This window comes from Actinomadura fulvescens, from assembly GCF_039533225.1.
Lineage (GTDB): Bacteria > Actinomycetota > Actinomycetes > Streptosporangiales > Streptosporangiaceae > Spirillospora > Spirillospora fulvescens.
Genome location: NZ_BAAATD010000001.1, coordinates 283216 through 339800 on the forward strand (window position 1 = coordinate 283216; position 56585 = coordinate 339800).

At 70.2% G+C, this 56585-nt stretch carries 56 protein-coding genes and 2 pseudogenes (2 of these 58 only partly in view); 41 read left to right on the forward strand and 17 right to left on the reverse strand.

Translation table 11 applies throughout. The features are described 5' to 3' along the window. The 3 genes from ABD333_RS01350 to ABD333_RS01360 form a co-directional block, all read right to left on the reverse strand. Positions 1-472 carry the 5' end (the start) of a hypothetical protein gene (locus ABD333_RS01350; RefSeq protein ID WP_344536858.1) on the reverse strand. 671 nt of this gene lie to the left of the window's left edge, so the window shows 472 of its 1143 coding nt (coding positions 1-472); the start codon lies at positions 470-472; its stop codon lies beyond the left edge, outside the window. A 92-nt stretch (positions 473-564) separates the two neighbouring features. Beyond that, positions 565-1095, reverse strand: coding sequence for a hypothetical protein (locus ABD333_RS01355; RefSeq protein WP_344536860.1), 531 nt, complete (start codon positions 1093-1095; stop codon positions 565-567). Further along, entirely contained in the window at positions 1092-2729 is a 1638-nt protein-coding gene (locus tag ABD333_RS01360) for a hypothetical protein (RefSeq protein ID WP_344536862.1), read from the reverse strand. The genes ABD333_RS01355 and ABD333_RS01360 overlap by 4 nt, the downstream gene beginning before the upstream one ends. Before the next feature lie 103 nt (positions 2730-2832). On the opposite strand from ABD333_RS01360, the gene ABD333_RS01365 reads away from it, so the two are divergent. From ABD333_RS01365 to ABD333_RS01375, 3 genes are all read left to right on the forward strand, one after another. Next, positions 2833-4083: a sensor histidine kinase gene (locus ABD333_RS01365; protein ID WP_344536865.1), complete on the forward strand. Its 1251-nt coding sequence runs from the start codon at positions 2833-2835 to the stop codon at positions 4081-4083. Further along, a complete protein-coding gene (locus ABD333_RS01370; RefSeq protein ID WP_344536867.1) occupies positions 4080-4886 on the forward strand; it encodes a response regulator in 807 nt (268 codons plus the stop codon). Before ABD333_RS01365 ends, ABD333_RS01370 begins: the two co-directional genes overlap by 4 nt. Positions 4887-5047: 161 nt before the next feature. Further along, on the forward strand, positions 5048-5977 hold the full coding sequence (locus tag ABD333_RS01375) for a family 16 glycosylhydrolase (RefSeq protein WP_344536869.1): 930 nt from the start codon (positions 5048-5050) through the stop codon (positions 5975-5977). Between the two features lie 98 nt (positions 5978-6075). On the opposite strand, the gene ABD333_RS01380 is transcribed toward ABD333_RS01375, so the two are convergent. Next, positions 6076-6552, reverse strand: coding sequence for a hypothetical protein (locus ABD333_RS01380; RefSeq protein ID WP_344536871.1), 477 nt, complete (start codon positions 6550-6552; stop codon positions 6076-6078). A gap of 551 nt (positions 6553-7103) precedes the next feature. Here ABD333_RS01380 and ABD333_RS01385 point away from each other — a divergent pair. From ABD333_RS01385 to ABD333_RS01420, 8 genes are all read left to right on the forward strand, one after another. Then, positions 7104-7928 (forward strand): glycoside hydrolase family 16 protein, encoded by an 825-nt coding sequence (locus ABD333_RS01385; RefSeq protein WP_344536873.1) that lies wholly within the window; start codon positions 7104-7106, stop codon positions 7926-7928. 222 nt (positions 7929-8150) lie between these two features. Further along, positions 8151-8570 (forward strand): globin domain-containing protein, encoded by a 420-nt coding sequence (locus tag ABD333_RS01390; RefSeq protein ID WP_344536875.1) that lies wholly within the window; start codon positions 8151-8153, stop codon positions 8568-8570. A gap of 240 nt (positions 8571-8810) precedes the next feature. Beyond that, a complete protein-coding gene (locus ABD333_RS01395; RefSeq protein ID WP_344536877.1) occupies positions 8811-10019 on the forward strand; it encodes a globin domain-containing protein in 1209 nt (402 codons plus the stop codon). Between the two features lie 4 nt (positions 10020-10023). Further along, entirely contained in the window at positions 10024-10953 is a 930-nt protein-coding gene (locus tag ABD333_RS01400; protein WP_344536879.1) for a DivIVA domain-containing protein, read from the forward strand. Between the two features lie 115 nt (positions 10954-11068). Next, a complete protein-coding gene (gene ftsY, locus ABD333_RS01405) occupies positions 11069-12220 on the forward strand; it encodes a signal recognition particle-docking protein FtsY (RefSeq protein WP_344536881.1) in 1152 nt (383 codons plus the stop codon). Positions 12221-12526: 306 nt separating this feature from the next. Next, complete coding sequence (locus tag ABD333_RS01410) at positions 12527-13870, forward strand: ammonium transporter (RefSeq protein WP_344536883.1); 1344 nt, start codon at positions 12527-12529, stop codon at positions 13868-13870. Further along, entirely contained in the window at positions 13867-14205 is a 339-nt protein-coding gene (locus ABD333_RS01415) for a P-II family nitrogen regulator (RefSeq protein WP_344536885.1), read from the forward strand. Before ABD333_RS01410 ends, ABD333_RS01415 begins: the two co-directional genes overlap by 4 nt. A gap of 9 nt (positions 14206-14214) precedes the next feature. Further along, complete coding sequence (locus ABD333_RS01420) at positions 14215-16599, forward strand: [protein-PII] uridylyltransferase (RefSeq protein ID WP_344536887.1); 2385 nt, start codon at positions 14215-14217, stop codon at positions 16597-16599. A gap of 76 nt (positions 16600-16675) precedes the next feature. Here ABD333_RS01420 and ABD333_RS01425 read toward each other — a convergent pair whose 3' ends face one another. Together ABD333_RS01425 and ABD333_RS01430 are read right to left on the reverse strand one after the other, a co-directional pair. Beyond that, positions 16676-17515 (reverse strand): hypothetical protein, encoded by an 840-nt coding sequence (locus tag ABD333_RS01425; protein WP_344536889.1) that lies wholly within the window; start codon positions 17513-17515, stop codon positions 16676-16678. Between the two features lie 52 nt (positions 17516-17567). Then, entirely contained in the window at positions 17568-18620 is a 1053-nt protein-coding gene (locus ABD333_RS01430; RefSeq protein WP_344536891.1) for an RNA polymerase sigma factor, read from the reverse strand. Between the two features lie 243 nt (positions 18621-18863). Here ABD333_RS01430 and ffh point away from each other — a divergent pair, with 243 nt between their 5' ends. The 11 genes and pseudogenes from ffh to ABD333_RS01485 all read left to right on the forward strand — a co-directional run bounded on the left by ffh (position 18864) and on the right by ABD333_RS01485 (position 28450). Next, the gene (gene ffh, locus ABD333_RS01435) at positions 18864-20429 is read left to right on the forward strand and encodes a signal recognition particle protein (protein ID WP_344536893.1); all 1566 of its coding nucleotides are present in this window, start codon (positions 18864-18866) and stop codon (positions 20427-20429) included. Positions 20430-20623: 194 nt separating this feature from the next. Beyond that, entirely contained in the window at positions 20624-21121 is a 498-nt protein-coding gene (rpsP, locus tag ABD333_RS01440; protein WP_344536895.1) for a 30S ribosomal protein S16, read from the forward strand. 1 nt (position 21122) lies between these two features. Further along, positions 21123-21365 carry an RNA-binding protein gene (locus ABD333_RS01445; RefSeq protein ID WP_151568089.1) on the forward strand — a complete coding sequence of 81 codons (243 nt, stop codon included), beginning with the start codon at positions 21123-21125 and terminating at the stop codon, positions 21363-21365. Between the two features lie 111 nt (positions 21366-21476). Then, the gene (gene rimM, locus ABD333_RS01450) at positions 21477-21995 is read left to right on the forward strand and encodes a ribosome maturation factor RimM (RefSeq protein WP_344538783.1); all 519 of its coding nucleotides are present in this window, start codon (positions 21477-21479) and stop codon (positions 21993-21995) included. Further along, positions 21992-22210 (forward strand): annotated as a pseudogene (locus tag ABD333_RS01455) (tRNA (guanosine(37)-N1)-methyltransferase TrmD); the annotation flags it as partial. The gene rimM and the pseudogene ABD333_RS01455, both read left to right, overlap by 4 nt. 996 nt (positions 22211-23206) lie before the next feature. Further along, positions 23207-23836, forward strand: a pseudogene (gene trmD, locus ABD333_RS01460) (tRNA (guanine(37)-N(1))-methyltransferase); the annotation flags it as partial. Between the two features lie 130 nt (positions 23837-23966). Continuing rightward, a complete protein-coding gene (gene rplS, locus ABD333_RS01465; protein WP_344536900.1) occupies positions 23967-24320 on the forward strand; it encodes a 50S ribosomal protein L19 in 354 nt (117 codons plus the stop codon). A gap of 191 nt (positions 24321-24511) precedes the next feature. Continuing rightward, the gene (gene lepB, locus ABD333_RS01470; protein ID WP_344536902.1) at positions 24512-25447 is read left to right on the forward strand and encodes a signal peptidase I; all 936 of its coding nucleotides are present in this window, start codon (positions 24512-24514) and stop codon (positions 25445-25447) included. A 90-nt stretch (positions 25448-25537) separates the two neighbouring features. Next, a complete protein-coding gene (lepB, locus tag ABD333_RS01475; RefSeq protein WP_344536904.1) occupies positions 25538-26488 on the forward strand; it encodes a signal peptidase I in 951 nt (316 codons plus the stop codon). 928 nt (positions 26489-27416) lie between these two features. Beyond that, the gene (locus ABD333_RS01480) at positions 27417-28139 is read left to right on the forward strand and encodes a ribonuclease HII (RefSeq protein WP_344536906.1); all 723 of its coding nucleotides are present in this window, start codon (positions 27417-27419) and stop codon (positions 28137-28139) included. Continuing rightward, positions 28136-28450, forward strand: coding sequence for a DUF2469 domain-containing protein (locus tag ABD333_RS01485; protein WP_344536908.1), 315 nt, complete (start codon positions 28136-28138; stop codon positions 28448-28450). Before ABD333_RS01480 ends, ABD333_RS01485 begins: the two co-directional genes overlap by 4 nt. A 5-nt stretch (positions 28451-28455) precedes the next feature. Here the strand turns inward: ABD333_RS01485 and dprA are convergent, their stop codons facing one another. The 3 genes from dprA to ABD333_RS01500 form a co-directional block, all read right to left on the reverse strand. After that, a complete protein-coding gene (dprA, locus tag ABD333_RS01490; RefSeq protein WP_344536910.1) occupies positions 28456-29523 on the reverse strand; it encodes a DNA-processing protein DprA in 1068 nt (355 codons plus the stop codon). A 551-nt stretch (positions 29524-30074) separates the two neighbouring features. Beyond that, positions 30075-31616 (reverse strand): YifB family Mg chelatase-like AAA ATPase, encoded by a 1542-nt coding sequence (locus tag ABD333_RS01495; protein WP_344536912.1) that lies wholly within the window; start codon positions 31614-31616, stop codon positions 30075-30077. Further along, the gene (locus ABD333_RS01500) at positions 31617-31994 is read right to left on the reverse strand and encodes a YraN family protein (RefSeq protein ID WP_344536914.1); all 378 of its coding nucleotides are present in this window, start codon (positions 31992-31994) and stop codon (positions 31617-31619) included. It abuts the gene before it with no gap. A gap of 131 nt (positions 31995-32125) precedes the next feature. On the opposite strand from ABD333_RS01500, the gene ABD333_RS01505 reads away from it, so the two are divergent. Continuing rightward, complete coding sequence (locus tag ABD333_RS01505; RefSeq protein ID WP_344536916.1) at positions 32126-33040, forward strand: tyrosine recombinase XerC; 915 nt, start codon at positions 32126-32128, stop codon at positions 33038-33040. 117 nt (positions 33041-33157) lie between these two features. Here the strand turns inward: ABD333_RS01505 and ABD333_RS47435 are convergent, their stop codons facing one another. After that, a complete protein-coding gene (locus ABD333_RS47435; RefSeq protein WP_425546886.1) occupies positions 33158-34030 on the reverse strand; it encodes a M23 family metallopeptidase in 873 nt (290 codons plus the stop codon). Between the two features lie 120 nt (positions 34031-34150). On the opposite strand from ABD333_RS47435, the gene rpsB reads away from it, so the two are divergent. From rpsB to ABD333_RS01530, 5 genes are all read left to right on the forward strand, one after another. Continuing rightward, positions 34151-35212 (forward strand): 30S ribosomal protein S2, encoded by a 1062-nt coding sequence (rpsB, locus tag ABD333_RS01510; RefSeq protein ID WP_344536918.1) that lies wholly within the window; start codon positions 34151-34153, stop codon positions 35210-35212. Positions 35213-35291: 79 nt separating this feature from the next. Next, a complete protein-coding gene (gene tsf, locus ABD333_RS01515; RefSeq protein WP_344536920.1) occupies positions 35292-36128 on the forward strand; it encodes a translation elongation factor Ts in 837 nt (278 codons plus the stop codon). A 283-nt stretch (positions 36129-36411) separates the two neighbouring features. Then, positions 36412-37149 carry a UMP kinase gene (gene pyrH, locus ABD333_RS01520; protein WP_344538785.1) on the forward strand — a complete coding sequence of 246 codons (738 nt, stop codon included), beginning with the start codon at positions 36412-36414 and terminating at the stop codon, positions 37147-37149. A 63-nt stretch (positions 37150-37212) separates the two neighbouring features. Continuing rightward, positions 37213-37770, forward strand: coding sequence for a ribosome recycling factor (gene frr, locus ABD333_RS01525; RefSeq protein ID WP_344536922.1), 558 nt, complete (start codon positions 37213-37215; stop codon positions 37768-37770). Then, positions 37770-38660, forward strand: coding sequence for a phosphatidate cytidylyltransferase (locus ABD333_RS01530; RefSeq protein ID WP_344536923.1), 891 nt, complete (start codon positions 37770-37772; stop codon positions 38658-38660). Before frr ends, ABD333_RS01530 begins: the two co-directional genes overlap by 1 nt. Here the strand turns inward: ABD333_RS01530 and ABD333_RS01535 are convergent. Then, on the reverse strand, positions 38657-39766 hold the full coding sequence (locus ABD333_RS01535; protein WP_344536924.1) for a suppressor of fused domain protein: 1110 nt from the start codon (positions 39764-39766) through the stop codon (positions 38657-38659). The two genes, ABD333_RS01530 and ABD333_RS01535, sit on opposite strands and share 4 nt — an antisense overlap. A gap of 120 nt (positions 39767-39886) precedes the next feature. Here ABD333_RS01535 and rlmN point away from each other — a divergent pair, with 120 nt between their 5' ends. The 5 genes from rlmN (at position 39887) to ABD333_RS01560 (ending at position 44579) form a co-directional block, all read left to right on the forward strand. Continuing rightward, positions 39887-41005: a dual-specificity RNA methyltransferase RlmN gene (gene rlmN / locus ABD333_RS01540; RefSeq protein WP_344536925.1), complete on the forward strand. Its 1119-nt coding sequence runs from the start codon at positions 39887-39889 to the stop codon at positions 41003-41005. Between the two features lie 75 nt (positions 41006-41080). After that, a complete protein-coding gene (locus ABD333_RS01545) occupies positions 41081-41977 on the forward strand; it encodes a 3-methyladenine DNA glycosylase (protein WP_344536927.1) in 897 nt (298 codons plus the stop codon). A gap of 96 nt (positions 41978-42073) precedes the next feature. Next, on the forward strand, positions 42074-42679 hold the full coding sequence (locus ABD333_RS01550) for a DivIVA domain-containing protein (protein WP_344536929.1): 606 nt from the start codon (positions 42074-42076) through the stop codon (positions 42677-42679). A 105-nt stretch (positions 42680-42784) separates the two neighbouring features. Further along, complete coding sequence (locus ABD333_RS01555; RefSeq protein ID WP_344536931.1) at positions 42785-43609, forward strand: DUF1963 domain-containing protein; 825 nt, start codon at positions 42785-42787, stop codon at positions 43607-43609. A 154-nt stretch (positions 43610-43763) separates the two neighbouring features. Further along, a complete protein-coding gene (locus ABD333_RS01560) occupies positions 43764-44579 on the forward strand; it encodes a hypothetical protein (RefSeq protein WP_344536933.1) in 816 nt (271 codons plus the stop codon). A gap of 12 nt (positions 44580-44591) precedes the next feature. On the opposite strand, the gene ABD333_RS01565 is transcribed toward ABD333_RS01560, so the two are convergent. Continuing rightward, a complete protein-coding gene (locus ABD333_RS01565; RefSeq protein WP_344536935.1) occupies positions 44592-45272 on the reverse strand; it encodes a hypothetical protein in 681 nt (226 codons plus the stop codon). After that, positions 45269-46150: an ABC transporter ATP-binding protein gene (locus ABD333_RS01570; RefSeq protein WP_344536937.1), complete on the reverse strand. Its 882-nt coding sequence runs from the start codon at positions 46148-46150 to the stop codon at positions 45269-45271. The genes ABD333_RS01565 and ABD333_RS01570 overlap by 4 nt, the downstream gene beginning before the upstream one ends. Before the next feature lie 91 nt (positions 46151-46241). Here ABD333_RS01570 and ABD333_RS01575 point away from each other — a divergent pair, with 91 nt between their 5' ends. Beyond that, on the forward strand, positions 46242-46652 hold the full coding sequence (locus ABD333_RS01575; RefSeq protein ID WP_344536939.1) for an HIT family protein: 411 nt from the start codon (positions 46242-46244) through the stop codon (positions 46650-46652). Between the two features lie 26 nt (positions 46653-46678). Here the strand turns inward: ABD333_RS01575 and ABD333_RS01580 are convergent, their stop codons facing one another. Together ABD333_RS01580 and ABD333_RS01585 are read right to left on the reverse strand one after the other, a co-directional pair. Further along, positions 46679-46966 carry a type II toxin -antitoxin system TacA 1-like antitoxin gene (locus ABD333_RS01580; protein WP_344536941.1) on the reverse strand — a complete coding sequence of 96 codons (288 nt, stop codon included), beginning with the start codon at positions 46964-46966 and terminating at the stop codon, positions 46679-46681. Positions 46967-47176: 210 nt separating this feature from the next. Continuing rightward, on the reverse strand, positions 47177-47746 hold the full coding sequence (locus ABD333_RS01585) for an Lrp/AsnC family transcriptional regulator (protein ID WP_344536943.1): 570 nt from the start codon (positions 47744-47746) through the stop codon (positions 47177-47179). 165 nt (positions 47747-47911) lie between these two features. Between ABD333_RS01585 and ABD333_RS01590 the strand changes: the two genes are divergently transcribed. The 6 genes from ABD333_RS01590 (at position 47912) to ABD333_RS01615 (ending at position 55049) form a co-directional block, all read left to right on the forward strand. Next, the gene (locus ABD333_RS01590) at positions 47912-49354 is read left to right on the forward strand and encodes a gamma-aminobutyraldehyde dehydrogenase (protein WP_344536945.1); all 1443 of its coding nucleotides are present in this window, start codon (positions 47912-47914) and stop codon (positions 49352-49354) included. Between the two features lie 45 nt (positions 49355-49399). Next, positions 49400-50557, forward strand: coding sequence for an ABC transporter ATP-binding protein (locus tag ABD333_RS01595; protein ID WP_344536947.1), 1158 nt, complete (start codon positions 49400-49402; stop codon positions 50555-50557). After that, entirely contained in the window at positions 50554-51798 is a 1245-nt protein-coding gene (locus ABD333_RS01600) for a polyamine ABC transporter substrate-binding protein (RefSeq protein ID WP_344536949.1), read from the forward strand. Before ABD333_RS01595 ends, ABD333_RS01600 begins: the two co-directional genes overlap by 4 nt. 1 nt (position 51799) lies before the next feature. After that, a complete protein-coding gene (locus tag ABD333_RS01605; protein ID WP_344536951.1) occupies positions 51800-52672 on the forward strand; it encodes an ABC transporter permease in 873 nt (290 codons plus the stop codon). Then, positions 52669-53514 carry an ABC transporter permease gene (locus ABD333_RS01610; protein ID WP_344536953.1) on the forward strand — a complete coding sequence of 282 codons (846 nt, stop codon included), beginning with the start codon at positions 52669-52671 and terminating at the stop codon, positions 53512-53514. The genes ABD333_RS01605 and ABD333_RS01610 overlap by 4 nt, the downstream gene beginning before the upstream one ends. Positions 53515-53642: 128 nt before the next feature. Continuing rightward, positions 53643-55049 carry an NAD(P)/FAD-dependent oxidoreductase gene (locus ABD333_RS01615; protein ID WP_344536955.1) on the forward strand — a complete coding sequence of 469 codons (1407 nt, stop codon included), beginning with the start codon at positions 53643-53645 and terminating at the stop codon, positions 55047-55049. Here the strand turns inward: ABD333_RS01615 and ABD333_RS01620 are convergent, their stop codons facing one another. Beyond that, the gene (locus tag ABD333_RS01620; protein ID WP_344538787.1) at positions 55050-55562 is read right to left on the reverse strand and encodes a PH domain-containing protein; all 513 of its coding nucleotides are present in this window, start codon (positions 55560-55562) and stop codon (positions 55050-55052) included. A gap of 29 nt (positions 55563-55591) precedes the next feature. On the opposite strand from ABD333_RS01620, the gene ABD333_RS01625 reads away from it, so the two are divergent. Next, positions 55592-56374: a hypothetical protein gene (locus ABD333_RS01625; protein WP_344536957.1), complete on the forward strand. Its 783-nt coding sequence runs from the start codon at positions 55592-55594 to the stop codon at positions 56372-56374. On the opposite strand, the gene ABD333_RS01630 is transcribed toward ABD333_RS01625, so the two are convergent. Next, positions 56335-56585, reverse strand: partial view of a hypothetical protein gene (locus tag ABD333_RS01630; protein ID WP_344536959.1) — the 3' end only. It continues 934 nt past the right edge of the window; the window shows 251 of its 1185 coding nt (coding positions 935-1185); the start codon falls outside the window, past its right edge; it ends in the stop codon at positions 56335-56337. The two genes, ABD333_RS01625 and ABD333_RS01630, sit on opposite strands and share 40 nt — an antisense overlap.

Consider the following 56585-nt stretch of genomic DNA (forward strand, 5'->3'; position numbering starts at 1 on the left):
GACGCGCGACGGCGCGGCGGCGCCCGCGGCGTACGCCGGCCACGGGCAGGCGCGGTTGCGTGTCGGAGGGGTCGGCGCGCTCGAACGGGTCGGCGCGCTCGAACGGGTGCGCGCCTTGGTGCGCGTCTTCGAGTCGTTTCGCGTGGTCGAGCGGGCTCGGGGCGGCGGGCGGCTCGTTCGCGGCGCCGGCCCCGCTGACGACGCGCTCGTGGGCTCGGAGCCAGGCCTCACGCGTCTCACCCGTGCATCCGCAGGCGGTCACGAACGCCGCGACGAACTCGGGCCGGGGCAGCACCTCGCCGCCGAGCAGACCGCCGAGACCGCCCGGGACCAGGACGCCGACCGAGCGAAGCCGCGACTCCAGTTCGGGAAGCGACAGCCCCGACCGGGCATGGAGCCGTCGCATGTGAGAGAGGAACTCGGCGGGTGTTCCCACCTCGCCGGGTTGTGGAGCCACGGTGCTCGCGGTCACTCTCTTCCCCTAAAGATCAGCGAGTGCCAGTGCTGGCATCGTAGCGATCCTTAAGGCGAATGTAACTATTGTCCCCATTGGGGAAGGTGAGGTTACTTCACGACCTTCCACCGCCCGCCGAAGCGCCGCAAGGTGAAGGTCGGCTGCGGCACCAGGAAGTGCCCGGAGTCGTACCGCAGCCCGAGCGCCGGGAGAACCGCCTCCGCCGGCTTGGTGAGTCTGCCGCCCGTCACCCGTACCTCCCAGAGTGCCTGGCGTTCCCGTGGCCGCAGTTCGTGCGGCCCGTCCCGCATTCCCTTCGTGCAGTTGCCGCGTATCGGACCACCCTTGCTCGTGGCGAACGGCCCGCGCAGGTACACGTACCGGCAGGCCGACACGTCACCGTGCGCGTGCCCGCGCAGCACGGCCTGCAGGGCCGCCCGCGCTCCCTGGATGCCGGGCTGGTCGGGCGAGTTCCGGGGATCGAACAGGGGCGGCCTCGTGAACCGCGGCCGCACCGAGGACGCGGGCGTCTCGGGTGGATCCGACGTGGCGGGTCCGTGGCCGTCGTCTCCCGAGAGGACCGACCACAGGAGCACCCCGCAGAGCAGCACGCCACCGCAGGGGATCAGCAGTCGTCTCACGAACCGCTCGCGGCGGTGAACGTGAAGCCCCGGACCCCCGCCCGGAAGCACGAGGTGTGCACGGCGTGGACGGTACCGGGCCGGACGGGGTCGATGCCCACGCACATCCCGTTCGCGTGCGTGGAGACGGGCAGCATGCGGAAGATCGCCGTGCCGTTCACCGGCGGCGGGCCGGTCGGGTCGAAGGTGAACCGTTGCCGCTCGTCGTCCGGCACGCAGGGCATGAGGCGCAGCCGCGCCCCGTCGCCGGTCCCGTCGAGCGTGACGCAGCGGAGCTTCTCGCCCTCGGCCGCCCGTCCTTTCAGCACATGGCCGCCCTTGCTCAGCGACTGGAGTTCGAAGCGCTCGGTCGGGTCCTCAAGCAGGCAGGCGTGCTGCGACAACGTCGGCCGCAGCGCGTTGTCGTTCATGATCGCCAGGCAGTTGACGTTGGGTTCGCCGGTCACCGGACTGATCATGTAGAGGCCGTCCTCGGGCGGCAGCGCGGCCGCTGTCCGCTCCTGCCTGGACGCCTTGCCGGCCTCCCTGTCCTTGCCGCCGTCCGCGGAGCTCACGAGCGCGAACACGACCGCCGCCACGGTGATCAGCGACACCGTCGCGGCCGGCGCCGAGATCTTGGGGCGCTGCCGCCCCGACGTCACCACCGGGAACTCGCCGCTGGCCCGGTGCCGGCCCGCCCGTGCCGGTGCCGGCTCGGCGGCCTGCGCGGGAGCGTCCACCACCGGCAGTTCACCGGTCGAACGATGCCGCCCTGCCGTCCGGGGTTCCCGTGCGGTGCGGCGTTCGGCGGAGGCCCGCCGCCCGCCGTCCGAACGCCGCGTTCCGGCGAAACGGCCGCGTCGGCGATTGCCGGCGGCCGCGGGCGGAACGTCTTCCTCGCGTTCGGCCTCGCGCTCCTGGCCTTCCTCGTCCTCCGTGTGGGGCGGCGTCGGCAGTTCTTGCAGGGGTAGCGTCCCTTCCCGGTCCGGCTGCCTCCACTGCATGTCCGGCCGAGGCCACTCACGGACGTGATGCGGCTGTATCTGCAACGCCTGCGCCTGCGCCTGCGCCTGCGCCTGCGGTTGCGGTTGCAAGGGCTGCGGGGGCAGTGCGTGGGTTGGATGCGGTGGTTCTTGGATCGGCTGTGGCTGCGCCAACCACGGTGGTGGCGGCGGCTGCGAAGTCTGCACCTGCCACGGAGGCGGCTGCTCAGCGGGCACCTGTTCAGCGGGCACCTGCTCAGCGGGCATGATGAGGGTGTTCGTTCTCCGCCGCGGTGTCACCGACAGCGTGCCGGCAACCTGGACGTCGTCGGGTCCACTGTCCAGGGACGGCGGAACCGAGCGGACGGCCGCCAGACGGGCATGGACCTCCAGCCACCGCGCGCGCACCTCGGGGACACAACCGCAGGCGACGAGGAACTCCGAGAGCAGCTCCTCACCGGGAAGCAGATCGCCGGACAAGAGGGCGGACAGGCCTCCGGGGACGGGCACGCCGCCGGGGTCGCGGAGCCGGGATTCCAGTTCCTCCACGGAGAGGCCGGACCACGACTGGAGCTTGCGCAGTGACGTGAGGAACTCGGCGGGGGTGTGCGCCCCCTCCGGCTGCGGCACCGTTCGCCGAACGCCGTCGGGAACGCCGGTTTTCGCGGGCATCGTAGCGACCTCCGGGTTAAATGTGGCTAGTGTTCGCTGTGCGGCGGTTAGGTGGAATCACGGCGTTTCCCATGCAGTGCCGTGTTTCGGGAGGATTCCTGAGATGGTCGGCGGCGAGGAGTTGTCCGGCGGGGCGATCCGGAGCTCTCTGGAGACCAGGATCGGTCTCACGTTCGTCCTGCTCATGCAGGTGAGGGTGCTGGTCGTCGGCATCACCGTGCTGGTCGACCACAAGGAGGAGCGCGAGTTCGGGGAGCTGTGGGTGCTGGCCGCCGCCGCGCTCGTCTCCGGCGTCGCGCTGATGGGCTGGGAACGGCTCGTACCGCGGCTGTTCGACCAGCCGGCGCTGCTCGCGTTCGACGTCCTCATCGGGTACGCCGTGCTGGAGGTCGGCGGGATCATCGGCCCGTACTTCCTGGTCACCGTGGTCGCCGCGGGCCTCGCCGGGCTGCTGTACCGGTGGCCGGCCGTGGTCCTGCTGTGCGCCCAGCAGACCGTGCTCTACTACGTCGCGCTCAAGGACGATTTCCCCGCGCTCAAGAACGCCGTGGGGCTGCCGATGCTGCTCGCGATGCCCTCGTTCTACGCCGTCGGCGCCCTGGTGGGCGGGGTGCTGCGCCGCCTGTACCACGAGCAGGCCGACGCCGAGGAGGCGCGCTGGCGGTCGGAGGCGCAGGCGCTCGCCGCGGCGGAACGTTCCCGTCTGGCGCGCGACATGCACGACTCGCTGACCGGCACCCTGTCGGGCATCGCGCTGGCGTCGACGGGACTGCCCGCCTGGATCCGCAAGTCGCCCGAGCGCGCCGAGGCGGAGGCGCAGCGGATCGCCGCCGCCGCCCAGGTCGCCGCGCGCCAGGCGCGGGCGCTCATCGCCGAGCTGCGCGAGGACTCCGTGCAGCACCCGCTGGGCGTCGCGATCGCCGAGATCGCCGCCGAGTGGGAGCGCTCCGCGGGCATCTCGGTGCGCACCCGCGTCCAGGAGGACGTCGATCTGCCGCTGAGCGCGCGGCACGAGACGCTGGCGATCGTCAAGGAGGCGCTGGAGAACGTGAGCCGGCACGCGGGTGCGTCCAGCGTCGAGATCAGCGTGGCCGGGGACCGGGACCTGCTGGAGATCCGCGTCCGCGACGACGGGCACGGCCTGCCGGTCCGCCCGGGAGGCGAGGGCTGGCTCGACGGGCTCAGCGGTGCGGGCCACTACGGCCTCCTCGGCATGCACGAACGGGCACGGCGGGCCGGGGGCGAGCTGGTCGTGGACTCGATGCCGGGTGCGGGCACCGGGATCACGGTGCGCTTCGCGGGGGAGGACGCGGCCGGCGGACGCGCCGCGCTGACGAGGAGGAGGGATCGATGAACGGCCATCCTGCGTTCCCCGGAGGACCGAGCCCCAACGAGAGCGCGCCGTCGGGCGGTGGCGATCCGGCGGCGGACGGCGGCGAGCCCGAGGGAGGCGCCGCCCGGCCGGCGGCGGGCGGCGGCGCCGGGTCGGGGCCGGGCGGGCGGTACCGCGTGCTCGTCGTGGACGACAACCAGTTCATCCGTTCCGGCCTCGTCATGGCGCTGGAGACCAGCGACGACATCGAGGTGGTCGGCGAGGCCGGCGACGGCGGCCAGGCCATCGACATGGCGCGGCGCCTGCTGCCGGACGTGACGCTGCTCGACGTGCGGATGCCGCACGTGGACGGGGTGGACGCCGTCGAGGTGCTGAGCACGCTCAGCCGGGTCATCATGCTCACCCAGGTCGAGGACCCCGACGTGGTGCTCACCGCCGTGCGGCGGGGCGCCGTCGGCTACCTCGTGCACAACACGTTCACGATCGAGGAGCTCGCCGCGGCCATCCGCGAGACCGTGCTGCACCGGGCCCACCCCCTCTCACAGGTCGCGTCCGCCGCCCTGATCGAGGCCACCCGGGCGGGACAGGCCGGACCGCCACCGGCCGACCCGGCCGGTCACCGATCGCGTTTCGGCCTTTCCGCCCGCGAAATCGAGGTCATGGACCTCATCATTCAGGGGCATGCGAACTCTGACATCGCGGCAAAGCTATTTCTGACGGAGAAGACCGTCAAGAACTACATCAACCGCATTTATGCCAAACTAGGGGTGCCCAACCGTGCCACAGCCATCGTGACCTGGCTCGGAATGCCTCCGGGAGGCTGATGGGCGATGCCGGGTTGAGGCCCCCGCGGACGCGCGGTAGGGCCCTAGGGCCCTAGGGGTCCGGACGCACTCCTCGGTATCTTCGATTCGAAGAAAATGCCGTTTCTCTGGCCCCGCTCGGACGGGCCGCCATGAATTTCCCCCGTGCTCGGAGGTTTTCCATGCAATTCACCCGTCGTCATAGGGCGGCCATTCTCGCGACGACCGCCGTCGCCGTCGCGACCTCGGTGTCCGCCACGTTGCTGAACGAGGGACCGGCGACCGCGATGCCCAGCGGCAGCGCGTCGACACTGAGCGCCGGCGACCGGGCGCCCGGCAAGCCGGTTCCCGGCACACCCGATCCCGGCAAGGACGGAGTGGGCATCGCGCCGGGCGAGCCGGACCCGAACGGCGACGGCGCCGAGGCCGCGGGGTATCCGACGGCGGCCCAGCGGTACAGGTGGGGCAAGCCGATCGCCCGGGACGAGTTCACCGGCAGGCGGCTCAACCTGCGCGACTGGTCGCCGGAGAACGCCAACAGCGAGCACGGCAAGCGCCGCCCGTCGGCCATCACCGTGCGCAACGGCGTCATGAAGATCACCGGGAGGCGGGACGGCACCACCGGCGCGGTCGGGTGGCGCCGCGGCGCGCGCAAGTGGGGGCGGTGGGAGGCTCGCATCAGGCTCAACCGCGCGTGCGCCTGCTACAACGCCAACCTGCTGCTGTGGCCGGCCACCGGCAAGCCGTGGGACGGCGGCGGCGAAGTCGACTGGATGGAGACGTACGGCGAGAGCGGCCTGCGCAAGTGGACCTCGTTCTATCTGCACTACGGCCGGGGGCAGCGGCCGAGGACGATCCAGAACCGGGTGTACCGCGACCTCACCAAGTGGCACACGTTCGCGGTCCAGTGGAACGCGCACAGCATGACCGGCTACGTCGACGGCAAGGTCTGGTTCCACTCGAAGAACCGGCAGGCGCTGCCGCCGCGCGCCATGGGCCAGTCGATCCAGCTCGACTTCTTCCCGCAACTGCGCCCGCGGACGTCACGCGCGGTCAAGCGCTGGTTCCCGGCGACGCTGGAGGTCGACTGGATCAGGATGTACCGCCCCTGAGCTCTTCGCCTGGGACTGAGCCTTTCTCGCCTGAGACCTTCACCCCTCGGAGGCCGACTCCGAGGGGTGAATTCCGTTGGCACCCGCCCGGCGCGGAATCAGCGGATGATCTGCCAGATTCCGTTCTGCCAGCGCAAAACGTACCTGCTCTGTACCGACGCTATCACCAGGTGTCCGAGCCGCCATTTGAGGCTGGAGAACGGGACTATGGCCTTGTCGCCGTTCAGCCTGCCACCCGAAATGCTGATCGTCGCAAGTGCGTCACGTTCCTGGGGGCGCAGGGAATGCGGGCTTGACCGCACTCCCTTGACGCAGTCGCCCCGAAGTGCGGGCCCTTTGACGAAATCGCTGCCGGGGGCCACGTAACGGCAGACCGAGATGTCTCCCGCGGCCTGGCCGTGCAGGAACGCCTGCAACGCGTCCCGTGCGCCGGCCAGGGTGCGTTCGGTGCCCACGGTGGGCCTGGCCTTCGTCGTGACCGACGACGAGGGAGCGGTGAAGATATTGCGTGCGCCGTCGCGCGTTCCCCCGTCGTCGCCACCACAGGCGGCCATGGCGAACACGCCGGCGAACAACAGGCCGCCCAGGTGAACCGCTGACCGATAAGTCATAGCACGCCTTTCTGAGCTGGAACGAGCCGGTAGGCACATTCGGCGAGACCATGCCCCTCGGGTCGGGGGCAATTGGTGATCCTATCGACGTGACACGCACTTTTACAGAGGCTGAAAGAGAAATTTCGACTACCCTCCGTGATTGCTTTCGGCAGAGGTGTGGAGTGGTGTGAGAGGGGCGCTCTTGAGGCCCCCGCGAGAAGCGCCTAAGGCCCTAGGGCCCTATCCGGATGAATTGCGGGTGAATAGCGTTCGAGGACGTTGGGCACGGACGGAATGGCCTTTTCGGAACGCGTCGGCGAGTCACTTGCGCATCATCTGACGCGTGCGCATCCGACGAGAGACAGCCGGTGTTCAGTCGTGCGACCCGCGTGCCGCTCGCGCGAGTCGCCGGGCCGCTCCCCGGAGCCGACCCCTCCGGGGAGCGGTCATTTCCGCACGGTCGTTTTTGTGCGCGGCCGTGCGTCTGGAGATCGGAAGAGCGGATGAGTAAATTGACTTGTGGGGGCGGTTCGATGGTGAACGGATTTGCCAGGTTCGGCGTTGTCGCGGTGTGTGCGCTGGCCGTCGGCGCGGCGGGGCAGGATTCCGGCATACCCAAGCCGCGGAACGTGGAGATCTCGACGCCGTCGGAGCGCCCGCCGGTGCCGAGCGCGGCCGTGAGGTACGGGTGGGGCAAGCCCGTCGTGGCCGACGAGTTCCGGGGGAAGAAGCTCGACCGGCGCGGCTGGAAGGTCTATGACGGCCGTGGGCACGCAGGGAAGGGCCGCCGCAGTCCCAAGGCGGTGACGGTGCGGAACGGAGTGCTGACCATCACCGGCACGGCGAACGGCACGACCGGCGGGATCGCCTGGCGGCGGGGAGCACAGAAGTACGGGCGCTGGGAGGCCCGCGTCAGATCGTCGCGGGGCTGTGCCTGCTACCACCCCGTTCTGCTGCTGTGGCCTGTCGGAGGCGGCGGGGGAGTCGCGCCCAAGGGAGGCGGCGGCGAGGTGGACTACATGGAGATCCTCGACGACGGGCGGCGGCGGAGCACGGGCTTCTATCTGCACTACGGACCCGAGAAGAAGTCGCGGAAGCTCTCGGGCCGGGTGCGTGCCGACCTGACCCGCTGGCACACGTTCGCCGTCGAATGGACGCCCCGGAGCATGAGCGCCTTCATCGACGGGCGGCGGTGGTTCACCACGACGAACCGCAAGGCGCTGCCGCCGGGGCCGATGGGGCAGACGATCCAGCTCGACTGGTTTCCGCAGGACAGCCGGCGGACCGCCCGCGGCATCGACCGGCGCTCACGCGCGACGCTCCAGGTCGACTGGATCCGCATGTACCGCGTGCCCTGAGGCGGGGCCGTCCGGACGTACCGCGTGCCCTGACGCGGGGCCGTCCGGACGTGCCGCGAGCCCTGAGGCGCACCCGTCCGGACGTGCCGGCCGCCCGAGGACGACCCGCCGCGCGGGGCCCTTGTGCATGATCCACCGATCCACTACTCATGTGGACCGGCCGTTGGCTGCCCCCGCTCCGGGCGCCCGCCCGGCACAGCCCGCGGCCCGGAAGGTGTGCGCATGGACCCGCAGCGGATCAAGGACAACTTCGCGCTTGTCGGCCAGAACGGGGAGGACGTCGCCGCGTACTTCTACTCCGACCTCTTCGAGCGCGCGCCCGCGTTGCGGCCGATGTTCCCCGCCGCGATGGCCAAGCAGCACGAGAAGCTGCTCGGCGCGCTCTCGCACATCGTGTCCCTGGTCGATGACGCGCCGGCCCTCGTGCCGTTCGTCCAGGACCTCGGCCGCAGGCACGCGGGCTTCGGCGTCGCCAACGAGCACTACCCGGTCGTCGGTGCGAGCCTGCTCGCCACGCTGGCCCACTTCAGCGGCCCGTCCTGGAGCGACGAGCTGGAACAGGACTGGGCCGCCGCCTATGGCCTGGTCGCCCAGGTGATGGCCGAGGCCGCCGCTGGTCAGGGCGCCGACCAGCCTGCCTGACCGGCGCCCGGGTTTCGGGCCGCGCTCATTGTGGCCATTTGAATTTTTTTGTTTGCCGTACGCCCGCCCCGTCGCCGCTCATTGGAGTGGCGGCGGGGTCGTTGGCGTGCACTGATGAGTTGCCTATGTGTCTTCTGTGACTGCTGTGACACTCGACGCATTTGCGTGAAAAATCCATATTTGTACGCATCGCTCGGTAAGGTCCCCTCCTGATCATGACCGCTACCGGGAGACGCAGGCGTGGACGCTCAGCGGCTGAAGGACAACTTCGCGCAGGTCGCGCAGCAGGGTGATGCGGTCGCTCTGTTCTTCTACTCGGATCTGTTCGTACGCAATCCGCACCTCAGGGACATGTTCCCGGTGGGAATGAGCGGTCAGCGGGACAAACTGCTGCGCGCGCTCGGGCGTATCGTCTCGCAGGTCGACGACCTTCCCCGGCTGGTGCCGTTCCTCCAGCAACTGGGCCGCGACCACCGCAAGTTCGGGATCGTGGCGGAGCACTACCCGCATGTCGGCGCCAGCCTCGTCCGCACGCTCAAGTACTTCTCCGGCGCCGACTGGACGCCGGAACTGGAACAGGACTGGGGCGCCGCGTACGGCCTGCTCGCCCAGGTCATGCAGGAGGCCGCCGACGAGGACTCCCTGAGCAGCCCGCCCTGGTGGGAGGGCCGTGTGGTCGCCGTGGAACGGCGCCGGTTCGATCTGGCCGTCCTCCGGATCGAACCCGACCGGCCCCTGCCCTACCTGCCCGGCCAGTCGGTCGCCGTCGAGCTCCCGGCCCGGCTGCGCCAGTGGCGGTTCTACTCGATGGCCAACGCGCCCCGGCCCGACAACACCGTGGACTTCCACGTACGGCTCGTCGACGGCGGCGCGGTCAGTCCCGTGCTGGTACGGACGCTGCAGCCCGGCGACCGGCTCCGGATGGGCGCGGCCATCGGCACGCTCGTCCTGGACGAGTCGTCGCACCGCGAGGTGCTCCTCGTCGCCGGGAGCACCGGGCTCGCCCCGCTCAAGGCGATCATGGAGCAGCTCGGGCAACGTCCCGTACCGCCGCCGGTGCAGCTCTTCTTCGGCGCGCGGACCCGGGACGCCCTCTACGACCTCGAAGACCTGCGCAAGCGTGCGGCCGAGCTGCCGTGGCTGACCGTCGTGCCCGCGGTCTCGGATGAGACTCCGCCGCAGGCAGGGTCGGTGTTCTCCATGGACGTACGGCCGGGACCGCACGGCGCGCTCGTTCAGGTGCCGCTGTCGGGCTCGGGGGCGGACGACGCCGACATCGAGTACGGCGCGCTCGCGGACGTGCTCGCCCGGCGCGGCTCGTGGGCGCAGCACGACGCCTACGTCTGCGGGCCGCCCGCGATGGTCGTGAGCACGGTGGAACGGCTGATGAGCCTGGGCATGGACCCCGCCCGCGTCCGGCACGAGACCTTCGTCGACTCCCAGAGGTGAACCGTTGAACCCTCCGAACATTCCGGACCCGTTCGGCGACGCACCGGGCACTCCGGCCTTCGACTCCGTCCCGTCGGAACCCGCCCCGCCCACGCCCGCCTGGGCCGCTCCGGAGACGTCCCAGCCTTCGGGGCACGCGACCGGCCAGGTGCTGGGGCAGCAGCCCTCGTATCCGGTCGTCCACGCCGCGGACAACCTGCCCGGCCCGGCCGCCGCCGCGCCCGGTCCGCCCGCGCCGGGCAGCCCGGGCGGCTTCGCGATGGTCGGCGGCGACCGCCTGACGCCGGGCGAGGTACGGGCGGTCACGTTCGCGCGCTCGTCCCTCGGGCGTCGCGGCCTGGACGAGGATCACGTGCGGGCGTTCCTCGACCGCGTCGAGAACGAGCTGGCCCGCCTCGGCAACGAGAAGGCGGCGCTGGCCGAGGAGATCGCGCAGCTGCGCGACCGGCTGGGCTCGGACGGGCGCGGCGGCATGGCGCACGAGGAGGCGCACTTCCAGGCCGTGCGCATCCTGTCGCACGCGCAGCAGACCGCCGACCTGTACGTGGCGGACGCCGAGCGGTACACCCGGGAGCTGGCCCACGAGGCCCGGCTGCACCGCGAAGCGATCTTGTCCGACGCGCGCGGGCGCGCCGAGTTGATGCTGGAGGAGGCGCACCGGCGCGCCGCCGAGGTCGCCGAGCAGGCGGCCCGTTCCGCCCCGGTCGCGCCGCCTTCCACGGCGGTCCAGCCGGTGCCGGCCGGCGCGCAGCCGGGCCGGTCCGCACTGCCGCCGGACGAACGCCAGGCCATGGAACGCGAGATCGCCTACCTGCGGACCTACAGCGACGTCTACCGCACGCACCTGCGTTCCTACCTGGAGGCTCTCCTCCGGAACGTGGACGAATGGGAGAAATCAGAGCAGTCCTCCCTGCCCGCCACCACCGAGCAGTGACACCCGCCGAGATCACCGATCGCCAAGCCCCACGGGCCGTGAGCTCGCGCGGACCCGCCGCCGGCGCCGGACCGTGTTCGGCGCACGGGCGGTGGTCTGGAAAACTGGGGACGCTATGGAATATCTGATCCTCATCGCCGGGCTGGCCGCACTCGCCCTCATCGTGGGCGGAGTCATGTTCTTGCGGCCTGGCCGCCGCAAGCCCCGCCAGCCCGTGGAACCCGCGGAACGCCCCGCCGACCTGCGGCCGGGCGGTGCCACCGCCGTCGATGAGGCAGAGGCGGTCGCGCCACCCGTCGAACGCGCCCCACCGGCGCCGCCCACCATCGAGATCGAGAAGCCGCCGCCGTCGGCGGGGCGCCTCGTCCGGCTGCGGGCCCGGCTGGCGCGGTCGCAGTCCACCTTCGGCAAGACCCTGCTCGGCCTGCTGTCGCGCGACACGCTCGACGACGACGCGTGGGACGAGATCGAGGACACCCTGATCGGCGCCGACATCGGCGTCGCCGTGGCCCGGCAGGTCACCGACGACCTGCGCACCAAGGTGCAGGTGCTGGGCACCCGCACCCCCGACGAGGTGCGCGGCCTGCTCAAGGACGAGCTGGTCAAGCAGATCGGCCCCGACCTGGACCGGTCGCTGCACACCGAACGGCACGGCGGCAAGCCCGCGGTGATCATGGTCGTCGGGGTCAACGGCACCGGCAAGACCACCACCTGCGGCAAGCTGGCCCGCGTGCTGGTCGGCGACGACCGCACGGTGCTCATGGGCGCCGCCGACACCTTCCGCGCCGCCGCGGCCGACCAGCTGGAGACGTGGGGAGCCCGCGTCGGCGCCCAGGTCGTCCGCAAGGAGGAGGGCGCCGACCCCGCCAGCGTCGCGTTCGACGCGGTCAGGCAGGGCATCGACAGCCAGGTCGACACCGTGATCGTCGACACCGCCGGGCGGCTGCACACCAAGACCGGCCTGATGGACGAGCTGGGCAAGGTCAAGCGCGTGGTGGAGAAGCAGGCCGAGGTGGACGAGGTGCTCCTCGTCCTCGACGCCACGACGGGCCAGAACGGCATGCAGCAGGCCCGCGTGTTCGCCGAGGTCGTCAACGTCACCGGCATCGTGCTCACCAAGCTCGACGGCACCGCCAAGGGCGGCATCGTCGTCCAGGTGCAGCGCGAGCTCGGCGTTCCGGTCAAGCTGGTCGGCCTGGGCGAGGGTCCCGACGACCTGGCGCCCTTCGAGCCCGAGGCGTTCGTGGACGCCATCCTCGGCGAATAAGAAGGGCCGCCCCGGACCGAACGGCCGGGCGCGCAAGCCCTCACAGACGAATCGACGCCCCGGCGGCCCTTGCGGCCGTCGGGGCGTCGTTCATTCGCGCCCCACCGGGAACATGGGCGACTTCACCCTAGGAAATGGGAACTCTCACTGTCTTCAAAGTAATGAAGTGAGCCCTTGGAAACACCATCGAAACATGCCATGGCCGGGTTTCACATCGCCGAAACACGAGAGCCCTCCAGGTGAAACCGCCGACCTCGAATCTCTGGAGCAACCCAACGTTCCGTGCCGAGGAGGGCTCTCTTCGAGATGAAAATCGACAGCGGTAGTACTGCGTGGATGCTGGCGAGCACAGCGCTCGTGCTGCTCATGACGCCGGGCCTTGCCTTCTTCTACGGAGGCATGAGCCGGGCCAAGAGCGTCCTCAACATGATGATGATGAGCTTCGTCAGCATCGCCGTCGTGGGAATGGCCTGGGTCGTCTACGGCTACTCCCTCACGTTCACCGACGCGGGCGGACTCAGCTCGTTCATCGGCGGTTTCGGGGACTGGGGCCTCGTCGGCCTGGAGACGGCGGCCACCGCCGACGACGGCACGGGCATCCCGCAGCTGGTCTTCGTGGCCTTCCAGGCGACCTTCGCGATCATCACGGTCGCGCTGATCAGCGGCGCCGTGGCGGATCGGGTGAAGTTCGGGGCCTGGGTGGTCTTCGCCCTGGTCTGGGTGACCCTGGTCTACATGCCGGTCGCGCACTGGGTGTGGTGGTCGGACGGGGAGGAGAACGGCAAGGCCGGATGGCTCTTCGATCTGGGCGCGCTCGACTTCGCCGGCGGGACCGTGGTCCACATCAACGCCGGTGTCGCGGCCCTGGCGCTCGTCCTCGTGGTCGGCAAGCGCAGGGGCTGGCCCCGTGACCCGATGCGGCCGCACAACCTGCCGTTCGTGCTGCTGGGCGCCGGTCTGCTGTGGTTCGGGTGGTTCGGCTTCAACGCCGGCTCGGCGCTGTCGGCCGGCGCGACGGCCGCGGTCGCCTTCATCAACACCCTGGTCGCCACCTGCGCCGCCGCGTTCGCCTGGATCGTGGTCGAGAAGCTGCGCCACGGCTCCTCGACGACCCTGGGCATCGCCTCCGGCGTGGTGGCCGGACTGGTCGCGATCACCCCGGCGTGCGCGTTCGTCACGCCGCTCGGCGCCATCGCCCTCGGCCTGGTCGCCGGCGCGGTCTGCGCCTTCGCCGTCAGCCTCAAGTACAAGCTCGGCTACGACGACTCGCTCGACGTGGTCGGCGTCCACATGGTCGGCGGCATCGTCGGCGCCCTGCTGATCGGCGTCCTCGCCACCACCGCGGTCAACGACGCGGGCGCGGACGGCCTGCTGGCCGGCGGCGGCCTCGGCCTGCTCGGCAAGCAGGCGGTGGCGGTCGGCGCGACCATGGCCTACTCGTTCGTCGTGACGTTCGTCATCGCCAAGATCCTCGACCTGGTCATGGGCCTGCGCATCAGCGAGGAGGACGAGGTCGCCGGCATCGACGGCACCGCGCACGCGGAGACCGCCTACGACTTCGGTAGCGTGCACGCCGGCACCGGGGCCTCCCTTGCCGCGTCCACGCACGTGGCCGACAACACTGCGAAGAAGGTGGAGGCGGAAGCATGAAGCTGATCACAGCGGTCATCAAGCCGTTCAAGCTCGACGAGGTGAAGGCGGCCCTGGAGACCTTCGGGGTCAAGGGCCTCACCGTCAGCGAGGCGAGCGGGTACGGCCGGCAGAAGGGCCACACCGAGGTCTACCGGGGCGCCGAGTACAAGGTCGACCTGGTGCCCAAGCTCCGCGTCGAGGTACTGGTCGACGCCGAGGACGCCGACGACATCATCGACGTCATCGTCAAGGCCGCGCAGACCGGCAAGATCGGGGACGGCAAGGTCTGGGCGGTGCCGGTCGACACCGTCGTCCGCGTCCGCACCGGCGAGACCGGCCCGGAAGCCCTGTAGGGCGAACGAGTGGTCCTCGCTCACGGAACGGTCGGGGGACATCGCGAAGCCCGCGCAGCCCTGGCGGCTGCGCGGGCCACCCGCGCCAACGACCTCGACCGCTGGCTCACCGCCCTCCTAACCCCCGCCCCCACCACTCCCGCCAACCCCTCCATGCCCGCTGCGGCTGCGGCTGCGGCTGGGGCGGATGCGGTGGCGTTGATCGCGGTCGGCAGTCATGGGCGCCGTGAGCTCACGCCTGGCGGTGATCTCGATCTGGTCCTGTTGCATCGGGGGCGCCAGGACGTCGCCGAGGTGGCCGACCGCATCTGGTACCCGATCTGGGACTCGGGGATACGGCTCGACCATTCCGTACGTACGGTGCACGAGGCCCGGACCGTGGCGCGTACCGACATGAAGGCGGCGCTGGGTCTGCTCTCCGCGCGCCGGATCGCGGGCGAGCACACGCTTGTGGACGAACTGCGCGCGGCCGTTCTCGCCGACTGGCGCGCCGAAGCCCGGCGGCGCCTGGGCGAGCTGGCCGAGCTGTGCCGCGAACGCTGGGAGATCCAGGGCGAACTGGCGTTCCTCCTCGAACCCGACCTCAAGGAGGCGCACGGCGGCCTCCGCGACGTTCATGTCATGCAGGCCGTCGCCGCGTCCTGGGTCGCTTCGGCGCCCGACGCGCGCGTGCGAGCCGCTCACGATCTCCTTCTGGACGTCCGGCACGCCCTGCACGAGACCACCGGCCGCACGTCCGACCGCCTCGTTCTCCAGGAGCAGGAGGCCGTCGCCCACGCTCTCGGCATGCTGGACGCGAACGTGCTGCTCCGTTCGATCGCGGAGGCCGCGCGCACCATCATGTATGCCGGAGACCATCTGTGGCGCCGCGTCGATCGCTTCTGCGCGCCGCGCCGCGCGCCCATCCGGCCTCGTGGGCAGGGTGCGGGCAGGCGTGCCGCCGTCGAACGCACTCCTGTGGGCGACGGGGCCGTCGAGCAGGAAGGCGAGGTCGTCCTCGCCCGCAGGGCCGATCTGAGCGACCCCGCACTCGCTCTGCGCGTCGCCGCCGCCGCGGCCCAGGCGGACCTGCCGCTTTCCTCCGCCACCGTCGACCGGCTGGCCGAACGCGCCGCGCTGCCCACCACGCCCTGGCCCGCCGCGGCCCGCGACGCTCTGGTGTCGCTGCTCGGCGCGGGCACGGCGGCGATCGGCGTGTGGGAGGCACTCGATCAGGCCGGGCTGGTCGTACGGCTGCTGCCGGACTGGGAACGGGTCCGCAACCGGCCCCAACGCAACCCCGTCCACACCTACACCGTCGATCGTCATCTCGTGGAGGCCGCCGCCCGCGCCGCCGCCCTCACCCGCGAGGTCGCCCGGCCCGACCTGCTGCTCGTCGGCGCGCTCCTGCACGACATCGGCAAGGGGTGGCCGGGCGACCACTCGCTGGGCGGCGCGGTCGTCGCCCGCGACCTGGGCATCCGGCTGGGGTTCCCGCCGGGGGACGTCCAGGTGCTGGAGACCGTCGTCCGGCACCACCTCCTGCTCCCCGAGACCGCCACCCGCCGAGACCTCGACGACCCGGTCACCGTGGAGAGCGTGATCAAGGCCGTCGCCGCGGTGCCGGGCCGCGAACGCGAGGTCGTCGAACTCCTGGCCGCCCTCGCGATCGCCGACGGCCAGGCGACCGGCCCCGCCGCCTGGGGGCCGTGGAAGGCCCGGCTCGTGGCCGAACTGGCCCGCCGGGTCATCGCCGCCCTCGCCGGAGGCACACCTTCGCCCGCGCCCGCCCTGGCTCCCGAACAGCTCGCCCTGGTCCGTCACGACGGCGCCGCCGTACGCGTCGCGGGCTCCCGGATCACCATTGCCGCTCCCGACCGGCCAGGCCTGCTCTGGAAGGCCGCGGGCGTACTGGCCCTCCACCGCCTCGCGGTCCGTACCGCCCGTACGGTCAACGCATCACCCGCCGCGGACAGCGGTGCCCGGACGACGGCGGTGCTCGACTTCACGGCGGTGCCCGAGTACGGGACGCCGCCGGAGCCCGCGGCTCTGGAGGCCGACCTGAGGCGGATGCTGGCCGACCGCCTGGACGTCGCGGGACGGCTGGAGAAGCGGGCGCGGTCGGTACGTCCGAGACCGGGCGTGGCCGTTCCGCCGCCCAGGGTGTGGATCGTGGACGATGCCTCCAGCACGGCCACCGTGGTGGAGGTACGGGCCCACGACCGGCCAGGCCTGCTGTGGCGCATCGGACAAGCCCTGGGGGAGTGCGGCCTCCAGGTCCGCGCCGCCCAGGTCGACACACTGGGAGCCGAGGCGGTGGACGTCTTCTACGTCGTGGACGCCGAAGGCCGAGCCCCGACCGACGCGAACGCCCTGGACCACATAAGACACAAGGTGCTGGAAGCACTCGCCTAACCCGCGAGGGTAGGCGGCGCGGCGACGGAGGGGCAGTCACGGGGGCACGACTACCCCTCCGCCGGTCTAGGGGGTGTCAGGCACGCGGTTGGCCGTTGCTCGTACCAGCGCCTGGGCGGTGGTGGCGGTCCTTGCCGCCTTGCCCGCCGTCGCCTCGGCCGTTGCCATCTCGGCCGCCGCTGCCCTTGTCCGGGGCGCTGAACTTGTTGTTGCCGTCACTGCCCTGGCCGTTGTCGCCTTGGCGCTTCTCTTTGTCCTTGTCGTTGCCCTGCGGCGGCCGCTGCTTGGGAGGTTTCGCCTTTTTCGGGATTTCGGTCTTCTGCTTGTCCTGGCTCTTTTTCAGGAGCTCCGAGCAGTAACCCGTCACCCTGTGCTTACCGCCCGCCGCGGAGACGAGGGGTGAATACGCCGACGAACGCAACGTCTCGGCGCGGTGCGCGGCATTGCCGGACGAATACGAACGACACAACTGAGACAGCGGACCACCGTGTGCGCCGCTTGTCCGTGGCGGACTCGTCTCGTTCTGCCCGTAGGGCTCGGCGGACGGCGACTTGGTGACCGGCTTGACCGGCGACAGCGTGGTGGTCGGCCCCTTGCCCAGCGGGCCCATCGGCAAGGCTCCGGTGCCCGCGGCCAGGGCGACCCCGCCGGCCGCGGTGGCCAGGCTCAACGCCGCGATCTTCGCCGTGAGGAGGCGGGCGAGCGGGAGCCCGCGTGTCCGCTTCGGCGCCGGATCCGCGGCCAGGAAGGCGGCCACGGCGGCGTCCTCGCCGATGAGCTCCGACTGCCGGCCGGACGTGGAGGCGGCGGCGAGCACGTGGGCGAGGGGTCCGGCGGGAGATCCGGGATCGACCCGTTCGCCGCGGAGCAAGCGCTCGGCGGCGTCCTGGTCGAGTTCCCAGCGATCCGTACTCATCTCACTCCCCTCAGCGTCGCGGGGCGCGTTCGTGTCACACCTGACGTCTCGGTCATGCGTCGTCCGACCCCTGACCAGTCCGTTCCGCCACCTGATCGCCCCCCTGCCCGGCCACCCGACCAGCCACCGGCCCGGCCACCGGACCGGCCCCTTGGTCGGCTGCCTGACCGGTCGCCGGACCGGCCGCTGGCCCGGCCCCCTGCCCGGCCCCTTGGTCGGCTGCCTGACCGGTCGCCGGACCGGCCGCTGGCCCGGCCCCCTGCCCGGCCCCTTGGTCGGTCACCCGACCGGCCGGCGGACCGGCCGCCGGACCAGCCGCTGGCCCGGCCCCCTGCCCGGCCGCTGGCCCGGCCCCTTGGTCGGTCACCTGGTCGGCTGTATGACCGGCCACTTGGTCGGCTGCCTGACCAGTCACGTGCCCGGCCGCCTGCTCGGCCGCCGGACCAGCCACTTGGTCGGCTGCTTGTCCGGTCGCCTGGTCGGTTGCTGGACTGGGCTCCTGGTCGGGCGGCTGGGCGGTGAGCTGGTCGGCTAGTCGGTGCAGGCCTCGGTAGGCCGCGGTACGGACGGCTCCGGCGCGCTTGCCGAGGACTCGGCCCGCCTCCTTGGAGTCCAGTCCGACGACGACGCGGAGCAGCACCGCTTCGGCCTGGTCCCTGGGCAACGCGCCGATCAGCGCGATGGCGCCGTCGGTGGAGATGCGTTCCAGCGCGTCCCGTTCGGTGTCGTCGCGTCCCACCAGGTCGGTCAACTCGTCGATCTGCACGCTGGTCTCGGGCCGGCGGTTGAGGCGCCGCAGATGGTCGAGCGCGCGATGCCGCGCGACGGTCGACGCCCAGCCGCGGAACCGGTCGTAGTCGCCGCTGAACGAGCGGATGTCCCGGGCGATCTGCAACCACGCGTCCGCCGCCACGTCCTCCGCGTCCCCGCCGACCAGTGCCCGCAGATACCGGAGCAGCCGGGGCTGCAGATCGCGGTAGATCGTGCGGAACGCGGCCTCGTCTCCGGCCTGCGCGGTCTGCAGAGCCACCTCGAGGCTCTGGTCGGGAGGTTCGACCCGGGTGGTCACCCGTCCGCTCATGCGCGCCCGTGTCGGCGCGGCCATGTCTTCACCTTGGAAGTCCTTCGGGGGGCTTGATCAGGACACCGGGGCCCAGGCGCCCCGCGCGGCGGTGTCGCGCAGGTCACATGGAAGCCCTGACCGCTTCAGCGTACGACCCAACGTAGCCGTCACAGGCACAACGACCGGAACCAGCCGAGCGCGGAGCCTTGGCCGGGCGGGGAGAGGTGGTTGACCCGATAGTCTGATAGGCGATCCCAGAAGCTTTCCAAGGACGGGTCCAGACACGTGTTCGAGACGCTATCCGACCGGTTGACGACGGTTTTCTCGTCGCTGCGCAGCAAGGGGCGGCTCTCCGAGGCCGACATCAACGCGACAGCCCGCGAGATCCGGGTCGCGCTGCTCGAGGCCGACGTCGCCCTTCCCGTGGTGAAGGACTTCATCGCGCAGATCAAGGAGCGGGCCGCCGGGACGGAGGTCTCGCAGGCCCTGAACCCCGCGCAGCAGGTCGTCAAGATCGTCAACGAGGAGCTCATCAACATCCTCGGTGGCGAGACCCGGCGCATCCGGTTCGCCAAGAACCCGCCGACCGTGATCATGCTGGCGGGTCTGCAGGGCGCCGGTAAGACCACGCTGGCGGGCAAGCTGGCCCGCTGGCTCAAGACCGAGGGGCACGCGCCGCTGCTCGTGGCGGCCGACCTCCAGCGGCCCAACGCCGTTCAGCAGCTCCAGGTGGTCGGTGAGCGCGCCGGGGTGCCGGTGTTCGCGCCCGAGCCCGGCAGCGGCGTCGGCGACCCGGTGAACGTGGCGCGGCGTTCGATCGACCAGGCCAAGCACGCCCAGCACGACGTCGTCATCATCGACACCGCCGGCCGCCTCGGCGTCGACACCGAGATGATGCAGCAGGCCATCGACATCCGGGACGCGGTCAAGCCGGACGACATCCTGTTCGTGGTCGACGCGATGGTCGGCCAGGACGCGGTCAACACGGCCCAGGCGTTCGTGGAGGGCGTCGGCTTCGACGGGGTCGTCCTCACCAAGCTCGACGGCGACGCGCGCGGCGGCGCCGCGCTGTCGGTCCGGCACATCACCGGCCGGCCGATCATGTTCGCGTCGACGGGTGAGAAGCTGGAGGACTTCTCGGTCTTCCACCCCGACCGGATGGCCGGGCGCATCCTCGACATGGGTGACATCCTCACCCTGATCGAGCAGGCCGAGCAGGCGTTCGACGCCCAGCAGGCCGAGAAGATGACCACGAAGTTCGCGTCCGGCGAGGACTTCACGCTCGAGGACTTCCTTGAGCAGATGATGATGATCCGCAAGCTCGGGCCGATCGGCAACCTGCTGGGCATGATGCCCGGCATGGGCCAGGTCCGCGACCAGGTCAGCCAGATCGACGACAAGGACCTGGACCGGGTCGCGGCGATCATCCGTTCCATGACGCCGGGCGAACGCGAGAACCCGAAGATCATCAACGGCTCCCGGCGCGCCCGCATCGCCAAGGGCTCGGGCGTCTCGGTCGGCGAGGTCAACAGCCTGGTCACCCGCTTCTTCGACGCGCAGAAGATGATGCGCCAGATGGCGGGCGGCATGGGCCTGCCGGGCATGCCCGGCCGCCGCAAGGCCGCGAAGGCGGCCAAGAACGCCAAGAACAAGAAGGGCAAGCAGCGCAGCGGCGACCCGCGCAAGCGTGGCCAGCAGCAGCAGCAGCCCGCCGCCGCCAAGGACGGCGGGATGCCGCCCGGTCTGCCGCCGGGGCTCGGCGGCCAGTTGCCGCCCGGTCTGGGGGGCCAGCTGCCGCCCGGGTTCGAGATGCCCGACCTCGGCAAGCTGCAGGGACGCAAGAAAAAGTAAACGTGGCCGCGTGTCATCGCGCGATTGCGCTTTTTCCGCGATCGTCTGGCAGAATGGCAGGCTGGAAACCCCGGGACCGTCAGGAGCCCTCTCTCGTCCTGCGCGGACCGGAAATCCATGGAACGGCCGGTAACCGGTGTCCCCACCTGGTGAGGCCCGTTCACCCTGTATGAAGTCTGGAGAACACCACACCCGTGGCAGTCAAGATCAAGCTCAAGCGTCTGGGGAAGATCCGGAACCCGCAGTACCGGATCGTCGTCGCCGATGCCCGCACCAAGCGTGACGGTCGGGCCATCGAGGAGATCGGCCTTTACCAGCCGAAGCAGGAGCCGTCGCTCATCGAGATCGACTCCGAGCGCGCGCAGTACTGGCTCGGTGTCGGTGCGCAGCCGACCGAGCCGGTCCTCAACCTCCTCAAGATCACCGGCGACTGGCAGAAGTTCAAGGGCGAGCCCGGTGCTGAGGGCACGCTCAAGAAGGCCGAGCCCAAGCCGGACAAGAAGGCCGTGTTCGAGGCGGCCGTCAAGGAGGCCTTCAACGAGGACGAGGCCGCCGCCACGGCGACCAGGTCCAAGAGGAAGGCCGAGCCGAAGAAGGCCAAGGCCGAAGCCAAGACCGAGACCCCGGCAAAGACCGAGGGCGCCGCCGAGGCCAAGGCCGACGAGACCACCGAAGCCAAGAGCGAGGACTGACGTGCTCGAAGAAGCGCTCGAGCACCTGGTGCGCGGCATCGTGGAGCACCCGGACGACGTCCGGGTGCGCGCCCGCCGCATCAGGGGAGGCCGGGTCCTGGAGGTGCGCGTGCACCCCGAGGACCTCGGCAAGGTCATCGGCCGCAGCGGTCGTACCGCCAAGGCCCTCCGCACGGTCATCAGCGCCCTCTCCGGAGGACGCTACGTGCGCGTGGACCTGCTCGACGTCAACGAGGTCCGCTGACCTTCGGCGGCCCTCGCCCGCGCAAGGCCGACCACGGTCGGCCCCCGCAGGCTCAGTGACCGGCCCGACGGCCCCGCCGTCGGGCCGGTCGCCGTTTGTAAGATGAGGATGATGATGAAGGACCAGCTGGTGGTCGGCCGGATCGGGCGGCCGCACGGCATCCGCGGTGAGATCACCATTGATGTCCGCACGGACGAGCCCGACGCGCGCTTCGCGCCCGGCTCCGAGATCGCGACGGACCCCGCCGAAGCCGGCCCGCTCACGGTGGAACGCGCCCGCTGGCATTCGGGACGGCTCCTGCTGGCGTTCGCCGGAGTGACCGACCGCACCGCGGCCGAGGAACTGCGCGGCACCTGGCTGGTCGTCGCCCCTGACGACATCATCGACACCGGCGACCCGGACGACTTCCACGACTCCCAGCTGGTCGGCCTCTCCGCGGTCACCACCAGCGGAGACGAGATCGGCAAGGTCACCGAGATCCGTCACTTCGGCCAGGACCTCCTGGTGATCGGCCGGAACGACGGCGGCGAATCCCTCGTCCCGTTCGTCGCCGCCCTGGTCCCGGAGGTCGACGTCGCCGCGGGCCGCCTGGTCATCGACCCGCCCGCGGGCCTGCTGGACGACCAGTGAGACTCGACATCATCACGATCTTCCCGGAGTACTTCGCTCCGCTGGACGTCTCCCTCCTCGGCAAGGCCCGCCGCAACGGCCTGATCCAGCTGACCGTCCACGACCTCCGCCAGTGGACCCACGACCGCCACCGCACCGTAGACGACACCCCCTACGGCGGCGGCCCCGGCATGGTCATGAAACCCGAACCCTGGGGCGAAGCCCTGGACGCCATAGCCCCACCCCCCACCGACAAGCCAGCCGCGCTCGGCCCGCAGGGCCCGGGCGGCGATGCGACACCCGCCCCCACCGATACGCCAGCCGCCTTCGGCCTGCAGGGCTCGGGCGGCGATGCTTCACCCGCGTCTACCGATGCGCCAGGCGCGTTCGGCTTGCAGGGCTCGGGGGGCGATGCGTCATCTGCGTCCACCGATGCGCCTGGTGCGTTGGGCCTGGAGGGCTCGGAGGGCGATGCGTCATCTGCGTCCACCGGTGCGCCTGGTGCGTTCGGTCTGCAGGGCTCGGGCGGTGATGCGTCATCTGCGTCCACCGGTGCGCCTGGTGCGTTGGGCCTGGAGGGCTCGGAGGGCGATGCGTCATCTGCGTCCACCGGTGCGCCTGGTGCGTTGGGCCTGGAGGGCTCGGAGGGCGATGCGTCATCTGCGTCCACCGATGCGCCAGGTGCGTTCGGTCTGCAGGGCTCGGGCGGTGATGCGTCATCTGCGTCCACCGATGCGCCTGGCGCGTTTGGTCTGCAAGGCTCGGGGGGCGATGCGTCACCTGCGTCTACCGATGCGCTAGCCGCGTTCGGTCTGCAGGGGTCGGGCGGCGATGCGTCACCCGCGTCTACCGATGCGCCTGGCGCGTTCGGCTTGCAGGGCTCGGAGGGCGATGCGTCGCCTGGGTCCACCGATGCGCCAGGCGCATCCAGCGGTGCTTCCGATGCTACGAGCGGCATGCCAGACGCGCCTAGCGGGTCGGACACGTCCGGCTCACCCGCCTCCGCCGCTGGGCCGTCAGTCGCGTCGGGCGGCGTTCCGCATGCGACTTCTGCTCAGGCGGCGACGTCTGGCGGCGTTCCTGATGCTGCCAGCGGTGGCGTGTCAGGCGCGTCGGAGGGTCTGCCGAGCTCTGACGGTGGTGCATCGGGCGCGTCCGGCGGTATGTCGGATATGGCCTCTGCCCATTCGGCCGTGCCGAGTAGTGCGTCAGATCCGGCCAGCCGTGTATCAGGCGCGTCCGGCGGTGTGGTTGCCACGCCTGGGACTTCTTCTGGTACGCCTGACGCGACCAATTGGCCGGGGCCGGGGGTGGTGCCGCGGCTGATCGTTCCGACTCCGAGTGGGCGGCCGTTCACTCAGGCGCTCGCGGCGGAGTACGCGGCGGAGCCGTGGCTGATCTTCGCTTGCGGGCGGTACGAGGGCATCGACTCGCGGGTGGTCGAGGAGGCGCGGGAACGGATGCCCGTCGACGAGGTCAGCCTCGGTGACTTCGTGCTCGCGGGCGGGGAGGTCGCCGTGCTGGTCATGGTCGAGGCCATCAGCCGGCTGGTTCCGGGGGTTCTGGGCAATTTCGAGTCTGTGACCGACGACTCGTTCGCGCCGGGGGCCATGGAGTCGCTGCTGGAGGGTCCGGTCTACACCAAGCCGCCGGTCTGGCGGGAACGCGCCGTTCCCGAGGTGCTCCTGTCGGGCAACCACGGCGCGATCGCCCGCTGGCGGCGGGACCAGTCGCTCCGGCGGACGGTCGCCAACCGGCCCGAACTGGCCTCCAGGCTGGATCCGGACACCCTTGACAAGCATGATCGACAGGTGCTCGCGGACGCCGGTTTTCCGGTGGACGGCGAAGATATGGCACACTAGAGCGTCGCTGTGGATTTCACGCACGGCGCTCATACTTTCGAAGAAGATCCACTTCGCGCGGCTCGACGCCCCCACGACGCACCCCGGGGCCTCTCGGTGTCCGCGTTCAACTCATGAGGAAACGCCTGTCATGCACACCCTGATCCAGGAGATCGAGAACGCCGCGCTGCGCGGCGACCACCCGGACTTCCGCCCGGGCGACTCGGTCAAGGTCCACGCGCGCATCACCGAGGGCAAGGTCACCCGCGTGCAGATCTTCGAGGGCGTCGTGATCCGGCGCCAGGGCGGCGGCGCCCGCGAGAGCTTCACCGTCCGCAAGGTCAGCAAGGGCGGCTACGGCGTCGAGCGCACCTGGCCTCTCAACAGCCCGCACATCGAGAAGCTCGAGGTCGTCACCCGCGGTGACGTTCGCCGCGCCAAGCTCTACTACCTCCGCAACCTGCGCGGCAAGGCCGCGCGGATCAAGGAGAAGCGCGACTTCTGAGCCCGATCGCCCGAATTGTGACGATTCGGGCCTGCGGTCATATGGCGCCCCGGGAACCCTCAGCGGTTGCCGGGGCGTTGCCCGTTTCGGAGCGCGAGGCAGTACGCGACGACACGGCCGTGCGCAGGGTACGCCGGGCGTCACGCCGATAGGCTTTCGCTCTGATGACAGACGAGGACGATCGGAGAGACGTGCGTTCCGAAGCCGAGGGCGCGGTGCCCCACGAGAAGCAGGCCGTGACCTCGGGCCAGGATCCCGCCGCCGACGCGCCCTCGACCGCGGACGAGGCGACCCCGGAGGAGGAGTCGCCCACCGGCAAGCGGAAGACCAAGAAGCAGGGCTCCTTCTGGAAGGAGCTGCCGGTCCTCATCGGTGTGGCGCTGGTCCTGGCGTTGATCATCAAGGCGTTCGCCGTGCAGGCGTTCTACATCCCGTCCGCGTCGATGGAGAACACGCTGCAGATCGGTGACCGCGTACTGGTCAACAAGATCGTTTATCACACCCGCGACATCAAGCGCGGCGACATCGTGGTCTTCAACGGTCTGGACTCCTGGGACCCCGAGGTCGACTACGCCGAGCCGTCCAATCCGGTGTCCAAGGTCTTCCGCGCGATCGGCACGACGTTCGGCGTCGCGCCCAACGAGAAGGACTACATCAAGCGTGTGATCGGCATCCCCGGCGACCGGGTCAAGTGCTGTGACGCGCAGGGGCGGATCACCGTCAACGGGGTGCCGCTCGACGAGAAGTCCTACCTCTACAGCGACCCCCAGACGGGCGAGCAGAACAAGCCGTCCAACGAGACGTTCGACCACACGGTGAAGCCGGGCCAGCTCTGGGTCATGGGCGACCACCGCGAGGTGTCGTCCGACTCCCGGGCCCACCGCGGCGACCCGGGCGGCGGCACGATCCCCGTCAGCCGAGTGATCGGCCGCGCGTTCGTGATCGTGTGGCCGCTGGACCGGCTCGGGACCCTGCCGATCCCCAAGACGTTCGAGCGGCCCGCCCTGAACGCCGCGGCCGCGCTGGCGCCCGCCACCCCGCTGGCCTTGGGCTTCGTGGGCGCCGTGCCCATCGTGCTCCTCCACCGCCGCCTCCGCGTCCGCCTCGGCCGAACGCGGGACTCGTAGGCCGCCTGTCCGGAGGGGGCGGCGGCTCGTGTCACGATGTCAACCGGATCGGCCCGCGGTGGGGCCACGAAGAGGACGGTCGGAGGAAACGTGCGTTCCGAACCCGAGGGCGCGGCCCCCGAGCACAACCAGCCCGTGAACCCCACCCGGACCCCGGACGCGCCGGCCAACGGGGCGGCGCCGGAAGCGCGCGAGGACGGCACCACGGCGGCGGACGACGCCGACGACGTCCCGCCGGACGCGGATTCCGGCGACTCGTCCGGGAAGAGCAAGAAGCAAGGGGCGTTCTGGAAGGAACTCCCGGTCCTGATCGGCGTGGCGCTGGTCCTGGCACTGGTCATCAAGACCTTTGTCGTGCAGGCGTTCTACATCCCGTCGGGCTCGATGGAGAACACGCTCCTCGTCGGTGACCGCGTGCTGGTCAACAAGCTCGTCTACCACACGCGTGACATCGAACGCGGAGACGTGGTGGTGTTCAGCGGCCTGGACTCCTGGGACAGCGAGGTGGACATCGCCGAGCCGACGAACCCGGTGTCCAAGGTGCTGCGCGCGATCGGCCGCACGTTCGGCGTCGTCCCCGGTGAGAAGGACTACATCAAGCGTGTGATCGGCGTCCCTGGCGACCGGGTCAAGTGCTGCGACGCGCAGGGCCGCGTCACGGTGAACGGCGCGCCGCTCGACGAGAAGTCCTACCTCTACACCGACCCGGAGACCAAAGAGCAGAACAAGCCCTCCGACATCCCGTTCGACGTCACCGTCGGCAAGGGCCAGCTCTGGGTGATGGGTGATCACCGTGAGCTCTCGTACGACTCCCGGGCCCACCGCGGCGACCCGGGCGGCGGCACGATCCCCGCCAGCCGAGTGATCGGCCGCGCGTTCGTGATCGTCTGGCCCCTGAACCGGCTCGACACCCTGCCGATCCCGAAGGCCTTCGACCGGCCCGCCCTCAACCAGGCCGCCGGAGCGACCCTTCCGGCCGCCCTGGGCCTGATCGGCGCGATCCCCATCACCCTGATCCACCGCCGCCTCCGCCGCCGTTAACCGCGCATCCACCAGACAAGCCACCCACCGAACGCAAAGCCACACCCGCGGCCAGCACCGCTACGGTCGAACGCCTCCAGCACCCCTCGCGCGAACGATCGTCTCCGGCATTCGCTTGGGAGCGGGTGTCTCCGGTATCCGTGCCGCAGCGATCCCTCCGCACCCCTCGTTTCCGTTCCGGATCACGCCAACGGCGGTCGCCTCCGAATCCCGTTTCCGGACCCGGACCGGATCACGCTGGGCGGCGGTCGCCTCCAGATCCCGTCTCCGGATGCGGGCCGGATCAGGCCGAGCGGCGGTCGTCTTCGGACCCCGTTTCTGTTCCGGATCACGTCGAGCGGCAGTCGTCTCCGGATTCCGTTTCCGGATGGATCACGTCGAGCGGGAGGTCGCCTCCGGACCCGTTTCGGGTTTCCGTTCCGGATCACGCCAAGCAGCAGTCGCCTCCAGACCCCGTTTCCGGACCCGGGTCGGATCACGCCGAACGGCTGTCCATCCGAGGCCCAGACCTTCGGCCGGCTCCTCCTCCTTGCCGAGGCTTCCGGAGCGGGCTCTCCGGGTGCCTTTGTGCCTGGACGGTTGAGCGGTCTGGATCTGGAGAGCTGAGGGGACTGCGTTCTGGAGAGGCAAGGGCGCCCAGGCTGGAGCGGCCAGGCGCTGGGCTGAAGAGGTGGGGGCGCTGGGCCCGCGCGGTTGAGGCGTCGCGTTTGCGGCTGGGGCTGGGGTAGTGCTGGGAGCTGACATACGGAGATCCCTTGTTGGCTTGCGGGTGGCGGCTGTTTGCGGGGAGGCGGGGCGTTGGGTTGGGTGTTGTGGCAGGTTGTCGGGGTGTTGAGATCTTGGGAGGTGGCTGTGTTTGGTCGGCGGGGTCTGCGATCGGGGGATTCGAGGCGCCTTGCGGGCTTGTGGCGTCGTACGCTGGCCTTCCATGAACGGTCGTCCTCTCCGCTTTACGCCACGCCGCGACGCTGGGCTGCACGCGTACGAGCGGGCGCTTGAGCATGCCGGGTTCGGCAGGGTCGCGGGTGTCGACGAGGCCGGTCGTGGAGCGTGTGCCGGGCCGTTGGTGGTCGCCGCGGTGATCTTGCCTCGGGGACGGCGGGGGGCGATCGAGGGGCTGACGGATTCCAAGCTGCTCACTCCCGTCCGCCGTGAGGCGATCTACGAGGAGATCGTTCAGCGGGCCGAGGCCTGGAGCGCGATCGTGATCCCGTGTCACGACGTCGACCGGATCGGCGTTCACCGGTGCAACATCACCGGTATGCGGCGGGCGCTGGCCGCTCTGGAACGGCGGCCCGCCTACGTGCTGAGCGACGGCTTCAAGGTGCCTGGGCTGGAGGTACCCAGCCTGGCGGTGATCAAGGGTGATCAGGTTGCGGCGTGCGTGGCGGCGGCCTCGGTGGTGGCCAAGGTGACCCGAGACCGGATCATGGTGGAGCTGCATGAACGTTTTCCGGCGTACGGGTTCGACGTTCACAAGGGTTACGCCACCCGCGAGCACTCTGCCGCGCTCGCCGAACACGGGCCTTGCCCGGAGCATCGCTTCTCCTTCGTCAATGTGGGGCGGGCCTTGCGTAAGAATGGAGTGGGGGAGGAGATCGGGGATCAGCCCGTGCTGGAGATCCCCGGCGAGGAAGGGGCACGAGCGTGAGCGCAGAGGATCTCGAGAAGTACGAGACCGAGATGGAGCTGCAGCTCTATCGCGAATACCGCGACGTCGTGGGGCTCTTCACGTACGTGGTCGAGACCGAGCGGAGGTTCTACCTCACGAACTCCGTGGATCTCCAGGTGCGGAGTACGGACAACGGTGAGGTCTTCTTCGAGGTGACCATGCAGGACGCCTGGGTGTGGGACATGTATCGCCCTGCCCGCTTTGTGAAGAACGTCCGTGTCGTCACGTTCAAGGATGTCAACGTCGAGGAACTGGCCAAGAGCGACTTCGAACTCCCCTCCGAGCAGTAGTCCGATCATGACCGGGCCTTGGCGGTCAGTCGCCAGCCCGCGGGGGCGCGTTCCACGAACCCGGCAGCGGCGAGCAGCCCCAGCTTGCCGTTGACGGTGGCGAGGTCCACCCCCGCTTTGACGGCTATCTGGGCTGGGCCCGTGGGGCCGCGGGCCGGGAGCGCCTCCAAGACCGCCCGGGTCGTCGCGTCCAAGAGATCGCGGGGCAACACCGGGGCCCCGGGCTCAGGGGCGAGGGCGCCGATCGGCCCGACCGCTTCGATCACCTCCTCCGTACGGGTCACGAGCGTGGCGGGTGGATCTTCCCGTAGCAGTTTGTGGCAGCCCGCGGAGGAGCCGGAGTGCACGGGTCCAGGAACGGCCATGAGCACCCGGCCGAGCTTGCGGGCCCAGGCCGCGGTGCCGAGCGCGCCGCTACGCCGAGCGGCTTCGACCACCACGGTGCCCCGGGAAAGAGCGGCGATCACCCTGTTGCGGATCAAGAACCTCAGGCGGTTCGGCTCGGTACCCGGCGGCATCTCGCTGACCAGCAGCGTCCGGCGCGCCATCTCGGCGAACAGGCCGTCGTTGGCGGCCGGATAGGACACGTCCACGCCGTTCGCGAAGACCGCCAGCGTGGGGCCGTCGGCCGCCAGCGCGCCGCGGTGAGCCGCCGCGTCGATGCCCATCGCGCCCCCGGAGATGACCGTCCACCCTCGTTCGGCCAGCTCACAGCCAAGATCGGCAGCGACGCGGAGGCCGTACGGCGAGGCGGCGCGAGAGCCGACGATCGCCACCGAACGCAGACATCCGTAACGCATATCCTCTGGACCACGCAGCCAGAGCGCGTACGGCCGCTCCTCACCGAGATCATCAAGCGTGGTCGGCCACTCGGGGTCGCCGGGGCAGACCAGCCGGATGTTCAGGCGTTCGCAGACCGCCAGGTCCGCCGCCGTGTCGGCGCCTGACAGCCTGATCCGCCACCGCTCCAGGCGACCAGTGATCCGCCCGGCCTCCACTCCTGCGGGTATCTCGCCCGAACGGATCGTCTCCAGGGCCCCGGCGGCCCCCGCGACCGAGATCAGCCGCCCCATCTGCGCGTCTCCAGGCTCAGCAACGGCGCAAAGCGTCGCCCGAGCGAGTCGATCATCATCCACACTGCCTCCTTAGACGTCGCTGCGTGATACCGGCTCACGACTCCCACACACGAGGCGCGTTCTCCACGTCATCCTCCAAACCCCAACGCCCCCCGCCTCCACGGCCCCTGAGCCTCTGGGCCTCTGGCTTCCACGGCCCCACGTCTCCTCGGCCTCACCGCTCTTCGCCCACGGTTTTCGTTCCGCAGTCCCTCAGCTCTGGGGCCATGGCCTCATGGCCTCATGGCCTCACGTGCCCGCGGCCCCGCGGCTCCACAACGCCTCGGTCCATGGCGCTGCGGTCCGCTGCCCCTGGGCTCCTTGGCTCCTCGGTCCCGCGGTCCCTCGGCCTCGCGGCTCCTCGGCTCCATGGCCTCTGGCTTTGCGTTCGGCGGGCCTGCGGCTTCACGGTGGGGTCGTCTGCGGCTCGTGGCTTTGTCGAGGTGCTCCGCGTTCACGGCGACGCGATGGTTTACGACGTGTTGCTGGCATGCGTGGTCGGGTGCGTTTCATGGGCGGCGGCCTGTCCATAGGGCTAGTGCGCCGCCCACGTCGTCTTCGCTGGGTTGGGCACGTCCGGCTAGGTCGGCGATGGTCCAGGCGACGCGGAGTACGCGGTCTAGGCCGCGGGCGCTGAGGGTGCCTCGCATCAGAGCGTCATCAGCGGCCCGCATGGCTTCGGGGGGTGGGGTGAAGCGGCGGCGTAGCTCGGGGCCGGGGATTTCGGCGTTCGAGCGCCAAGGGGTCTCCGCGAGGCGTTTGGCGGTGCGGTCGCGGGCTGTCAGGACTCGTTCGGCCACTACTTCGCTTGATTCGGCGAACTCCAGGTCGTAGCGGAGCTCGGCACGGGTGGCGGGGTGGAGTTCGAGCTTGAGGTCGATGCGGTCCAGGAGCGGGCCGGAGATACGCGCGAGGTATCTGCGCCTTATCGCCGGGGCGCATGAGCAGTCGACCTCCTTGGCCGCTGCGCATGGGCATGGGTTGGCGGCCAGCACGAGGGTGAAGCGGGCCGGGAAGCACGCTGTGCCCTCTGAACGGGCGATTCTTACCTCGCCCTCTTCGAGTGGTTGGCGGAGCGCGTCCAGGACGCCTGACATGTATTCGGGTGCCTCGTCGAGGAAGAGAATTCCGCGGTGGGCCAGGGAAGCTGCTCCAGGTTGAATGACGCGGCCCGAGCCGCCGCCGACCATGGCGGCGCGGGTGGCGGTGTGGTGCGGCGCGCAGAACGGCGACTGCTTGATCAGCGGCTGGCCGGGCGGGAGTGTGCCCGCGACTGAATGGATGGCCGTCACTTCGAGGGCGGCGTCGGGTTCGAGCGGTGGCAGGAGGGTGGGCAGGCGTTCGGCCAACATGGTCTTACCGCAGCCGGGCGGTCCGCTGAAGAAGAGGTGGTGGCCACCGGCGGCGCTGATCTCCAGAGCCCGGCGTGCCTCGGCCTGGCCTCGTACGTCGCTGAGGTCGAGGCTGGAACGTCGGTCGGCCACGCCGGCGGTGGGCCGGGTTGGGGGAGCGTCCTCGTCCTCTTCGATTGGAGGTGGTTCGTCCCGGAGGTGGCACAGGAGGGCGCGCAATGATGATGCGGCGATCACCTTGAGGTCGGGGACGAGCTCGGCCTCGGCCGAGTTGGTTTGGGGTACGACGACGCACTTGTAACCGGCGTTGGCGGCGGCGACGACGGCGGGCAGGACACCCGGGATGGCGCGGACGCGGCCGTCGAGGCCGAGCTCTCCGATCATCACCAGGCCGGCGCAGGATTTGGGGGGAACGGCCTCGGCGGCGGCCAGAAGAGCGATCGCTATGGCAACGTCGAAGATCGAACCTCTTTTGGGAAGGCTGGCTGGGAAAAGGCTGACAGTGATGTGGCGATTGGGCCAGTCTTCGCCAGAGTTGAAGATCGCGGCGCGTACGCGGTCGCGTGCTTCGTTGAGGGCGGCGTCGGGCAGACCCACGAGGTGAAGGCCCGGCACGCCGCTGGTGATGGCCGCCTCCACGTCCACCATGAAGCCGTCGACGCCGACCAGCGCCACCGAACGGGTCTTGGCCAGCGCCACTCAGATCACCCCGCGCAGATGCTCGATGGCGAATCCGTCGACGACGTCGCCGGGTGCGGCGCGGGGCGGCTCGGCAAGGAGGCAGAGGACGTCGACTCGGACGCCATCGCCTGGGACGCCGTGCCGCGCGGCCCAGCGCCAGGCCAGTCGCCTTAACCGGATGGCCTTTTGCGGCGTGATCGCCTCGAACGGGGTGCCCAGCGCTGTGTTCTTGCGGGTCTTGACCTCGCAGACGACGTGCTGGCGGCCGTCATGGGCGACGATGTCGATCTCGCCCAGCCGGCACCGCCAGTTGCGATCGAGGATCGTCCAGCCGAGTTTGGCCAGGTAGACGGACGCGGCATCCTCGCCGCGCCGTCCGAGGGTCAGGTTGTTCATGGGGGTCCACCTCCGGCCTTCGACGTTGCCTTCGGGCGGGACGAGAAGGAAGTCGAATCGAATTCTGTGGATAACTTCGACACCGGTCTTGGGTGCTTGCTTTGGCGGAGGGCGTCGCGGAGTGTGGCGCTGTGGACGGTTCGCTAGCTCCCTGGGCACGTGAGGCACTTGCGGATTTCGAGCGGCATCTGCGGGTTGAGCGCGATGTGTCGCCGCATACTTTGAGGGCTTATGTCGGCGACCTCGCTGACCTCTGCCTGTACGCGGCCAACGTTGGCGTGGGCGAGCCAGGGGGACTGGACGTGGGAGTGCTACGGGGCTGGTTGGCCCGGCAACACGCGCTCGGCCGTAAGCGAGCCACTCTCGCGCGCCGCACTGCCGCGGCTCGGGCGTTCACCCGCCATCTCCACCGGAGAGGTTTGATCTCGCAGGATCCCGGGCCCCTGCTGGGCACTCCCAAGCGGCAGCGTGACCTGCCTACGGTCCTCACTCAAGGGGAGGCTGCGCGGCTGCTGGACGAGATGGAGGCGGAGGGCGCGTTGGGTCTGCGTGACCGTGCCGTCCTCGAAATCCTCTATGGGACCGGCGTACGCGTCAGCGAGCTCTGCGGGCTCGACATCGACGACCTCGACACCGCCCGCCGAACGGCACGTGTCCTGGGCAAGGGCGGACGCGAACGTACGGTGCCCATGGGTGAACCCGCGGCACGGGCTGTGGCTGACTGGTTGAGGCGAGGCCGTCCCGCGATCGTCACCAAGAACAGCGGACCGGCGCTCTTCTTGGGAGCCCGCGGAGGCAGACTCCACCCGACGAGTGCCCGCCGTATCGTTCACGCCCGTGTCGGAGAGGTCGGCGTACCGGACCTGAGCCCGCACGGTCTCCGGCACAGCGCGGCCACCCACCTTCTGGAGGGAGGCGCCGACCTCAGAAGCGTCCAAGAGATCCTGGGGCACGCGTCACTGCAGACAACTCAGCTCTACACCCACGTCTCGGCTGAACGCCTCAAGCAGGTGCACCGCCAAGCCCACCCCCGCGGCACCGAATAGCTGGCTCCGGGCACTGTTGCGGTCTGTGGATTGTTAGGCCTCGCCACCCCCGGAGTTTGCACGGCAGGAGGGTTCCTGCCTGAGTCTCGGCTGAGCAGTGCGCTCTTGCCCAAATGGTTATGGGGGTGGGGTTTGGGCTGGGCGGCGGTGGCGGCGTTCTTGGGTTAGGTCGATTACGCCGGTTGGGGGCTTGCGGCGGGTCGGGGTGCGGGTTGTGCGCCAGATCAAGGAGAACGCGAGGGCTAGGAGCATCCCGGCTATGGCCCCGCCTGTGGCGGTCGTGGCGTCGCGTAGGTCTACGCGAGGTTCGGAGGGCGTGGGTTTTTTGGCTTGTGGGGGTTCTGTGGGGTTGGTGGGTTGGTTTGGCCATAGGGGGAGTAGGCGGATGTCGGGGCGGACCAGGGTTAGGGGGTCCAGGTAGGTCGCGTTCTTCAGGAGGCCCCAGTGGAGGCAGGGCTCGGTGGCGCAGTGCTGTGGGAGAGCCTCAAGGACGCCTATGCGGGTGCCTGCGTTGACTGGGCGGCCCAAGGGGAGCCGGGACCGTACGGGCAGATAGGTCGTTCTCAGTGGTCCGTGGGTGATGGCGATGACGCCTCGGCCCGCAAGGCGGCCGGTGTAGGAGATCCGGCCTGGGCCTGCGGCGTAGACGGGCTGGCCTGGGGCGGCGGCCAGGTCGATTCCTCTGTGGCCTGGTGACCAAGGGGCTGGGGGCGGCGAGAATCCCCGTACGATGCGGGGCGCGGGGTCTAACGGCCAGCGCCAGCTGTCGCCGGTCGGCATGATCATGGTGCAGGCGAAGATCAGTGTGACGAGGGTCATGTCCGCAGCCTGCCTCGGTGGGGGCGGGCGCCACCAGGCTCGGGCCGGATTGTGGAAAACCGCCGGTTCGGTTGATTCCACGTGTACGCCGGTCATCCCATAGACTTGGGAAACGGTCGCGTGGGTCCTTACCCAAGCGACCGAATTCACGCGCTCGCCAGCCACCCGCATCTGACGGGTGGGGCGCGACCTCTCGGTCCGTCACTCCGGTGACGGAGGGGCCGCGTCCGGGCGCCGGCACTTAACCGAGAACGTGGCCCGTCCAACGGGCCGGACAGGAGAACACGGGCAATGGCACCCGTCGTCACCATGCGGCAGCTGCTCGAGAGCGGCGTCCACTTCGGCCACCAGACTCGTCGGTGGAACCCGAAGATGAAGCGGTTCATCCTCACTGACCGCAACGGCATCTACATCATCGACCTGCAGCAGTCGCTGTCCTACATCGACCGGGCCTACGAGTTCGTCAAGGCCACGGTCGCGCACGGCGGCACGATCCTGTTCGTCGGCACCAAGAAGCAGGCCCAGGAGGCCATCGCCGAGCAGGCCACCCGGGTCGGGATGCCGTACGTCAACCAGCGTTGGCTGGGCGGCATGCTCACCAACTTCTCCACCGTCCACAAGCGGCTCACCCGGCTCAAGGAGCTGGAGGAGATCAACTACGACGACGTCGCGGGCTCCGGCATGACCAAGAAGGAGCTCCTGGGTCTCCGCCGCGAGAAGGACAAGCTCGAGCGCACCCTCGGCGGTATCCGCGACATGGCGAAGGTTCCCAGCGCCATCTGGATCGTGGACACCAAGAAGGAGCACATCGCCGTCAACGAGGCCCGCAAGCTGGGCATCCCGGTCGTGGCGATCCTCGACACCAACTGCGACCCCGACGAGGTCGACTACCCGATCCCGGGTAACGACGACGCCATCCGCAGCGTCAGCCTGCTGACCCGCGTGGTCGCGGACGCCGTGGCCGACGGCCTCATCGCCCGGGCCGGCGCCGCCTCCGGCGGCGACGAGAAGCCGGCCGAGGGCGGCACCGTCGCCGAGCCGCTGGCCGAGTGGGAGCGCGAGCTGCTGGAGAACAAGGAGCAGGCCGCCGCCCCGGCCGCCGAGGCCGCTGCCGAGGCCAAGGACGACGAGGCCGCTCCGGCCGCCGCCGAGTCCGAGGCCCCTGCCGCTGAGGCTCCCGCCGCCGAGGCCGTCGAGGCTCCGGCCGCCGAGGCCACCGAGGCTCCGGCCACCGAGGCTCCCGCCGAGGCCCCTGCCGCCGAGGCCCCTGCCGCCGAGGCTCCGGCTGCCGAGGCTCCGGCTGCCGAGGCTCCGGCTGCCGAGGCCCCTGCCGCTGACGACGAGCAGGCCTGACGACGTGCTGCCCCGGGCGTGATCGCCCGGGGCCCCGTCTCACCAGCAGACTTCCATCCCGACAGAGACGAAGAGAACGATGGCGAACTTCACCGCCGCTGACGTCAAGCGGCTCCGTGAGCTGACCGGCTCCGGCATGATGGCCTGTAAGAACGCTCTCACCGAGGCCGACGGCGACTTCGAGAAGGCCGTCGAGATCCTGCGCCTCAAGGGCGCCAAGGACGTCGGCAAGCGCGCCGAGCGCACCGCCGCCAACGGCCTGGTCGCCGAGTACTTCGACGGCACCGGTGACGGCGCGCTGCTCGAACTCAAGTGCGAGACCGACTTCGTCGCCAAGAACCAGGCGTTCATCGACCTGGCCGGCCGGCTGGTCGAGTTCGCGTCCAAGAGCGACGCGACCGACGCCGAGGGCCTCAAGGGCCTGGAGATCGAGCCGGGCAAGACCGTCCAGGCGCTGATCGAGGAGAACGGCGTCAAGATCGGCGAGAAGCTGGAGCTCGGCCGGTTCGCGCACTTCACGGGCGCGTACGTGGCCAGCTACCTGCACAAGTCCGACCCGCAGCTGCCGCCGACCACCGGCGTGCTCGTGGAGCTCGACACCGAGAACCCCGAGGTCGCCAAGGACATCGCGCAGCAGATCGCGGCGATGGCGCCCAAGTACCTCACCCGCGACGAGATCCCGGCCGAGGCGATCGAGAAGGAGCGGGCGCTCGCCGAGCAGCTCACCCGCGACGAGGGCAAGCCCGAGCAGGCCATCCCCAAGATCGTCGAGGGTCGCGTCAACGCCTACTTCCGGGACTTCGTCCTGCTTGAGCAGGCGTTCGTGAAGGACGGCAAGAAGACGATCGCGAAGGTCCTCCAGGAGGCCGGCGTGAACGTCAAGCGCTTCGCCCGCTTCAAGGTCGGCCAGAGCTGACGTTCGCCGCCGAGAGGCAGGCACCTGGTACCGGCGGCTCGCCCGCGGCGCCCGCCACAAGCGGGGCGCCGCGCGAGTCCCGGTGAGACAGACCCGGATCTGGGGACGAACCCCGAGAGACAGGGACCGACACATCACGAAGCCGCGATACGAGGAGGCCGCCGCCGTGCAGGAGACACCGAACACTGACACGACGGCGGCCTCGTCGTCGTCATCTGCGTCCGGCATATCCGGCATATCCGGTACGTCCGCCCAGACGGCCGCCGCGTTCGCCGCCCGGGGCATGTCGGCCGGGGTCAAGCGGGCCGGCTGGAAGCGAGTTCTGCTGAAGCTCTCCGGCGAGGCGTTCGCTGGCCGCGACCCGCTCGGCATCGACCCCGAGGTCGTGCAGCACGTCGCCGAGGCGATCGCCGAGGCGGTACGTGACGGAGTGCAGGTCGCCGTGGTGTGCGGCGGCGGCAACATGTTCCGCGGCGCCACGATGGCCGAACGCGGCATGGACCGCGGCCGCGCCGACTACATGGGCATGATCGGCACTGTGATCAACTGTCTGGCCCTCCAGGACTTCCTGGAGAAGCTCGGCCTCGACACCCGCGTGCAGACCGCCATCACGATGAGCCAGGTCGCCGAGCCCTACATCCCGCGGCGTGCCATGCGGCACCTGGAGAAGGGCCGAGTGGTGATCTTCGGGGCCGGTCTCGGCCAGCCGTTCTTCTCCACCGACACCACCGCCGCGCAGCGCGCGCTGGAAATCGGTGCGGAGGCGGTGCTGAAGGGGACTCAAGTGGACGGTGTGTACGACGCCGATCCGCGAAAGAATCCGGACGCGGTCAAATTCGACCGTTTGGATTACGGTGAAGTTCTACAGCGGGGACTGAAGGTGATGGACGCCACGGCCATCAGTCTCTGTATGGACAACGAACTGCCCATCGTGGTCTTCGATCTGATGGGGCAGGGCAACATCGTCCGGGCCGTCCGGGGTGAGAAGATCGGCACGCTGGTCAGCCCGGCCGAGGGCTGACCCGGGCCGAGCGGGCACCGGTGTTCAGGTGACATTGGCCGACCAGATGACACGGGAGTCGAAGTGATCGACGAGACCCTCCTCGAGGCCGAGGAGAAAATGGAGAAGGCGGTCGGGGTCGCCAAGGAGGACTTCCAGGCCATCCGCACCGGCCGGGTCACTCCCGCCATGTTCAACAAGATCACCGCGGAGTACTACGGCACGCCGACGCCGATCAACCAGCTGGCGTCGTTCACGCTGCCGGAGCCGCGGATGGTCATCGTGCAGGTCTTCGACAAGTCGTCCATGCAGGCGGTCGAACGGGCGATCCGCGACAGCGACCTCGGCGTGAACCCCACCAACGACGGCAACGTCATCCGCGTGGTCTTCCCCGACCTCTCGGAGGAGCGCCGCCGGGAGTTCATCAAGGTCGCCGGCAGCAAGGCGGAGGACAGCAAGATCTCCATCCGCAACATCCGCCGCCGCGCCAAGGAGACCCTCGACAAGATGGCCAAGGACGGCGAGGCCGGCGAGGACGAGGTCCGGCGGGCCGAGAAGGAGCTCGACGACACCACCCACAGGTACGTGGCGCAGGTCGACGAACTCCTGGAGCACAAGAAGGCCGAGCTCCTCGAGGTTTGATGGAACTGGACGCGTCCGGGGAGCCCCAGGGCTCCCCGGGTGAGCCGGAGGCGACGCCTGAGCCGCCCACGGCCCACACCAAGACAGGGCGTAACCTGCCCGCCGCCATCGGGGTCGGTGTCGCGCTGGGCGCCCTGGTGCTGCTCTCCCTCTACACCGTCAAGACGATCTTCCTGATCGTCATGGTGGTGTTCCTCGTGATCGGCCTGCGCGAGCTGACCGGCGCACTCCAGGCCCGCGACATCCGGGTGCCGCTGATCCCGCTCGCCGTGGGGCTGGTCGCGGCCACGGGCACCGCGTACCGCTGGGGTCCCGAGCCGCTCATCGCCGTCACCGCGCTGACCATCATCACCGTCCTGATCTGGCGCATGGCCGACGGCCCGGCCGACGGCTACGTACGGGACGTCACCGCGGGTGTCTTCGCCACCGGCTACGTCGTGCTGATGGGCGGCATCGTCGCCCTGCTCATGGAGCCCGGCGACGGCGACCACCGCACCGTGATCTTCATCGCGACCACGGTCGCCAGCGACATCGGCGGCTACTTCGCCGGGACCTTCCTCGGCCGCCACAAGCTGGTTCCCTCGATCAGCCCCAAGAAGACCTGGGAGGGCGCCGCCGGCGCCATCCTGGCCTGCATGCTCGTCGGCGCCTGGCTCACCGCCTGGCTGCTGGACGGCCACCTCTGGGAGGGCGCCGTCATCGGCGCGGCCGTGGCGGTCATCGCGATCGCCGGCGACCTCATCGTCTCCATGATCAAGCGCGATCTCGGCCTCAAGGACATGGGCACGCTCCTGCCCGGCCACGGCGGCGTCATGGACCGGCTCGACTCCTTGATCGCCACCGCGCCCGTGGTCTGGATCCTCCTGGAGCTCTTCGTCCCCTCCGGCTAGCCGACGATCCAGGTCCTGGACTGCTGGGACAGGCGGCGGATCAGCGCGTCCGAGCCCTCGTTCTTGGCGTAGATGTGCTCTTCGGCGGTGATGGGGACGAGCCACAGCCAGCGAACGGGATCACCCTGGATGGTCAGGCCGTTCATGGGCGGGGCCATGGGGCCGGAGAGCCTGGCGGGATCGTCCAGGAGCAGAACGCCCTCCCAGTCCGCCGCCTCGGTCGTGTTCAGGGGGAACGTTCGTGTCTCGTGGTACCACTTCACGACGTCGCCAGGGGCGAACCAGGTGACGGAACGCCAGGGATACTGCGCCAGCCAGGGGAAGATGCTGCCCGCGCGCTGGCTCGGCAAGGTGGTGGCCAGGGCGAGCTCTATGCGCGCGTGCGGGGCGACCTCGTCCTCGTACAGCTCGATCGTGGGCATGCGCTGGCGGCTCATGCCGACCGTGCTCAGGACCGTGAACTCGCGGTCGCTGCGTGCGGGGCGTTCGGACACGCCGACCGTGGGGGCCAGGCCGTCGCGCAGCTGGCGGCCCACGTCATGCCAGTAGTGCCCGCCCGGGCCGAGCCTCTGGAGGAGATGGCCGAGGACGGATTGCTGGTAGTCGGCCCACGAGCCGTCGGCCCGGATCGTCTGCCAGTGCCGGCGGGCCTGTTCGATCCGGGGGCCGAACGGCTCGTCCGAGAGCGGGAACGCGAACGGGCTCTGCTTGGTCGCGTCGCGGCTGTAGCCGGGGATGCCGCGTTCCATGTCGGACCAGCCGGGGATCACGCAGAGCGGATCACCCGCCTCCAGGATCGCGACGCCGTCCCCCTCCTCGAACCACACGACCTCCAGCTCGCCGAGCGGCGGCCGGCCTTCGGGATGGCGTACGTGATCGGCGCTCAGCAGGGGCGCCAGGCCCGCGTCCAGCCGGGCGCGGTCGAAGTCCTGCGAGGCCGGGCCGTGGTTGGCGATCCATGCGGCCCCGACGACCGCGTCCTTGGCGTCCCGCAGGTAGGCCGCCGAGACGGTCCCGTCGGTCTCCACCACCAGCCTGCGGCTCCCGTACGGGCTGACCTCGTCCAGGACAGCCTTCGAAACGGACCCCCTGCGCAATACCGACATGATCGGAAGCCTAATCCCAGTGGTGGCCTAGTGCAGGCATCCCGCGCCTAGTGCAGGCATCCCGGGCGTAACCCGCGGACGGCCGAGGCACACGCCGGTATTTGCGACACTGGAAGGACCATGCCTGCCACCGAGAAGACCCCGGCCAAGCTCGTCTTCGCCGCGCCCCGCCGGGCCAAGCCACCGCGCCACCTCGCGGACCTGACCGCCGCCGAACGCCGGGAGGCCGTCGCCGAACTGGGCGAGAAGCCGTTCCGCGCGGACCAGCTGTCGCGGCACTACTTCGCGCGCCTCGCCGACGACCCGGCGGAGATGACCGACCTTCCGGCCGCCGTACGTGAACGGCTGACGGCCGAGCTGCTGCCGGAACTGCTCACGCCCGTACGCGAGCTCACTTGCGACGGTGGCAAGACGCTCAAGACGGTCTGGAAGGCCTTCGACGGCGTGTTGTTCGAGTCGGTGCTGATGCGCTATCCCGACCGGGCGACGATGTGCGTCTCGTCACAGGCCGGATGTGGCATGAACTGCCCGTTCTGCGCCACCGGGCAGGCCGGGCTGACCCGCAACCTGTCCACGGCGGAGATCGTCGAGCAGGTCGCCGCGGGCGCCCGTGCCATGGCCCGGGGCAAGATCGCCGGTGGGCCCGGCCGGGTCTCCAACATCGTCTTCATGGGCATGGGCGAGCCGCTGGCCAACTACAAGGCGGTGCTCGGGGCGGTACGGCGGATCACCGATCCGGCGCCGGCCGGCCTCGGCATCTCGCAGCGTTCGGTCACCGTGTCCACGGTCGGCCTGGTCCCGGCGATCGAGAAGCTGGCCGCCGAAGACCTGTCCGTCCGGCTCGCGCTGTCGTTGCACGCGCCCGACGACGAGCTGCGCGACGAGCTCGTCCCGATCAACAACCGCTGGAAGGTCGGCGAGGTGCTGGACGCCGCGTGGGCGTACGCGGCCAGATCCGGCCGCCGCGTCTCGATCGAGTACGCGCTGATCAAGGACATCAACGACCAGGCGTGGCGGGCCGACCTGCTCGGCAAGCTCCTGCGGGGACGTCTCGTGCACGTCAACCTCATCCCGCTCAACCCGACGCCGGGCTCCAAGTGGACCGCCTCGCGCCCGCAGGACGAGAAGGAGTTCGTCCGTCGCTTGGAAGCCCATGGGGTGCCCGTCACCGTCCGCGACACGCGTGGGCGTGAGATCGACGGCGCCTGCGGGCAGCTCGCCGCCGCCACCAAGGACTGACTTCGGCGCGGTGAACGGCGTGGCGGGCGTAGTGGGCGCGGTGAAAGCTTGGCGAGTGGCGCGGTGAACGGCTTCGTGGATAGCGGGACGTACGGCTCCCGGGAGTTTCTGGAGCCCGCCGTATGGCGGGCGCGAGCCGAAGCGCATCGGCGGCGGGTAGCGAGCTGGGTCGAGCCTCACCTTGAACGTCGCGGACGTGGCGAGACGCATCCGGTGGAGGACTTCCTCTTCAGCTACTACGGCTACAGTCCGGGCAAGCTGCGCAAGTGGCATCCGGGGGCAGACGTCGTCCTCGTGGACGCCGACGCGCGTGACTTCGGACGCGACTATCTCGGCACAGCCGAAGGGGCCGTCCTCGACGCCTCCTCGTTGATGGCGAGGCGAAGGGGCACGGCGGAGTTCGTCGCCGAGCTGCTGGCCGCGGCCGCCGGACGGCCCGCGCAGTTCGGGTGCTTCGGTATGCACGAGTGGGCGATGGTCTACCGGACGCGCGAGGTCCGGCATTCGGCCTGGCCGATGCGGCTCGGAGCGGAGGAGATCGCGCAGGTCGTGGAGTCCCGTGGGGTACGGTGCAGCCACTTCGACGCGTTCCGCTTCTTCACGCCGGAGGCACGCCCGCTGAACGTTCTGCAACCCACCCGGGAGCGCCAGGCGGAGCTCGAACAACCCGGCTGCCTGCACGCCAACATGGATCTGTACAAGTGGGCGTTCAAGCTCTCGCCCCTCGTCAGCAGCGAGCTCGTGGCCGACTGCTTCGCGCTCGCCCGCGACATCCGCGCCGTGGACATGCGCGCCAGCCCGTACGACCTGGGCGCGCTCGGGCATGAGCCGATCCGGATAGAGACCCCGGACGGCCGCGCGGAGTACGCGAGCGAGCAACGTGGGTTCGCCGAACGCGCGCAGCCGTTGCGGCAACGCCTAACAGACGCCTGCCAACGCCTTCTCGACGCCACGCGTTCCCCTTCCGTCTGATACGGCACATACGTCGCGGCGGTTGCGCGCCGGGGCGTGCGCACGCCACGCTGTTGCCGTTGTTCCTTGGGAGGCACGGATCGAGGAGCGCGGGTAGTGAAGACAGGAACGCACCGTCTGCCCGTGGCGTTGCGGGGGTACGAACGCGGCCAGGTGGACGATCTGCTCGGCCGCATCCGGACCACGCTCAACGCCGCCAGGAAGCCGGTAGGCGCCGCTTCCACAGGACCTAGTGCGAAACCTGTCGCGGAATCCGACGCGGAACCCGCTGTAGCACCCGATGGAGCAGCGGAGAGGCTCACCGCCGACGACGTGCGGGCGGTCCGCTTCGACATCGTGCTGCGTGGCTACGAGCCGCGCGCGGTGGACGAGCTGCTCCAGGAATGCATCCGGGAACTCCAGGCCGCCGTACCCGCCGGAGGCCGTCCGGGGCGGCGGCCGCGTGTCCATGCGGGCTGGTTGATCGGCTGGATCCAGAACGCGCGGTTCGCCGGTGCCGGGCTGCGGATCGGCTACGACGTCCGCGACGTGGACGCCTTCCTCGAACGGGTGATCGCGGGTCTGCGCGGCACGGCGGCGCCGGTGACGGCGCGCGACGTACGCGAGATCGTTTTCCGGACCGTACGCTTCGGGCCCGGTTACGATGAGCGAGAGGTCGACGCCTTCCTGATCCAGCTCGCGGGCGCGCTCGAACGCCGCTGAACTCCACGCCTTCGCAGCCCGCGCCGGGTTTAGGGGTCTACCGGATATCCACAGATCTTGGGATGGTGCTGGCGCGCGGCGTCCGGACACGGAACGCTACGTGACATGGATCACTTCGCCGCGCAGCATCAGCGGCTGCGCTCCCTGTTCGGCGTCTTCTTCGCCCCTGAGGTCACCGGTGCGCTGCTTCCGCTGGCGCGGCCCGCGCTCCGCCTCGGTTCCGACGGCGACGTGACGGTACGGCTCGGCGGCACGCCGCTGCTTCCGCCCGGTGAAGCATGGCCCACGTGGCAAGGACGGCCCCTCGATTTCATGCTCGCGGTCGACTTCGCGGAGCTGGCCAAGGTGATGGACGTTCCCGGCCTTCCGCAGGAGGGCCGCGCCGCGTTCTACTACGCCAGCGCCATACCGCGTCCTTGGGGCGACGACCGCACGCAGCGGGACGGGTGGCGGCTTTTCAGCGGCGACCTCCGGGAAGTCGAGGCCCCCGAGGGCACGTTCCCGATGTGCTTGCTCAGCGCGGCGCCCTTTCTCTCACTGCCCGCGCCACAGGAGACCGTGGTGCGGCGGCTTGAGGAGCGCTACAGCGGTGTCCTTTCGGTGTACGAGCAGGTGCATGCGGCGTGGCTCCAGCACGTGTGGCCAGACGATGCTCCCCTGCACCAGCTCGGTGGGTGGCCCGCGCTCGTGCAGCGTCCGGTCGGCCCGGACTGTACGTTGGCGTCGACGGGCCGCGATCTCGACACCACGGCCCTCTCCGCCGAAGAGCAAGCGGCTGCCGAGGCCGAGTGGCGCCTCCTGCTCCAGCTCGACTCCGACCAGCGGCTCGGCTGGGAGTGGGGCGCCCCGGGCCGTGTCTACTTCTGCACCCGCTCCGCCGGCTCGCTGGAAGACACCTGGCTCACGTTGCAGGCGGCGGCCGCCGTCTGACGTGCACGCGCACGGCACGTGCGCTGTGGCTGGATCCGGTCGGAAGTTGGCATGCTCGCCGCTGTCCGGCCCCGCGAGCCCTGACTAGCGTCAGCGACGTTTCCGTACGTCCCGCGTACGATCCTGTGCGCCACGAAGGGTTTCCAAGGCCGACATGAGCAAGCTGTTCCTCATCCTGCACGTTCTCGCCGCGATCCTCGCGATCGGCCCGGTCGCCGTGGCCGCCAGCATGTTCCCGCCCGCGCTGCGCAGCGCGCAGGCTGACCCGGCCTCCCTCCCGGCGCTCCGCAACCTGCACCGCATCTGCCGCGTGTACGCGGTGTTCGGCATCGCCGTGCCGGTCTTCGGCTTCACCACGGCCAGCAGCATGGGGGTCCTCGGCGACACGTGGCTGATCATCTCGATCGTCCTCACCGCGGCCGCCGCCGCCGTTCTCGCCCTGCTCATCCTGCCCAGGCAGAACGCCGCGCTCGCCGCCGTCGAAGGCGCACCGCCCGCAGTCAACGCCGAAAGCGCACCGCCCGCGCGCCAAACCGAAGGCGCACCGCTCGCCACCCGGGCCGTAGGCGCGCCGCCTGCAGGCCAGGCCGAGGGCGCACCGCCTGCAGGCCAGGCCGAGGACGCTCCGCCCGCAGTCAACGCCGAAGGCGCACTGCACGCAGTCAACGCCGAAGGCGCACCGGCCGCGGTCAACGCCGAAGGCGCACCGGCCGCGGTCAACGCCGAAGGCGCACCGGCCGCGGTCAACGCCGAGGGCGCACTGCCTGCGGGCCAGGCCGAGGGCGCACTGCCTGCGGGCCAGGCCGAGGGCGCACTGCCTGCGGGCCAGGCCGAGGGCGCACCGGCCGACGGGACCGACATCGCGCCTGTCGCCGCCCGGCTGGCCATGTTCACCGGCGTCTTCAACGTGCTCTGGGCGGTCGTGACGATCCTGATGATCGTCCGTCCCGGCTCGACCACGGGCGCCTGACCGCCACCGTGATCATGGACGGCCGCGGCGGACCACCACGTACACGACGCCCACGACGGCCGTCCAGAGCCCGAGGTGGAGCGCCAGGCCCGGGAACGCCGCGACGAACTCGCCGGGCCCGTCGTGGGCGGCCCGGATCCAGGCGACCATCGGCACCGACAGCCACGACAGAGGCCCGATGCTCAGCAGGAGGGCCGCGGTCGCGCCGCCGAGCAGTGCCAGCAGGGAAACGCCCGCGTCCGGGATGACCGCGCGGCTCGTCCAGGCGCCGAGGAACGTCCCGGCGGCCGCCACCAGGAGGTTGAGGCCGAGACCCGCCGCGAGGGCGGTGCCGTCGAGCCCCGCCGAGAGCCCCTGGACGGTCGGTACCGCGAGGATGGCGGCACCCAGGGCCAGGTTGACGGCGTATGCGGCCAGGAGCCCGGCGCAGGCCGGAGTCAGCGGATGGCGCGCGGCGGTCGCGGAGAGCGCGCGCTGCTCGTCCGGCTGGGTGTCCAACAGCGCGCGGGCGGCCCAGGCCCAGACCGGGAACATGAACGCCGCGACGTCGCCGAACGCCCCCGCGGCCAGTTCGGCGTTCGCCGGCGGCTGGAACAGCACCAGCGCCAGGATCAGCAAGATGACGATCACCGGCTGCAGCACCCGGAGCGAGCGCACGTAGCCGGACACCTGGAAGCGTGCGAGCGCGATCATCGTTCGGCCCTCCGCACGTCGTGACCGTCCGCGCGGAGCTTCGTCGCGATCTCCTCGGCCTCATCGGCTCGGACGACCACCTCCAGCACGGCCCACTCGGCCCCCGACGCCGATGCCGACCCCGCCGAGCCGGACCCCGCCGACCCTGACGACGCCGACGCCGATGCCGACCCCGCCGAGCCCGACCCCGCCGACCCCGCCGACCCCGCCGTCGCCGACGAAGCCGCCGTCGCGGCGCCGTTCTCCGCGGGGAGCGGCGCGACGGTCCCGTTCTCCGCGGGGAGGGGGGCGACGGTCCCGTTCTCCACGCGGAGCCGGTCGACGCCGGGAACGGATTCGATCACGCGTTGGTGGTCGCTGACCACGACCGCCGTGCCCGCCCGCGCGAGTTCGGCGATCAGTCCAGGGAGCGCGTCGCGGCTCTCGGCGTCCAGGCCGGCGAACGGTTCGTCCAGGATCAGCAGGCCGGGCTCGGCAAGGAGTGCCTGGGCGAGCCCCACCTTCTGCGCGCTGCCCTTGGACAGCTCCGGCAGCCGTACGCCCAGGAGGTGCTCAAAGGAAAGACGTTCGGCCCATTCGCCGATGGCGGGCCGCCTAATGCCGCGTACGGCCGCCATGTGGTCGAGGTAGGCCGACACCGTGAACGGCTGGTCCACCGGGAAGCGCTCTGGCGCGTACCCCACCCGGTCCGGACGGCCGGAGATCGTGCCACGCCGTGGGGTACGGAGCCCGGCGAGCAGCCGCAGCAGCGTGGACTTCCCAGCGCCGTTGCGTCCGGTCACCTCCAGCACGCGCCCCGGCGGCAGGGAGAACGAGACGTCCTGGAGCACCCAGGGGGCTCTCCGGTGATAGCGGAAGGCGACCTCAGTGAGCTGCATAGGCTACGGACGGTAGTGAACGCGTCGTAAGCGCCCTGTTAGGCCCGCCGCACACGTCGGGGGCCGGTCCGGGGCTGACAGAATGCGGCCCATGAGCGGCTGCGTGTTCTGCGAGATCATCAAGGGCGAACGGCCGGCGCACCTCGTGCTGGAGGCCGAGGACGCCGTGGCGTTCCTGGACACCCGTCCCTTGTTCAAGGGGCACACGCTGCTCGTGCCGCGCGAGCACCACGAGACGCTGACCGACCTGCCGCCCGAGCTCGTGGGCGGGTTCTTCGCCCACGCCCGGCGGTTGGCGGGCCTGATGGAGTCGGTGCTCGACGCGGCGGGTTCGTTCGTCGCGATGAACAACCGCATCAGCCAGAGCGTGCCTCACCTGCATGTGCACGTGGTGCCGCGTAACCGCAAGGACGGGCTGCGCGGCTTCTTTTGGCCACGGCAGAAGTACGACTCGGACGCCGAGGCGGCCGAATACGCCGCCCGGCTCCGCGCCGGAACGTGAGCCCCGGCGGGCTGAAGGGTCACCGGTCAGCCGAGTGCCGCCACGACGGCGACCATGGGGATGACCGCGCCTTCCTCCCCGGTGGACGACGCGGTGTCGTGGGTCTGGCCGGCCGCGGCCCGGCGTGCCGCGGCGTATTCGTAGAGGTCACGTTCAGCCCGGTCGAGGGCTGCGGACAGCACATATTGCGGGACCGTCCACCCGAGGAGTTCTGCCGCCTTACGGATCACGAGGTTCTGTTCCTCGGACGTCTCGAACTCGATGCGGTCGTCGTCACGGGAGACGGGAAGGTCCTGGCGAACCGACTCATACATGGCCGGTCTCCTTCCTTACAGCATCCAAAAGTACGCCCGCGGGCGCCGGTGCGGCATCCCCAATAAGAAGGAGAATATGGGGCTCCCCAAGTATGGGCCCGTCCGTAACCCCCTCCTCAACGTGACCTTGTGGAACGGGAGCTCTCGGTGGGACGGGCTGGACGGCGGCCCGGGGCTGACGGCCGTCCGAACTGAGTCAGACAGGGCTGGTCAGCGGGTTCCCCACGAGTAGGTCTGCTTGCGCAGCTTGAGATAGACGAAGCTCTCGGTTCCCAGCACGCCGGGTACGGCCCGAATCCTGCCGAGCAGCTCCAGCAGCTGCTCGTCGCTCTCGGCGACCAGCTCCAGCAGGATGTCGAACGACCCCGCGGTGATGACCACGTAGTCGATCTCCTCGATGGCCGCCAGCTCGTCGGCGACCCGCTCCAGATCGCCCTCGCACTTGACGCCGATCATCATCTGCCGGGAGAAGCCGAGCATGAGCGGGTCGGTGACGCCGACGATCTGCATGACGCCGGTGTCCAGCAGCTTCTGCACGCGCTGGCGCACCGCCGCCTCGGAGAGCCCGACGGCCTTGCCGATCGCCGCGTACGACCGGCGGCCGTCCTGCTGGAGCTGCTCGATGATCTGCTTGGACGTGTCGTCCAGCTGTACTGCGGCCTGCGCGCGCCGCCGTCCGCGTCCGGCCGCCTGCTCAGGGGTCGCCTGCTCGCGGGCCGCCTGTTCAGGGGCCGCCTCCCGTTCCGGCCGCGGGGGGTCGTCCTGGGGGCGCGCGACCATCGTGCTCTCCTTCGCTGCGGCATCGTGCCTGCTAGAACTACTTCCCAAGCGATTCCGTCGTGAAATTGGATCGTAACAACGGAATCCCTTGTCATCATGCTGAACCTCTGTCAAGGTCGGGGCCAATAGGACACATCGGTTCGTGCCCATCGAGGAGGGTCGACGGTGACCAGCGACAGCAGGACAAGGCTGCGCAACTTTATCGGCGGCGAGTACGTGGACGCCAAGGACGGCCGGACCATGGAGGTGGTCGATCCGAGTACCGGCGATGTCTACGCCGAGGCGCCCGTCTCCGGAGCCGAGGACGTGGACGCCGCGTTCCGCGCCGCCGCGGACGCCTTCCCCGGCTGGCGGGATCTCACGCCGAAGGACCGGAGCCTCGCCCTGCTCCGCTTCGCCGACGCGCTGGAGGCCCGGGCGGACGAGCTCGTCGCGGCCGAGTCCCGCGACACCGGCAAGCCGCTCCAGCTGACCGCCGAGGAGGAGATCCCTCCGATGGTGGACAACATCCGGTTCTTCGCCGGGGCCGGGCGGATCCTGGAGGGCAAGGCGTCGGGCGAGTACATGCCCGACCACACCTCGTCGGTCCGCCGGGAGCCCATCGGGGTCTGCGCCCAGGTCACGCCCTGGAACTACCCGATGATGATGGCGGTCTGGAAGTTCGGCCCGGCGCTGACCGCGGGCAACACGGTCGTGCTGAAGCCGTCCGAGACCACGCCCGCCAGCACGCTGCTGCTGGCCGAGATCGCCGCCGAGTTCCTGCCGCCGGGCGTCTTCAACGTCATCTGCGGCGACCGCGACACCGGCCGCTCGCTGGTCACGCACCCGACCCCGCAGATGGTGTCGATCACCGGCAGCGTGCGCGCGGGCATGGAGGTCGCCCGCGCGGCCGCGGACGACCTGAAGCGCGTCCACCTGGAACTCGGAGGCAAGGCCCCGGTCGTGGTGTTCGAGGACGCCGACATCGAGAGCGCCGCCGCGGGCATCGCCGGAGCCGGGTACTTCAACGCCGGTCAGGACTGCACGGCCGCCGCCCGCGTGCTCGTCGCCGACCGGCTCGCCGACGACTTCACCGCCGCGCTCACCGAGGCCGCCCGCGGAACCAAGGTCGGCGTGCCCACCGATGCCGACGCCGACTACGGCCCGGTCAACAACGCCGACCAGCTGGCGCGCGTCCAGGGCTTTCTGGACCGCGCGCCCGGCCACGCCGAGGTGCTGACCGGAGGCGAGCGCGTCGGCGAACGCGGCTACTTCTTCGCGCCGACGGTCGTCGCCGGGCTGCGCCAGGACGACGAGATGATCCAGAACGAGATCTTCGGCCCGGTCATCACCGTCCAGCGGTTCAGCGCCGAGGAACGCGCGGTCGAATGGGCGAACGGCGTGAAGTACGGGCTGGCGGCGAGCGTCTGGACCCGCGACCACGGCCGCGCGATGCGGATGACCAAGGCGCTCGACTTCGGCGCCGTCTGGGTCAACACCCACATCCCGTTCGTCTCGGAGATGCCGCACGGCGGCTTCAAGCACTCCGGCTACGGCAAGGACATGTCGATGTACGGAGTCGAGGACTACACGCGGATCAAGCACGTCATGCACTACATCGGCGCCTAGCGCGCCTCGCGCCACCCCCGTCCGACCCCGCGAAGGATCCCGCTCATGACTGAGACCTCGCCTCCCCCCGTACGCGGCGGCCAGGAGCCGTCCGGTTCCACGCTCCCCGCCATCGAGCTCACCGGTGTGGTGAAGGAGTACCACGCGCACGGGGAGACGGTGGCGGCGGTCCGCGGGATCGACCTGGCGATCGGGCAGGGGGAGTTCTTCTCCCTGCTCGGTCCGTCCGGCTGCGGCAAGACCACCACCATGCGGATGATCGCCGGGTTCGAGGAGCCCACCGGCGGCGAGGTGCTGCTGAACGGGAAGCCCGTCACCGACGTGCCCGCCAACAAACGCGACGTCAACATGGTCTTCCAGTCGTACGCGCTCTTCCCGCACATGAGCGTGTTCGAGAACGTCGCGTTCGGGCTCCGGCGCAAGGGCGTCGCGAAGGACGACGTCCGTACCCGGGTCGGCGCGATGCTGGAGATCGTCGACCTGACCGGCCGGGAGAAGCGGCGGCCCGGCGAGCTGTCGGGCGGCCAGCAGCAGCGGGTCGCGGTGGCCCGCGCGCTGGTCAACCGGCCGCGCGCGCTCCTGCTCGACGAGCCGCTCGGCGCGCTGGACCTCAAGCTGCGCCAGCACATGCAGGTGGAGCTCAAGCGCATCCAGCGCGAGGTCGGCATCACGTTCGTGTACGTCACGCACGACCAGGGCGAGGCCCTGACGATGTCGGACCGGATCGCGGTCATGAACGACGGCCGCATCGAGCAGCTCGGCTCGCCACGGGAGATCTACGAACGCCCGGCCTCGAAGTTCGTGGCCGGATTCATCGGCACCTCCAACCTGCTGTCCGGGACGGTCGGCGAGCTGCGCGGCCCCGACGCGGTGATCACCTACGGTCCGGACGGGCAGATCGTGGTGCCGCTCGGCGACGGCCGGACCGCCGCCCCCGGCGACACGCTGGAGCTGACCGTCCGGCCCGAGAAGATCGAGATCGGCACGCAGCGGCCCGGCGGCGGCTCCTCGCGCGTGCGGGCCACGGTCTCCGAGGTGGTCTACCTCGGCACGTCCACCAGCTACATCGTCAGCACCGCCGCGGGCGACGACGTGACGGTCTTCATGCAGAACGCGACGAACGCCGACGACATCGCCGGCCGCGGGGACGAGGTCTGGCTGTCGTGGGAGCCGCGCCACTCGTACGCGATCGGCGCCTCATGAACGCCCCGCACCTCGAATCGAACGCCCCGCGCCTCGATCCCGCGTTTCGGCGCGGCATGACGACGCGGCGCGGCGCCCTGCGGCTGTTCGGGGCCTCCGCCGCCGCACTCGCGCTGGGCGCCTGCGGCATCCCCGGGCAGGGCGGCCGCGGCAAGGTCAACCAGGCGCAGATCGACGCGTTCTGGAAGGGCAAGAGCCGCCGGGGCCGGCTCAACTGGGCCAACTGGCCGGGCTACATGGAGGACGACCGGGCGACGATCAAGGCGTTCACCAAGGAGACCGGCATCAGGGTGGACTACAAGGAGGTCATCCAGGAGGCCGCGGAGTGGTTCGGCAAGGTCCAGGCGCCGCTCGCCGCGAACCAGTCGATCGGCTTCGACCTGATGGTGGTCACCAACGGCATCCAGACGACCAAGCTCATCGAGCTCGGCTATCTCGCGCCGCTCGACCACAGGCGCCTGACCAGGTTCGCCGAGCACGCGGGGAGCAGGTTCCAGAACCCGCCGTACGACCCGGGCAACGCGTTCACCATCCCGTACGTCTCCGGGGTGACCGGCATCGCCTACAACACCAAGTACGTCAAGGACGAGATCACCAGCATCGCCCAGCTCTTCGACCCCAGGTACAAGGGCAGGGTCGGCATGATGAGCGACTCGCAGGAGCTCGGCAACTTCGGCATGTTCGCCATCGGCGCCGACCCGGAGAAGTCCACGCCGCGCGACTGGGAGAACGCCGCGCGCAAGCTGCGCGAACAGCGCGACCAGAAGATCGTGCGCAAGTACTACGAGCAGAACTACATCGACGCCGTCACCAAGGGCGACGTCTGGCTGACCATGGCGTGGTCCGGTGACGTCTACTCGCTGGCCAGCGACGACGTGAAGTTCGTCGTGCCGCGCGAGGGCGGCACGCTCTGGACGGACCTGATGATGATCCCGAAGACGGCGGCCAATCCGGTCGACGCGCTCACGCTCATGGACTGGCTGTACGACCCGCGCCGGAACGCGACGCTCACCGAGTTCATCAACTACGTGACGCCCGTGCCCGAGACCAGGAAGTTCGTCGCGGCCGACGCCGCCGAGGCCAAGGGCGAGGACAGAGCGGACCTCGAACGCCTGAGCCGCAGCCCGCTGGTCTACCCGTCGGACGCCGACCTGGCGAAGCTGCGCACCTACCGCGTCCTGACCCAGCAGGAGGAGACGGGGTACCAGAAGGTCTTCCAGCCGATCGTGCAGGGGAGCTGACATGCGCGGACCCGCTCGCCTCAAGCAGAGACTGACGCCCTACCTGCTGATGCTCCCCGCCGGCCTGTGGCTGCTGGTCTTCTTCGCGATCCCGCTGATCTACATGGCCTCGGTCTCGCTCATGACGGGCAACCTGATCGACGGCTGGAAGCAGACCTGGCACTGGCGCAACTACACCGAGGGCTTCGAGCTCTACGGCGACAAGCTCGCCCGCTCGCTCTGGTACGGGCTGCTCGCGACCGTCGCCTGCATCGTCCTCGCCTATCCGGCGGCGTACTGGATCGCGTTCAAGGGCGGCCGGCACAAGTCGACGTGGCTGTTCATGCTGCTGCTGCCGTTCTTCGTGTCGTTCGTGCTGCGGACGATCTCCTGGAAGCTGGTGCTGACCGACAACGGGCCGGTGCTCAAGCCGCTCAAGAACGCGGGGCTCCTGCCGGACGACTTCCACGTGCTCGACAGCGGCTTCGCGGTGGTGTCCGGCCTGACCTACAACTTCCTGCCGTTCATGGTGCTGCCGATCTACGTGGCGCTGGAACGCATGGACTACCGGGTCATCGAGGCCGCCTACGACCTGTACGCGAGCCGCCTTGCGGTGTTCCGGCGCGTGGTGCTGCCGCTGTCGCTGCCGGGGGTCTTCGCCGGGGTCATCATGACGTTCGTCCCGGTCTCCTCCGACTACGTCAACGCGCAGGTGCTCGGCGGGCCCGGCAACACGATGATCGGCAACGTGGTCCAGGCCGAGTACTTCACCAACAGCAACTACCACACGGCCTCGGCGCTCTCGTTCACGCTGATGGCGCTGCTCCTGCTCGGGATCTTCGCCTACGCGCGGGCCCTCGGCACCAAGGATGTTCTGGAGGCGGCAGGACGATGACCACCACGACCTCCGCGCCGCCGCCGCTGACCGTGCCGCCGCCGCGCCGCCGCCGGCGCCGGCTCAAGGGCCGCGGCCTGCAGCTCTACACGGTCCTCCTGGTCGGCTGGCTGCTGGTGCCGATCGGCGTGATGATCCTCTTCGGCTTCAACGACACCCGCACCAAGCAGAACTTCGAGTGGGAGGGCTTCACGCTCAAGTGGTACGTCCACCTGTTCGACAAGAAGGACCTCACCACGGCGCTGATCAACTCGATCACGATCGCGGTGCTCACCACCCTGATCGCGACCGTGCTCGGCACGCTGCTCGGGCTGGCGATCGGGCGGCACCGGTTCCGGGGCCAGGGGCTGGCGAACCTGGTGATGTTCGCCGCGATCTCGTGCCCCGAGCTGGTCATGGGTGCGTCGCTGCTGTCGATGTTCGTCGCGACCGAGACGCCGCGCGGCTATCTGACCATCCTGGCCGCGCACGTGATGTTCTCGGTCTCCTTCGTGGCGATCACGGTACGGGCGCGGGCGGTCGGGATCGATCCGTCGGTCGAGGAGGCCGCACGTGACCTCGGGGCCGGTCCGCTGACCACGTTCCGCCTGGTCACCCTGCCAATGATCATGCCGGGGGTGCTGTCGGGCGCGCTGCTGGCGTTCGCCCTGTCGGTGGACGACTTCATCATCACCAACTTCACCAGCGGCGCCACCCAGACGTTCCCGCTGTGGGTCTGGGCGTCCACCCGTACCGGCACCCCGCCCCAGGTCAACGTCATGGGCACGTTGATCTTCGCCGTCGGGGTCCTGCTCGCGATCGTCAACATCGCCGCCGCCCGCCGCCGCGCCCGGCGCACCTGACACGTCCGGTGCGCCTAACGCGCCTGGTGCATCTGACGCGGCTGGCGTTCAAAAGCCGGTCAAAGGTGGTCGAGTCTTCCGTCGTCCCTGGTCAAGCCGGGTACGAGGGTCTGTGAGGAGTCATGAACGTGAACGTGCTGACGTCGCTCGCCGAGGCCGAGCCCGCCCCGTACTGGCTGCAGGACCCGGCGCGCCCGGAGGCCGAGCCCGCCCTCGTCGGCCGGGACACCTGCGACCTCGCGGTGGTCGGCGGCGGCTACACCGGGCTGTGGGCGGCATTGCGGGCCAAGGAACGCGACCCGTCACTGGACGTGGTGGTGCTGGAGGCGGACCGGATCGGCGCCGCCGCGTCCGGTCGCAACGGCGGCTTCTGCGCGGCCAGCCTGACGCACGGGCTCGGCAATGGCATGGAACGCTGGCCCGAGGAGATGGCCGAGCTCGAACACCTCGGCCACGAGAACCTGAAGGCCATCGGCTCCACCCTGGACCGGTACGGCATCGACGCCGAGTGGGAGCTCACCGGCGAGCTGAACGTCGCGACCCAGGAGTGGCAGGTCGCCGGGCTCGCCGAGGAGGCCGAGGCGGCCACCGCCCTCGGCCGCGCGCCGATCCTCCTCGGCGCCGAGGAACTCCGCAAGGAGGTCGACTCGCCCACGTACCTCGCCGGCCTGTGGGACCGTGACGGCGTAGCGATGGTGCACCCCGCCAAGCTCGCGTGGGGCCTCGCCGAAGCGTGCCGAGCCCTTGGCGTCCGAATCTACGAGAACACCCCGGTCACCGGGCTGCGCAGCGGCTCACGGCTGCGCCTGTCGACGCCGTACGGCGCGGTCGTGGCGGGCAGGGTCGCCCTCGGCACCGGTGTCTTCCCGCCGCTCCTGAAGCGTCTCAGGCACTTCCTGGTGCCGGTGTACGACTACGCGCTGGTGTCCGAACCGCTGAGCAGGGAGCAGCGCGCGGCCATCGGCTGGACGCGCCGGCAGGGGATCGGTGACAGCGCCAACCAGTTCCACTACTACCGGCTGACGGCCGACGACCGGATCCTGTGGGGCGGCTACGACGCGATCTACCACTTCGGCAACGAGATCCACGCCGAGCTCGAACGGCGGCCCGCCACGTTCGCCACGCTGGCCGAACACTTCTTCACGACCTTCCCGCAGCTGGAGGGCCTCCGGTTCAGTCACGCGTGGGGCGGGGTGATCGACACCTGCAGCCGCTTCTGCGCGTTCTTCGGCACGGCGCACGGCGGGCGTCTGGCGTACGCGGCCGGCTACACGGGTCTCGGCGTGGGGGCGACCCGGTTCGGCGCCGACGTCATGCTGGACCGGCTCGGGGTCGGCCTGGCGCCGGGGGAGGAGACCGAACGCACGCGGCTGCGGATGGTGCGGTCGAAGCCGGTGCCGTTCCCGCCGGAGCCGCTGCGCTACGGAGTGATCGAGCTGACCCGCAGGGAGATCGCCCGCGCCGACCGCAACGGCGGACGCAGGGGGCTCTGGCTGCGCACCCTCGACCGGTTCGGTCTCGGCTTCGACTCCTGATCAGTCCGGCGACGCGTCCTCGGCGCCGAAGATGACCGAGGAGACCTCCAGGTAGAGCTGCTCGGGGTAGGGCATGTAGCCGACGTTGCGGAGGGCCTGCTTCTGGCCCGCCGACTCCATGACGAACTCGCCGTACCCGAGCATGCGCCCGGCGAGCGAGCGTTCCAGCGCGATGTCGGTGACCTTGGCGAGCGGCAACATCGCGACATTGCGGTTGAGCACGCCGTTGATCACCATCACCCGGTGCTCGGTGACCAGGAAGAACTCGATCGACCAGGCGATGACCTTCCAGACCAGATAGCCGAGCACCCCGAGCCACAGCCACCAGATCCAGGTGATGCCGAGCGCCGCGCCGGCGAAGCCGCACAGGACCAGGCCGCCGACGACGAGCGAGACCGGGAGCAGCAGCACCGCGGGATGCCGCCGGACCGCGATCACGCGGCCCTCGTACGACATCAGATACCTGTCGACCGTCCGCGAGCCAGCGTCGCGGAACACCATCATGTCCTGCATGTTCACGGCGGCACCCTCGTCATGATCTGGTGAGCTCAACGGTAGCCGACCGCGCGCTCCCGCCGCAGGCCCCCGCGCGGTCACAAAGCAACGCCCGGCGACTCGGCCCGGTGAACGTCTTGTGCGCGCCGGTGCGAGACCAGAAGATGGTCGGCATGGACGGCGCGCAGCGGCCTGCCCCGGATCCGGCTCTGGACGACGACCCCGCGGGTGCTCGCGGGCCGCGGGGGGAGTTCGTCCCCGACGTCACGGGGCGTCCGGTCTGGCGGTTGCTCCTGCGCGGACTCGGCGTCTACCTGCCCGGCTGGGAACCCCCCGGCGGTGCTCTGCGCGTGTCCGACGGACCGTCCGGCACGGGCCCGGACGGCTTCGGGCCGCCCGCGTTCCTCAATGGCGACTCCGGCTTCGGGCTGCACCTGCCCGCCCGGCGCAGGGGCCTGGAACCGGACCGGGAGATCTACGTCCGCGGTCGCGAGGACCCGAGCTTCGGGATCGTCATCGCGGGTCCCGCGGCGGCGATCGGCACCCGGGTCGTGTCCGCCGGGGAGCTGCTGCGTTACGCGCGCAGGCTCACGTTCGAGGAGCTCTTCGACACCGGCGACGCCGACTCGGTGCCCTACGCCGTGCGCGCCGCGAAGGCCGTGGAGAACGTCGTCTTCCTCGACCGCGCCACGGGCGTCGGGCTGTGCGCCGAGGTCGACCCGGTCACCCGCGCGGTCACCTGCCCGGTCTTCGTCCGGCTCGGCGGACGCTCCGAACGCACGATTCACGCCTACGGGGTGGCGGCCCACGCGGTGAGATCCCACAACTGATGGGAGGGGAGCCGCCGTAGCCGCACGGTGGCCGCGGCCGGGTCCCAGTAGACGTCGTCGCTCTCCAGCTCCACCGACTGCGCCGGGGTCAGCACGGCGCACAGCAGCTCCTCGCGCGCGCGGACGGCCATGAGCGGGCCGATCTGCACCACCGCGCCCGTGCTCTCGTGGAGCGTGCGCAGCAGCGCCTTGAGCGCCGCCTCGTCCTCCG

Excerpts from the sequence above, each read along its gene's own strand:
- ABD333_RS01415 (WP_344536885.1), top strand. The coding sequence starts at position 13,867 with ATGAAGCTGATCACAGCGGTCATCAAGCCGTTCAAGCTCGACGAGGTG.
- rlmN (WP_344536925.1), top strand. The coding sequence starts at position 39,887 with ATGCCTGCCACCGAGAAGACCCCGGCCAAGCTCGTCTTCGCCGCGCCC.
- ABD333_RS01430 (WP_344536891.1), bottom strand. The coding sequence starts at position 18,620 with ATGGCCGCGCCGACACGGGCGCGCATGAGCGGACGGGTGACCACCCGG.
- ABD333_RS01565 (WP_344536935.1), bottom strand. The coding sequence starts at position 45,272 with ATGATCGCGCTCGCACGCTTCCAGGTGTCCGGCTACGTGCGCTCGCTC.
- ABD333_RS01575 (WP_344536939.1), top strand. The coding sequence starts at position 46,242 with ATGAGCGGCTGCGTGTTCTGCGAGATCATCAAGGGCGAACGGCCGGCG.
- ABD333_RS01480 (WP_344536906.1), top strand. The coding sequence starts at position 27,417 with ATGAACGGTCGTCCTCTCCGCTTTACGCCACGCCGCGACGCTGGGCTG.
- ABD333_RS01600 (WP_344536949.1), top strand. The coding sequence starts at position 50,554 with ATGAACGCCCCGCACCTCGAATCGAACGCCCCGCGCCTCGATCCCGCG.
- ABD333_RS01610 (WP_344536953.1), top strand. The coding sequence starts at position 52,669 with ATGACCACCACGACCTCCGCGCCGCCGCCGCTGACCGTGCCGCCGCCG.
- ABD333_RS01570 (WP_344536937.1), bottom strand. The coding sequence starts at position 46,150 with ATGCAGCTCACTGAGGTCGCCTTCCGCTATCACCGGAGAGCCCCCTGG.
- ABD333_RS01560 (WP_344536933.1), top strand. The coding sequence starts at position 43,764 with ATGAGCAAGCTGTTCCTCATCCTGCACGTTCTCGCCGCGATCCTCGCG.
- ABD333_RS01375 (WP_344536869.1), top strand. The coding sequence starts at position 5,048 with ATGCAATTCACCCGTCGTCATAGGGCGGCCATTCTCGCGACGACCGCC.
- ABD333_RS01425 (WP_344536889.1), bottom strand. The coding sequence starts at position 17,515 with ATGAGTACGGATCGCTGGGAACTCGACCAGGACGCCGCCGAGCGCTTG.
- ABD333_RS01410 (WP_344536883.1), top strand. The coding sequence starts at position 12,527 with ATGAAAATCGACAGCGGTAGTACTGCGTGGATGCTGGCGAGCACAGCG.
- pyrH (WP_344538785.1), top strand. The coding sequence starts at position 36,412 with ATGTCGGCCGGGGTCAAGCGGGCCGGCTGGAAGCGAGTTCTGCTGAAG.
- rplS (WP_344536900.1), top strand. The coding sequence starts at position 23,967 with ATGCACACCCTGATCCAGGAGATCGAGAACGCCGCGCTGCGCGGCGAC.
- rpsB (WP_344536918.1), top strand. The coding sequence starts at position 34,151 with ATGGCACCCGTCGTCACCATGCGGCAGCTGCTCGAGAGCGGCGTCCAC.
- ABD333_RS01390 (WP_344536875.1), top strand. The coding sequence starts at position 8,151 with ATGGACCCGCAGCGGATCAAGGACAACTTCGCGCTTGTCGGCCAGAAC.
- ABD333_RS01585 (WP_344536943.1), bottom strand. The coding sequence starts at position 47,746 with ATGGTCGCGCGCCCCCAGGACGACCCCCCGCGGCCGGAACGGGAGGCG.
- ABD333_RS01370 (WP_344536867.1), top strand. The coding sequence starts at position 4,080 with ATGAACGGCCATCCTGCGTTCCCCGGAGGACCGAGCCCCAACGAGAGC.
- ABD333_RS47435 (WP_425546886.1), bottom strand. The coding sequence starts at position 34,030 with ATGCGGGTGGCTGGCGAGCGCGTGAATTCGGTCGCTTGGGTAAGGACC.
- ABD333_RS01595 (WP_344536947.1), top strand. The coding sequence starts at position 49,400 with ATGACTGAGACCTCGCCTCCCCCCGTACGCGGCGGCCAGGAGCCGTCC.
- tsf (WP_344536920.1), top strand. The coding sequence starts at position 35,292 with ATGGCGAACTTCACCGCCGCTGACGTCAAGCGGCTCCGTGAGCTGACC.
- ABD333_RS01530 (WP_344536923.1), top strand. The coding sequence starts at position 37,770 with ATGGAACTGGACGCGTCCGGGGAGCCCCAGGGCTCCCCGGGTGAGCCG.
- ABD333_RS01365 (WP_344536865.1), top strand. The coding sequence starts at position 2,833 with ATGGTCGGCGGCGAGGAGTTGTCCGGCGGGGCGATCCGGAGCTCTCTG.
- ABD333_RS01605 (WP_344536951.1), top strand. The coding sequence starts at position 51,800 with ATGCGCGGACCCGCTCGCCTCAAGCAGAGACTGACGCCCTACCTGCTG.
- ABD333_RS01580 (WP_344536941.1), bottom strand. The coding sequence starts at position 46,966 with ATGTATGAGTCGGTTCGCCAGGACCTTCCCGTCTCCCGTGACGACGAC.
- ftsY (WP_344536881.1), top strand. The coding sequence starts at position 11,069 with ATGGAATATCTGATCCTCATCGCCGGGCTGGCCGCACTCGCCCTCATC.
- rimM (WP_344538783.1), top strand. The coding sequence starts at position 21,477 with ATGATGAAGGACCAGCTGGTGGTCGGCCGGATCGGGCGGCCGCACGGC.
- ABD333_RS01620 (WP_344538787.1), bottom strand. The coding sequence starts at position 55,562 with ATGCAGGACATGATGGTGTTCCGCGACGCTGGCTCGCGGACGGTCGAC.
- ABD333_RS01360 (WP_344536862.1), bottom strand. The coding sequence starts at position 2,729 with ATGCCCGCGAAAACCGGCGTTCCCGACGGCGTTCGGCGAACGGTGCCG.
- dprA (WP_344536910.1), bottom strand. The coding sequence starts at position 29,523 with ATGGGGCGGCTGATCTCGGTCGCGGGGGCCGCCGGGGCCCTGGAGACG.
- ABD333_RS01385 (WP_344536873.1), top strand. The coding sequence starts at position 7,104 with ATGGTGAACGGATTTGCCAGGTTCGGCGTTGTCGCGGTGTGTGCGCTG.
- ABD333_RS01555 (WP_344536931.1), top strand. The coding sequence starts at position 42,785 with ATGGATCACTTCGCCGCGCAGCATCAGCGGCTGCGCTCCCTGTTCGGC.
- ABD333_RS01535 (WP_344536924.1), bottom strand. The coding sequence starts at position 39,766 with ATGTCGGTATTGCGCAGGGGGTCCGTTTCGAAGGCTGTCCTGGACGAG.
- ABD333_RS01500 (WP_344536914.1), bottom strand. The coding sequence starts at position 31,994 with ATGAACAACCTGACCCTCGGACGGCGCGGCGAGGATGCCGCGTCCGTC.